At 44.2% G+C, this 57671-nt stretch carries 38 protein-coding genes; 21 read left to right on the top strand and 17 right to left on the bottom strand.

What is annotated here, in order from left to right; translation table 11 throughout:
* Positions 1 to 397 precede the first annotated feature (397 nt).
* Both ygiD and ACYVAA_RS10290 read left to right on the top strand, forming a co-directional pair.
* Positions 398 to 1240 carry a dioxygenase family protein gene (gene ygiD / locus ACYVAA_RS10295; RefSeq protein ID WP_460541229.1) on the top strand — a complete coding sequence of 281 codons (843 nt, stop codon included), beginning with the start codon at positions 398 to 400 and terminating at the stop codon, positions 1238 to 1240.
* Between the two features lie 181 nt (positions 1241 to 1421).
* Positions 1422 to 1925 carry a DinB family protein gene (locus tag ACYVAA_RS10290; RefSeq protein WP_460541227.1) on the top strand — a complete coding sequence of 168 codons (504 nt, stop codon included), beginning with the start codon at positions 1422 to 1424 and terminating at the stop codon, positions 1923 to 1925.
* Positions 1926 to 2020: 95 nt separating this feature from the next.
* On the opposite strand, the gene ACYVAA_RS10285 is transcribed toward ACYVAA_RS10290, so the two are convergent.
* The 9 genes from ACYVAA_RS10285 to ACYVAA_RS10245 all read right to left on the bottom strand — a co-directional run bounded on the left by ACYVAA_RS10285 (position 2021) and on the right by ACYVAA_RS10245 (position 14547).
* The gene (locus tag ACYVAA_RS10285; protein ID WP_460541225.1) at positions 2021 to 2890 is read right to left on the bottom strand and encodes an endonuclease/exonuclease/phosphatase family protein; all 870 of its coding nucleotides are present in this window, start codon (positions 2888 to 2890) and stop codon (positions 2021 to 2023) included.
* 426 nt (positions 2891 to 3316) lie between these two features.
* Entirely contained in the window at positions 3317 to 5095 is a 1779-nt protein-coding gene (locus ACYVAA_RS10280) for a RagB/SusD family nutrient uptake outer membrane protein (protein WP_460541223.1), read from the bottom strand.
* 14 nt (positions 5096 to 5109) lie between these two features.
* Positions 5110 to 8637 carry a SusC/RagA family TonB-linked outer membrane protein gene (locus ACYVAA_RS10275; RefSeq protein WP_460541221.1) on the bottom strand — a complete coding sequence of 1176 codons (3528 nt, stop codon included), beginning with the start codon at positions 8635 to 8637 and terminating at the stop codon, positions 5110 to 5112.
* A 124-nt stretch (positions 8638 to 8761) separates the two neighbouring features.
* Positions 8762 to 9745, bottom strand: a complete 984-nt coding sequence (locus tag ACYVAA_RS10270) for a FecR family protein (protein WP_460541219.1) — start codon at positions 9743 to 9745, stop codon at positions 8762 to 8764.
* 113 nt (positions 9746 to 9858) lie between these two features.
* Positions 9859 to 10437, bottom strand: a complete 579-nt coding sequence (locus ACYVAA_RS10265) for an RNA polymerase sigma factor (protein ID WP_460541217.1) — start codon at positions 10435 to 10437, stop codon at positions 9859 to 9861.
* A gap of 101 nt (positions 10438 to 10538) precedes the next feature.
* Positions 10539 to 11402, bottom strand: coding sequence for a transglutaminase family protein (locus ACYVAA_RS10260; RefSeq protein WP_460541214.1), 864 nt, complete (start codon positions 11400 to 11402; stop codon positions 10539 to 10541).
* Positions 11392 to 12135 carry a peptidase gene (locus ACYVAA_RS10255; RefSeq protein WP_460541212.1) on the bottom strand — a complete coding sequence of 248 codons (744 nt, stop codon included), beginning with the start codon at positions 12133 to 12135 and terminating at the stop codon, positions 11392 to 11394. Before ACYVAA_RS10255 ends, ACYVAA_RS10260 begins: the two co-directional genes overlap by 11 nt.
* Positions 12136 to 12137: 2 nt before the next feature.
* On the bottom strand, positions 12138 to 13112 hold the full coding sequence (locus ACYVAA_RS10250; RefSeq protein ID WP_460541210.1) for an alpha-E domain-containing protein: 975 nt from the start codon (positions 13110 to 13112) through the stop codon (positions 12138 to 12140).
* Between the two features lie 10 nt (positions 13113 to 13122).
* A complete protein-coding gene (locus ACYVAA_RS10245; protein WP_460541208.1) occupies positions 13123 to 14547 on the bottom strand; it encodes a circularly permuted type 2 ATP-grasp protein in 1425 nt (474 codons plus the stop codon).
* A gap of 387 nt (positions 14548 to 14934) precedes the next feature.
* On the opposite strand from ACYVAA_RS10245, the gene ACYVAA_RS10240 reads away from it, so the two are divergent.
* The 17 genes from ACYVAA_RS10240 (at position 14935) to ACYVAA_RS10160 (ending at position 46291) form a co-directional block, all read left to right on the top strand.
* Positions 14935 to 15600 (top strand): RNA polymerase sigma factor, encoded by a 666-nt coding sequence (locus tag ACYVAA_RS10240; protein ID WP_460541205.1) that lies wholly within the window; start codon positions 14935 to 14937, stop codon positions 15598 to 15600.
* A gap of 525 nt (positions 15601 to 16125) precedes the next feature.
* The gene (locus tag ACYVAA_RS10235) at positions 16126 to 17169 is read left to right on the top strand and encodes a FecR family protein (protein WP_460541203.1); all 1044 of its coding nucleotides are present in this window, start codon (positions 16126 to 16128) and stop codon (positions 17167 to 17169) included.
* Positions 17170 to 17214: 45 nt separating this feature from the next.
* Positions 17215 to 20589 (top strand): SusC/RagA family TonB-linked outer membrane protein, encoded by a 3375-nt coding sequence (locus tag ACYVAA_RS10230; RefSeq protein ID WP_460541201.1) that lies wholly within the window; start codon positions 17215 to 17217, stop codon positions 20587 to 20589.
* A 12-nt stretch (positions 20590 to 20601) separates the two neighbouring features.
* Positions 20602 to 22233, top strand: coding sequence for a RagB/SusD family nutrient uptake outer membrane protein (locus ACYVAA_RS10225; RefSeq protein ID WP_460541199.1), 1632 nt, complete (start codon positions 20602 to 20604; stop codon positions 22231 to 22233).
* Between the two features lie 32 nt (positions 22234 to 22265).
* Positions 22266 to 23393 carry a SusE domain-containing protein gene (locus ACYVAA_RS10220; RefSeq protein WP_460541197.1) on the top strand — a complete coding sequence of 376 codons (1128 nt, stop codon included), beginning with the start codon at positions 22266 to 22268 and terminating at the stop codon, positions 23391 to 23393.
* Between the two features lie 365 nt (positions 23394 to 23758).
* Positions 23759 to 24913: a glycoside hydrolase family 76 protein gene (locus ACYVAA_RS10215; RefSeq protein WP_460541195.1), complete on the top strand. Its 1155-nt coding sequence runs from the start codon at positions 23759 to 23761 to the stop codon at positions 24911 to 24913.
* A gap of 200 nt (positions 24914 to 25113) precedes the next feature.
* Complete coding sequence (locus tag ACYVAA_RS10210; RefSeq protein ID WP_460541193.1) at positions 25114 to 26532, top strand: glycoside hydrolase family 125 protein; 1419 nt, start codon at positions 25114 to 25116, stop codon at positions 26530 to 26532.
* Positions 26533 to 26875: 343 nt separating this feature from the next.
* Positions 26876 to 29035: a GH92 family glycosyl hydrolase gene (locus ACYVAA_RS10205; RefSeq protein WP_460541191.1), complete on the top strand. Its 2160-nt coding sequence runs from the start codon at positions 26876 to 26878 to the stop codon at positions 29033 to 29035.
* Between the two features lie 15 nt (positions 29036 to 29050).
* Positions 29051 to 29923: an ROK family protein gene (locus tag ACYVAA_RS10200; RefSeq protein ID WP_460541189.1), complete on the top strand. Its 873-nt coding sequence runs from the start codon at positions 29051 to 29053 to the stop codon at positions 29921 to 29923.
* A 262-nt stretch (positions 29924 to 30185) separates the two neighbouring features.
* Complete coding sequence (locus tag ACYVAA_RS10195; RefSeq protein ID WP_460541187.1) at positions 30186 to 32870, top strand: alpha-L-rhamnosidase; 2685 nt, start codon at positions 30186 to 30188, stop codon at positions 32868 to 32870.
* Between the two features lie 207 nt (positions 32871 to 33077).
* On the top strand, positions 33078 to 33689 hold the full coding sequence (locus tag ACYVAA_RS10190; protein ID WP_460541185.1) for an RNA polymerase sigma factor: 612 nt from the start codon (positions 33078 to 33080) through the stop codon (positions 33687 to 33689).
* A 785-nt stretch (positions 33690 to 34474) separates the two neighbouring features.
* Complete coding sequence (locus ACYVAA_RS10185; RefSeq protein WP_460541183.1) at positions 34475 to 35491, top strand: FecR family protein; 1017 nt, start codon at positions 34475 to 34477, stop codon at positions 35489 to 35491.
* A 155-nt stretch (positions 35492 to 35646) separates the two neighbouring features.
* Positions 35647 to 39075 carry a SusC/RagA family TonB-linked outer membrane protein gene (locus ACYVAA_RS10180; protein WP_460541181.1) on the top strand — a complete coding sequence of 1143 codons (3429 nt, stop codon included), beginning with the start codon at positions 35647 to 35649 and terminating at the stop codon, positions 39073 to 39075.
* Positions 39076 to 39086: 11 nt separating this feature from the next.
* Positions 39087 to 41141, top strand: a complete 2055-nt coding sequence (locus ACYVAA_RS10175) for a RagB/SusD family nutrient uptake outer membrane protein (protein ID WP_460541179.1) — start codon at positions 39087 to 39089, stop codon at positions 41139 to 41141.
* A gap of 16 nt (positions 41142 to 41157) precedes the next feature.
* Positions 41158 to 42141: a DUF4973 domain-containing protein gene (locus ACYVAA_RS10170; RefSeq protein WP_460541177.1), complete on the top strand. Its 984-nt coding sequence runs from the start codon at positions 41158 to 41160 to the stop codon at positions 42139 to 42141.
* Positions 42142 to 42164: 23 nt separating this feature from the next.
* Positions 42165 to 43637 carry an IPT/TIG domain-containing protein gene (locus tag ACYVAA_RS10165; protein ID WP_460541175.1) on the top strand — a complete coding sequence of 491 codons (1473 nt, stop codon included), beginning with the start codon at positions 42165 to 42167 and terminating at the stop codon, positions 43635 to 43637.
* A gap of 188 nt (positions 43638 to 43825) precedes the next feature.
* Positions 43826 to 46291 (top strand): glutaminase family protein, encoded by a 2466-nt coding sequence (locus ACYVAA_RS10160; RefSeq protein ID WP_460541173.1) that lies wholly within the window; start codon positions 43826 to 43828, stop codon positions 46289 to 46291.
* 71 nt (positions 46292 to 46362) lie between these two features.
* Here ACYVAA_RS10160 and ACYVAA_RS10155 read toward each other — a convergent pair whose 3' ends face one another.
* Positions 46363 to 46950 (bottom strand): transposase, encoded by a 588-nt coding sequence (locus ACYVAA_RS10155; protein WP_460541171.1) that lies wholly within the window; start codon positions 46948 to 46950, stop codon positions 46363 to 46365.
* 270 nt (positions 46951 to 47220) lie between these two features.
* Here ACYVAA_RS10155 and ACYVAA_RS10150 point away from each other — a divergent pair, with 270 nt between their 5' ends.
* Entirely contained in the window at positions 47221 to 48384 is a 1164-nt protein-coding gene (locus tag ACYVAA_RS10150) for a glycosyltransferase family 4 protein (protein ID WP_460541169.1), read from the top strand.
* A 351-nt stretch (positions 48385 to 48735) separates the two neighbouring features.
* Complete coding sequence (locus ACYVAA_RS10145) at positions 48736 to 49590, top strand: hypothetical protein (protein WP_460541167.1); 855 nt, start codon at positions 48736 to 48738, stop codon at positions 49588 to 49590.
* A 127-nt stretch (positions 49591 to 49717) separates the two neighbouring features.
* On the opposite strand, the gene ACYVAA_RS10140 is transcribed toward ACYVAA_RS10145, so the two are convergent.
* The 7 genes from ACYVAA_RS10140 to ACYVAA_RS10110 all read right to left on the bottom strand — a co-directional run.
* On the bottom strand, positions 49718 to 50590 hold the full coding sequence (locus tag ACYVAA_RS10140) for a glycosyltransferase family A protein (protein ID WP_460541239.1): 873 nt from the start codon (positions 50588 to 50590) through the stop codon (positions 49718 to 49720).
* A gap of 93 nt (positions 50591 to 50683) precedes the next feature.
* Complete coding sequence (locus tag ACYVAA_RS10135) at positions 50684 to 51418, bottom strand: glycosyltransferase family 2 protein (RefSeq protein ID WP_460541165.1); 735 nt, start codon at positions 51416 to 51418, stop codon at positions 50684 to 50686.
* Positions 51406 to 52359, bottom strand: coding sequence for a glycosyltransferase family 2 protein (locus tag ACYVAA_RS10130; protein ID WP_460541163.1), 954 nt, complete (start codon positions 52357 to 52359; stop codon positions 51406 to 51408). The genes ACYVAA_RS10135 and ACYVAA_RS10130 overlap by 13 nt, the downstream gene beginning before the upstream one ends.
* Before the next feature lie 18 nt (positions 52360 to 52377).
* Complete coding sequence (locus tag ACYVAA_RS10125) at positions 52378 to 53487, bottom strand: glycosyltransferase WbsX family protein (RefSeq protein WP_460541161.1); 1110 nt, start codon at positions 53485 to 53487, stop codon at positions 52378 to 52380.
* 11 nt (positions 53488 to 53498) lie between these two features.
* On the bottom strand, positions 53499 to 55328 hold the full coding sequence (locus ACYVAA_RS10120; RefSeq protein WP_460541159.1) for an ABC transporter ATP-binding protein: 1830 nt from the start codon (positions 55326 to 55328) through the stop codon (positions 53499 to 53501).
* 239 nt (positions 55329 to 55567) lie between these two features.
* On the bottom strand, positions 55568 to 56536 hold the full coding sequence (locus tag ACYVAA_RS10115) for a glycosyltransferase family 2 protein (RefSeq protein WP_460541156.1): 969 nt from the start codon (positions 56534 to 56536) through the stop codon (positions 55568 to 55570).
* A gap of 171 nt (positions 56537 to 56707) precedes the next feature.
* A partial coding sequence (locus ACYVAA_RS10110) for an acyltransferase family protein (RefSeq protein WP_460541154.1) occupies positions 56708 to 57671 on the bottom strand: 964 nt, incomplete at its 5' end.

Raw genomic sequence — 57671 nt, 5'->3', positions numbered from 1 at the left:
TTTGTTTGTTTTGAAGAGGCAAAAGGTGCTGAACAGTTCCGAATATCTTTGTTTGATGGATTACCATCAGTTTTTGGGAGGGTGTTTCAAGTTGGCCAAAGGCAATAGCGGAATGTTGCCTTCCCCATTGACTGTTTAGGCGGCTAATGCTTAGATTCTCTCATGGGTCCTTTTCCCTGGGTTGCGCCTTTTTTGAAGGCATACCCAGGGGTATTCATATTGCACACCTTCGGAGTGCATTTGCCTTAGATTGAGCCATAGTATTTTAAATGGAGCAAAAAACAATGTATATACATGAATTATATTGAGGGTAATTTGTTTATTACTGTAGATGGATAAAAAGGTCCTCTTAGCCTTTAGGGAGTAGGAATGACAGGGCCATTAAAACAGCAGGCAAATGGAAAACTTAGCAGCATTTAGACGTTTTACAGACGGACTTGGAGATACAGGGCAGTTGATGCCTGCACTCTTTATCGGACATGGATCACCCATGAACGGGATAGAAGACAACGATTTTTCGAATTACTGGAAGAAATTGGGAAAGGAAATCCCTACTCCCCAAGCGGTATTGGTGGTTTCTGCCCATTGGCTGAGCAGGGGGACAAGGATCACGGCCATGGATTTCCCCAATACCATCCATGATTTTGGTGGGTTTCCCAAGGAACTTTTTGAAGTGGAATATCCGGCACCTGGAGATCCGGAATTAGCTGGCTTTACCGCAAAAAATATACAGTCCACCCATGTGGAACTGGATCATGAATGGGGTTTGGATCATGGGACTTGGACCGTAGTGAGGCACATGTACCCCGAAGCGAATATCCCGGTTTTACAGTTGAGCATCGATTACTATCAGTCCCCCAAGTATCACTACGAATTGGCCAAGGAACTGTATCATCTAAGGAAAAAAGGGGTGTTGATCATCGGGAGTGGCAATATGGTGCACAACCTGCGCATGGTGGCCTGGGATAAATTGAATGAGCCCGAGTATGGTTACGATTGGGCCGTGGAAATGAACAATACATTCAAGCAGCTAATCCAAGATGGTGATCACAAGGCCCTGATGGATTATCAAAAACTGGGAAAAGCAGCTCAGCTGGCCATTCCTACTCCAGATCATTATATTCCATTGTTGTATACTTTGGGGTTAAAAGGAGAAAAGGATGAGGCCAGTTTCTTTAACGATAAGGCAGTGGGTGGTTCATTGACAATGACTTCTGTGAAATTAGCTCAGAGCTATTAGACTTTAGACGCTAGAGATTAGATAGAGGTTGGACAGTATTTTATCTATGGTGAAGGGAATTCAATAGTACCACCTTTTAATTTTTAATAGTTAAATTCCTTCTCGCTCCTGACATAGGGCTGTCACTAAGGGGTGTTTTCTTTGTACAAACATTGATTCTAAACCTATTAAAAAAGACATTATGAAATCTCAATCTGTAAAAAAAGAGCAGGAATTATTCATTTCCACTGATGCCATGCTGGCCCACTGGCAAGGGCATAGGAACCTTACCCGAAGGGTGATCGAAGCGTTTCCGGAGGATAAGTTGTTCAATTACAGTATAGGAGGGATGCGTCCCTTTGCAGAGCTGGCGATGGAGATGATCGATATTGCAGCACCTGGGGTAAAAAGCTTGGCCAATGGTAATTGGGAGAAGGTAGAGGAGTTTGACCATACCAAATCCATGCCTACTACCAAAGCAGGACTGTTGGACTTATGGGATCAGGTGACCAAAACCATTGATGAGACCTGGCCGGAAATTACCTCAGAGAGGTTCCAAAAAGTAGAGGTGGCCTTTGGTCAATATGAAAATACCAATTATGATACCCTTTTGTATTTTGTGGACAATGAAATTCATCATCGGGGCCAGGGCTATGTGTATTTAAGGTCTTTAGGGATCCAGCCTCCATTCTTTTGGGAAAGGTAGTTGGAGTACTTAGTATCAAGTATTGAGTAGGGAGTCTTGAGTATTGAGAAGGACTATACACTCAATACTCAAGACTCAATACTAGCTACTAAATACTATTTCCGTTTCCACTCGATCACGGCCATCACCGGGAAATGATCGGAGGGATAGCGGTTATGATAGGTGTCCGTTAGGATACCGTATTTTTTCACCTTCAGTGTTTCGCTGACAAAGATATGGTCAATCCTCTTGTCAGTGCTTTTGGTATTGTCAAAGCTGTTAAAAGTACCATTATTGGCATATTGTATATCAGCTGCCAAATAGCAGTCCTTTAACTCTTTTGAATCCTTTAGCAATGTATAGGCAGGGTTGTCCTGGTCCACATTGAAGTCTCCAGTGAGCATGACCGGTATGCCGGCTTTGTCCGCTTCTTTGATTTTACTAAGGATCAGTTTGGCACTTTCCTGACGAGCTTCTGTGCCCACATGGTCAAAGTGGGTGTTGAACACATAAAACTCCTGGCCGCTGTTTTTATCTTGCAGCTTGGCCCAGGTACAGATGCGCGGAAGCGCGGCATCCCAACCTTTATTGGGTTGACTGGTGTCAGTAGACAACCAAAAGGTCGCCTCTTCCACTACCTTGAACTTTTTCTTATTGTAAAACAATGCAGCGTATTCGCCTTTTTCCTTGCCGTCATCTCTGCCAGCTCCGACAAAGCCAAAATCAGGCAAATGTTCGTCCAGGTACTGTATCTGGTGCTTCAGGCCTTCCTGGATGCCGAAGACATCAAAACCATGGAATTTGATCAAATTGACCGCCACATCCTTTCTGTTGTCCCAGTTGTCAGGGGCATCATTGGGATTATCATAGCGGATGTTAAAAGAAGCAATGGTAAGGGTTTCTGACTGTGCAGCTACTTTAAAGGTGGTCAATAAGGCTCCCAAGAAGAGCAAAGCGGAAAGCAGGTAGCTTTTTAATGATTTCATATAAGGTTTTACGTTTAGTTTAGGTTTTGTGATTATACGCAATTATACCAGTAGATTGCCAATTCATAAATAGTTTCCCGCAGATTTCGCTGATATGCGCAGATTTTTCTTCAGGTATTCTAGTGTTTTCGGGAAAAATGAAGATAGCAAGTCTACAGGTATGAAGGAGGGCAATTCAATTAGGTGTTTTTAGAAAAGCCATCTCTTAAAATTAGATGACGATTATTAAATCTGCATTCCAAGGTAGTTATTAGAACAACTGAATCCAATAGAGAAGGTATTAAGGTGGTAAGGAGCCATTAAGGTCTCTTAAGGCTCCCTACCTCTTTTTATGGTTATACTATTATTTTAGTATGATTCCATGGAATTAATCATTTATCCTTCAAATGATGGGATATTTCCAATGTCTGAACAGAAAGTGGAAAATCACCAACCTGGATTTTGACCCAACTCTGGGTTCATCAGGAAATCATTTTCAGGAATTGGGTAAAGGTAGTTTTTTTCTTCCCATTCTCGTGACTGATGCTCGAGCCAACGAATTTCTCCTTTGTCTTCTTGCCCCAGTTGCTGTGGATTGGTCCCTGAATTGATGTTTTCGCTCACATTGATATAAGTAACACCTTCCACTGGGTTTGAGGGCATGGTGGTATAGAATGCAACGTCCATAATACCGTCTTCATTGAGGTCAAGAGGGGTGTTGAGGGCTGGTACGTAAAATCCGTTCCAAGGCATTTCCATCAGATCCCCTTTTTTCCATCGCACGATGTCGTAAAACCTGAACCCTTCAAATACCAGCTCTATGCCCCTTTCTCTTCTTATTTCCAACAAGGCCGGATCGGAAATTTCTGGGAAATAGGTTTGTTGCATGTAAGGGTCCGCTGTTGTAGGCATTTCCAAGTTGGCGGTGATGCCCGCTCTTTGTCTTAGTTTGCCGATGGTCATGTTCCAGTCACTGGCAGTAAGTAGTCCAAGTTCCGCTTTTGCCTCGGCATAGTTGAGCAGGATTTCGGCGTACCTCATGACACTTACGCTATTGATGTTTCGGCTGCCACCATCATAGTACATGTCGTCCAAGGTCCATTTGATGGGCTGATAGCCGGTATAGGTATAGGAGAAGACAGGCGGAGCTGGAATGACAGCACCTGCATTGGTACGGGTGTAGTGGCCCAGTCTAATGGTTTGCTGGAGCCTTTTATCCCTGTTTTTGACTTCTTCCATAAAGGTCATGGTCTCATGATCCGCCAGATCTGTGAATGGGGTTCCCTCCAGGGTTAAGTAGGTTCTGACAAAATCACGGGTCAAGCTGACCCTGGAACCGTAAGTGGAGCTGGTCCACCACCAATTGGCATCATGGAAGACACTTAAGGCCGGATCGATCACCACGGCCAGCATGACTTCTTGGCCGATAGGTTTTTCATTGATAAAAAGAGACCGGTAAGAGAAATCTTCTCCTGCTCCTTCGTAAACTGAAAAGTCCTGGCTCTGAATGACTTCTTCTGCGGCCTGATAGGCTTCGGTCAGCCACTTGTCCACGGTGTTGGTCAGGTCGTAATCCGTGTGGTATTTTCTGAATGTCCCCTCGAAAAGACAGATCCTGGATTTAAATCCCAATACCACATTTTTGGTGATCAGACTGCGGCTATCGTCATCGCTCGCTTGGATATGGTCAATGGCATAGTCCAGGTCTGCCAGTACGGAGTCCATCACGAGTGAACGGGAATCTCTACCATTGAACAAATCAGGGTCATTGACGTCCATGGTTTTGTTGATCCAAGGAACATCCCCAAAGCGTTTTACTTTTTCAAAGTAAAAATAGGCCCTGAAGAATCTGGCAAGCGCAGTATAGTGGTGACGGACTTCAGGACTGATTTCCGGGCTGTTATTGTTTTCCAGAAAATAGTTGATGTTACGCAGCTCAGACCAGCTCCATCCGCTGCTTTGGGTCGGGGTGAAGTTTCCTGGTCTCAGGAAGTCCGGCACCTGTGTCCGGGCAGAATAATCTGCCATCGCATCGCCCGAATGGATTTCACGGGCAGTTGGCAGGGCATTGTAAAAGGAGTTGGTGTAGAGTTCCAGTCCGTTGGTGCTGTTGAAAACTGCACTTTGGGAAGTGGTAGATTCAGGAAATTGATCCAGTTCTGCACAGCCGGAGGCCATCACAGAAAGGAAAGCAAGAGAGCCGAGAATGTTTTTTATATTTTTCATGTCTGACAGTTCTTTTAGAAGGTAATAGAAAGTCCCAAGGTCACACTTTTAAGGATAGGGTAGTTGTTTCCGTTTCCGGAAGTACCGGAAGTCAAGACCAGATCTGATGGTCCGGTGCTTTCCACATCCATGTTTTTGGTGACCTTGTACAGTGGTGACCAGGTCAATAGGTTCTCACCGGAAAGGTAAACCCTTGCGCCAGCCATTTTAAACTTCGAAGCAACATGTGTAGGAAGGTTATAGCCCACCTGAATGTTTTTCATTCTTAGGTAAGCGATACTTTGCAGATAACGTGTTTGGGTGGAAGAAAGGGAACGGTTACTGCCAATGGCGCTATATCCTCTATATCTTGGGAAATAGGCATCAGGATTGTCCTCGGACCAGATATTGCCGATCATTGATTTTGGAATATCGTTGTAAGGTCGGTTGTACTGTCCCCAGAAAAGTCCGGCCTCACCCCCTGGCCACCAATCTCTTTTGCCTACGCCTTGGAAGAAGGAGCTGAAAAAGAAATTGTTCCAGCTGAGGTCCACATTAAATCCATAAGTATACCTTGGTGTGGAGTTCCCGATGATAGTTTGGTCACCAGGATTGTCTACCGTATTGAGCCCTTTGTTGATTACCCCGTCACCATTGAGGTCTTGAAATTTAATGTCCCCAGGGAGCGTGGTTCTGCTGGTGGAAGATTGGATATAGGATTGGTCTGCATGGGAATTGATGTCTTCCATGGATTCGAAAAGCCCCTCAGTCACATATCCCCATATTTCACCCACCTTCATGCCTTCATAGTAATCAGTTAGTCGCTTGTCCGGATTGTTATATTTGGTAATGGTGGAGCTGTAATCCGCCATAAAGAATTTTACCCCATAGTTCAAAGGCTTGGAGCCCATAGTAAGCTGATCTTTCCAACCGATAACGAATTCCCATCCCTTGGTGCGTAGATCGGCATAGTTGCCTTTCGGAACACTGGTGCCAAAGACGGCAGGAAGGGAATTGCCCACGGTAAACATATCCGTGGTATTTCTCACATAAGCATCACCTGTGACGGTCAGCCTATTTCTCAGCATGCCCAAATCAATACCAATATTGGCAGTAGTGGATGTCTCCCAGGTCAGGCCATCAGGAAGAACTCCGGGCTGTCCGGTATACTGTGGTCTGACCCCATTGAGAATCCTACCGGATTGGGAAATGGAAAACAGTTCCTGGAAGGCATAGGAACTGATGTTTCCGTTGCCTAGGGAACCATAGGATGCCCTGAATTTCAGGTTGGAAATCACATTATCCGGAAGGGTGAAGAAGGATTCATCTGAAGCCCTCCAGCCAGCGGATAAAGAAGGGAAGAAAGCATACCGTTGATTTTCTGGAAACTTGGATGAACCGTCATAGCGCCCATTGATTTCCAGAAGGTATTTACCTGCATAGTCATAGTTTACCCGGAAGAAACCTCCCTGAATGTCCCATCTTTCCCATCCGCCGTTGGTGGTGATGGACTGTCCCAATGCCAGGTTGATGTCCTGGGCATCTTCATAGATCAATCCGTTTCTTTGGGCTGTAAGGCTGCTATAAGAGGAGGTTTCATAGTTATAGCCTACCAAACCTTTTAGGTAGTGGTTTCCCGTCAATTTGGGTTCGTATTCCGCATAAATATTGGTGGCCAAGTACCTGGTTTCTGAACGGCTATTGCGGATATCATTGGTGTTGTTGCCCACGTATTCGATTACCCCCTGGCTTCGGCTATAGGGAACCGGTACACGGATACGTTGCTCGTTGTTCTGGACATCCTGAAAGGTGAAGTTGCCCCTCACGCGCAGGGTATTGTCCAGGAATTCTGAACTGAAACTGGTGATGTTCTTGATGATGCTTCTTTCGGTGTCGATACCGTTTTTACCATAATAGAAATCACCGACGGTATAAGCGGCAGAGTAGGAAAGTGTACCGTCAGGGTTTAATAAGGGAGCCAAAGGATGGCCCTCATCGGCAATATTTCGCCAGATACTTCCTCCCTCGCCTACATTCAGGGGATTGTGGTATTGTCTGAAGGAATATTCAGTGTTGTTCTCTACCTTTAGCCAGTCGGTCATTTCCATGGAGCCTTTGGCGCGGAAGTTATACATGCGGAAGTCATCGGAGTTGTATTTGAACAAGCCTTCCTGATCAAAGAATCTACCCGTAATATAGTATCCAGTCTTTCCGCTGCTTCCTGACAAGGAGAGGTTGTGCTCCATGGCCAAAAGGCTTTTCTTATAAAGTTCCCCGTAATAATCGGTACTGCCGTAATAGATATACTCTCCGTTAGGGCCTACTTCGATGTCCGGTAAACTTGGGTCTTCGGATCTCCTTTTGAGTTCAGCCAGGTATTCTTGGGAAAAAGGAAGGGTTTTGTTGGCGTTTTGGGGAGTCTGGGAATAGTCATTCCAAGCCGTCCAGGCTTCATTGAACATGCTGGCCCAAGTATAGCCGTCGGTCACCAAGTCAGGAACTACCGTGGGGGATTTTATGGACCAGTTGGAAGTGTAGGTCAGGGACATTTTATCCTTGGAAGGGCTTTTTGTAGTGATCAGGATGACACCAAAAGCTCCTCTGGCTCCATAGATGGAGGCGGCAGAGGCGTCTTTCAAGACCGAAATACTTTCTATATCGGAGGGGTTGATCATAGAAGGGTCGCCTTCCACGCCATCTATCAGTACCAGGGCATTTCCTCCCTGACCGATCGAAGTGGTGCCCCGGATATTAAAAGAAGGGGACTGGGTAGGTTTTCCATCTTGAATATTGATGTTCAGGTTGGGAATGGCCCCTTGAAGCCCCTGGGCAATATTGGGGACAGGACGGTTTTCAAAGACCTCTCCTGTTACCTGATCCACCGCACCGGTAAGGTTTACTTTTTTCTGGGTTCCATATCCCACTACGACCACTTCTTCCAGTTCATTGGAGATAAGCTGGAACTGGATGGGGGCTTCTGTAATGGTCATCGTCCCCATTTGGTAGCCCAGGTAACTGGCTGTAATGGTTTTTCCCAGTAGATCTTCAGGGATCTCCAGGGCCCAGTTGCCATCCAGGTCAGTAGCGACGCCAAGTCCAGCACCCTCAATAAAAACAGAAGCACCTACGATAGGTTCTCCGGAGTCCTTATCCTTTACCGTTCCTGTGATCTTGATGTTGATCTCTATGGCCTTCGCCGTTCGGTTTTTTTCTTCCTTTCTGACGGCAATGGATTCGTTTACCTGTCTGAAGCTGAGTCCCGTTTGTCGGGCAATATCATACAAAAGGCTTTCAAGATCCGATGATCCCTTTACCTGTATGGTCTCCCGAACTTCTGAAAGGTTAGGGTTGTAGTGAAAGCGGAATTCACTCTGGGCTTCTACTTTAGAAAAAAGCAGCTTCAAAGGAATCTGACCTTTGGAAAGTTCGATCTTTGTCTCTCCCATATGTTGGGAGTAGCTTTCATGTGCCAGGGCCAGGTTGCTCAGGCAATACATGAGGGTTCCGATGATTAAGAGATTCGCTGTTGATTTCAAAACAATGCGAAGTAGTTTTTTTTTCATAACTTTGATTAATAAAAGGTTACTTCCTTGTTGCTACATGGTCGAAGATGGAAGCAGCGAGGAAAAATCATTTCATCTTTTGAATCCGGTGATATGCCCTTATCCCGGATTCGTTTTTTTTAGCTTAAGGTGTATGACAGTTTTTTGCGTTGATGATTACTTCATGTTCATTTATTGTATAGTGGATGTTCAGTGCATATTGGATGATGTCCAGGGCATTTTTCAGGGAGGTGTTTTTAAATTCCCCGCTGAACCTGCAGTCCTTCCCCCCTTGGTTGATGAGTTTAAATTCAATGTCAAACCATTGGGAGAATTCATGGACCACTTCTTCCATACTGGCATTCTGGAAATTTAAAATCCCACTTCTCCATTTTAGTACCTCTTCTTTATCAAAGGAAATGATGGATGAAAAACCCTGGCCTTTTTGCCAGCTGGCTTCCTGGTTTTGAGTGAGCAGGATTTTGTGCTTGTTGGAAGCGTTTTCCGTTACCTCTACTTTGCCCGTGAAAACAGAGATTTTGGGGGATTCCCCCGGGTAAGCGTTGATGTTAAAGGAGGTGCCCAAAACAGTGGTTTTTAGCTCACCTGTAGTAATGATGAAGGGTTTATGAGGATTCCGGTAGACATCAAAAAAGGCCTCTCCCGATAATGTTACTGATCGGGTTTTTCCAAACTTTTCTGGGTAGGAAAGTTTGGAACCTGTTCCCAACCAGATCTTGGAGCTGTCAGGCAGGGTGAAGCTGCTCACTTGTCCCCGCTGGTTGCTGACGGTTAGCATCTTGACCGTTTCACTGACGTGTTCTTTGGGCATCCAAAAGTGCAGGCTGATCAAGCCCGCAATCAAGAGACAAGCGGCAATTTTTGACAGGCTGGCCCAAGGAAAGTTGTTTTGGTTCATCGGCACCACCCTCCGGGCTTTGGAGGGTATTTCTGCTTGGATGGTTTTCCAAGTAGCTTCCTTAATGTGCTGCTGATCTTTTGTCGATAGTTGGGGTGGCGCTAAATGCCGAGCCTCATACCATCGATTGAGTGACTTGAGTTCTTCATCATTAATGGTGCTATTAAAAAGCTTTCCAATAAGTTTATTCCAATATCGATTGATTTCCATTTTTTATGCCTTTCATAAGTAAGAGTATGGAAAAGGCCATGATGTCTATTGGAAAGTGTTTATCGAATCGTTAAGAAAACAAGTGTGAAGGGTAATTTGTGGGTAATGTGGGCTCAGTTGCAGTAAAGGAAAAACAAGGCCACCAAACTGAATTCCTCGGCCAGTTGATCTTTGAAGATTTCTCTTGCTTTGGATAGTTGGTTCCTGACCGTGGAGTGTGAGATTTTGAAATTTTGGGCGATTTCTTCTACGGACATGTGATTTACTTTGTTCATGATAAAAATCTCCCGACATCTGGGGGGCAAGGTCTCCGTAATGACCTCGATTTTTTCATAAAGCTCGTTAAACTCCATGATGGAAAAGCCGTGTTCTTCGTGGGAAGGCTCTGAGTAGGTATTGGTCTCTAGGGATGTTATGTTTTGCTTGTTTTTCTGGACAAGTTTAAAAAAACCGTACTTGACCATGGTGGCCAGATAGTTTCTTAAGCCCGTTTTTATCTCTATGGAATGCTTGTATTTCCAGAGGCTGATAAAAACTTCCTGCGCCAGATCTTGGGCCAAGTCGGGACTTTTGGTTTTTTGTAGGGCAAGATGGAACATTTCTTCCCAGTAAAGGTCGAAAATCTTTTGAAAAGCCCTTTGGTCATTTTTCAGGGCCATCGATTCAAAAAGCTCGGTGTCGCTTGTTGCCATGCTCATGGAAGTATAGAATAGTTCAAATTTATAGACAGCAACAGCAGCTTGTGCAAAAAACACCGTTAAGAAAAAGTTAAGCTATACACAAGGCAGCAGGTTTACACAGGCTTGATTTCCACAAAACTGCTCAATTGGGAGCTGCCGTTTCCGCTATAGGTGCCCGATACAGGCAGGGTGAGATGGGGCAGGTAGCTGCTGGCCAAAGGAATATAAAAGGCATCGGTCAGTAGTCCCAGACTGGGGTCAATGCCGATCCATCCGGCACCGGGGCAAAAGGCTTCCACCCAGGCATGCAGTTCGTGGTTTTCTTCCAGTTCCGGATTATAGGCATAGCCGCTGACAAACCGGCTGGCGATTCCTTCTCCCCGGAGTATATTGATCAACAGCCAGGCAAGGTCCCTACAGGAGCCCCTTTGTTCGGACAAGGTCTTTTCAGGAGACCATATTCCAGGGGCTTCACGGGTAATATAGTTACAGATTCTATGGAGGTGGGCGGTCAGCTCTACCAAAAATGTCACGATTCCATTGCTCCCTTGTTTGATGTCTTTGGCAAAACCATTGATAAAAGGGGAAGGGCTATGCTGAAGGAAAGGTTGCAAAAATGGCAACTGTTCTTCTGAATAGTTAAAAATAAGTTCTCCATGGGGATTAAGTTGTTCAAAATTCTCTGTTATGATAAATTCAAAAGGGTTGATAGGATAGACTGTAAGGTCTAGCTTGATGTCGATTTCAAAGCGGGTGGTGGGCATGCCAAACCAGACTTGCTGGAACAGGTTGCCTTCCATGTCCAATCTTTGATTGACGCCAAGCGGTGCGGGGTGGATGTCCGTCTCGATGGAATGTATATGGAAATATCTTCGGTTGGAGGGACTGAGCAGGATTTTATGTGGATTTAGAAATACCTGCTCCTGATAGGTGTATAAGGTGTGGTGATGGATTAAAAGTTTCTTTTCATCTTTCATTAACCGGAGCTTCTTTGGGTTTAAAGGCTTTGTTGAGGGCATCTGTAGGAAGCTCTGCGACAGCTTTTTTCAGTCGGCTATTCCAAAAATCAGAAATATGCACCAGTTCATTTTGTTCAAAGCGGGTTTCTTTGATGAAATATTCGTTGTTTTCCATGATTACGATGTCTATCGGAAAATCCACATCATTGGCAGAGATCCGGGTGGCATCAAAGGCCAGAAAGGCACTTTTGATGGCAAAGTCCAATGTTTCATCATAATCCAGGGAACGCCTGAGCACGGGATTGCCAAAGCCCGTATTGCCGACAATAACAAAGGGGGTTCCTTTTCGGATTTCTATCCAGTTGCCCTGGGGATAAAGCAGGTACAGTTTTGGCTCTGAATCGTCCTCCAGCTGTCCGCCGATGATGGCATGGAGATTGAAATTTAGTCCTGAATCCTCGATGTCGGGTTTGTCTTCCACGGCCACCCTTTTGATCTGTTTGCCCAGTTCATTGACCGTCTTATAGAGTTTGTTGAACTGATCGTCCTGCTGTTCGATGACTTCGGTGAAATAGGTGATCGCCTTATCGCGTACTGAACGCAGACCCGAGGTCATTACGAAAAAGGAATGTTTCTTTTTATTGACCACATAGACTTTTTTGGAGGTAGTGGTTTCGTTACCAGAGGTTATTCTAGTGTCGGAGAGGCCAATAAGACCATGTTTTGTTTTAATACCTAGGCAGAAGGTCATTTTTATTGTTGGTTTTGGGTAAAAGTGCTGTGTTTTAACTGAAAGAAATTTAACTCAATTTCGGATGAAATAATATTTATTTTTTGCTGAATTTCATCGATGGATTCATGCAGTCCTGCTTGGATGATGTCATTGATGTCGCTAAAACCTAATTTGGACCGCAGGGCACCGATTTCTTTTTCCGCGTTGTTTTTAAATTCGTTGGTCGCGGAATCGGTAATCATGTGCAGGCAGTCTTCGGCTTCTTTAAGACAGAAATAAATGGATCGTGGAAATCTCCGGTTGAAGATGAGGAATTCCACCAAGCTGCTGGATTCTATTTTTCCATACATTCTGCGGTAGGTGTTGAAGGCCGAGACAGACTTGAGCAATGCCGTCCAATGCAACAGATCCAGGGGGCTGCCCACTTCCTTGGGGGAGGGGAGCAGCATATGGTACTTGACGTCCAAAATCCTACTGGTTTTGTCGGCCCTTTCCAGGTACATGCCAAGGGTCCTGAAATACCATCCTTCCGTCCTGGCCACAGTAGTGTCTGCCAAGCCATAGAGTAGTTGGAGGTGGTTCTTTATATGTTCAAAAAAGCTTCGTGGATCTTTCTTGTCCCAGATTTTTCTCTCGCTGGCATTATTGATGAAGTGGTACAGCTCATTGATTTTTTCCCAAGTTTCTTTGCTGAGGTTTTCCCGGATGATCCGGGCATTTTCCCGCGCATAGGTAAGTGAAGAAACGATCGAATTGGGATTGGACCTATCCAAGGTCATGAAATGAATGACCGATCTCTTATCAAAATCATCGAACTTTTCAGCATACAGCTCCCGGTCTCCGGTGGCAAAGACCAGCGGTTCCCATTGGGCCTTCATTCCGGGGGGGAGGTCCAGCATCAAGTTGAAGTTGACATCAATAAAGCGGGCATAATTTTCAGCCCTTTCCAGGTATCTTCCCAGCCAGTATATGGAATTTGCAACGCGACTTAACATAGTAGATGATTTAATATAAAACCCAAGTATCCTTACTTCCTCCTCCTTGGGAGCTGTTCACTACCAAGGATCCCTTTTTGAGGGCCACTCTGGTGAGTGCTCCGGGGACCACATCGATTTCCTGGCCGTAGAGGACATAGGGACGCAGGTCTACATGTCTGCACTCGATGTTGTCTTCTGTAAGGGTGGGGACAGTGGACAAAGAAAGGGTGGGTTGAGCGATATAATTATTGGGATTATCTGTGATGAGTTTTTTGAATTTTTCATGCTCCTCTTTGGTGGCTTTGGGGCCAATAAGCATCCCATAGCCCCCCGCGGCATTGGTTTCTTTGACGACAAGCTCGTTAATATGGTCCAGCACATATTGGCGCTCCTCTGGTTTTCTGCAGAGATAGGTCGGCACATTGTTTAAGATGGGCGCCTCATTGAGGTAGTATTGGATGATGTCCGGTACATAGGCATAGACGGCTTTGTCGTCCGCCACGCCGGTTCCGGGGGCATTGGCTAAGGCGATATTGCCAGCCCTGTAGGCATCAAAAAGCCCCTTTACCCCCAAGAGGGAGTCTGGGTTGAAGGCAAGTGGATCCAAAAAGGTATCGTCAATTCGCCGATACAGCACATCTATAGAAGCATAGCCTTGGGTGGTCTGCATGTAGACCCTGTTGTCCTCGACCACCAGGTCCTGCCCGGTAACCAACTCAGCGCCCATTTGCAACGCCAGGTAAGAGTGTTCGAAGTAGGCAGAATTATAAATGCCCGGGGTCAAAACACCCACTACAGGTTTTTCCCTGTCGGAGAGGTGCTGGAGCATTTGAAGCAAACGGGTGGGATAATTGGAGACAGGCATGACACCGGCCTTGTTGATGATGTTGGGAAAGGCTTTTTTGATGATCTCCCGACTCTCTAGCATATAGGAGACCCCTGATGGACAGCGGAGGTTGTCTTCCAATACAAAGTACTCCCCGTTTTTGTCGCGGATAAGGTCAGTGCCTGTAATGTGGCACCAAATCCCTTTGGGTGGGGTCAGCCCCATGCAGGGTTTCAGGAAATCCTTGCTGTTTTCGATCAGGTCTCTAGGAACGATGCCCTCCTTTAAGATTTCCTGCTCATTGTAGATGTCCTGGATAAACATATTGAGGGCATTTACCCGCTGTTTTAACCCCGCTTCCAATTTTAGCCATTCCTGGTTGGCAATTATCCTGGGAATAATGTCCAAATGCAGGATTTTTTCAAGCCCTTCTTCATTATGGTACACGTTGAAGGTCATGCCCATGGCCAGCTGCGTTTTGTTGGCCGAAAACTGCAACTGCTTGAGCTTTTTGGGAGGGGTCTTTTTGAGCAATTTCTCAATATAATGATAATGCTCCCTACAGCTGCCATCTGAATGGAACATTTCATCAAAGAGACCGGCACATTGATAGTTGCTTAAATCCATATTAGGGTCTGATTTGAGTTAGAAAAAAGTGCTTTTATAATTTACTAAAAGTGAAGCTAGAAACAAATAATTTTGATATAGGACGTGCTGGTTTAACTGACTTCTTTCATAAATCACCCGCATTGCTCTTTATCCGCTCTTACTCGTTGTTTTGCCAATTGGGGATCGTTATTCAATGAAGTTTGCGTGGGGCCATGTCCTGACACGAATAAGGTAAAGCCTTTCTTTTAGTTAACTAAAATGGTTTAGCATTTGCAAGTTGTAGATTGAATTTGTAAGTTTAGCCTGTTTACTTAAAAGTATCCGATGTCCATTGGATAGCCTGGGAGGTCTGGATGCTTGGTGTGCTTGTATATCAAGACAATTAACAATAACCCTAACCCACGAATGGTACCTAACCGATCAGTTGAAGATTTTTCAATTTCAGGAAGCAAGTTGAACCCAGAGAAGTCCTTCGATCTCCAGCATGAGCAGGAATCCGGCGTATGGAGGGAATTTCAGCAGGGCAGTGAATTGGCTTTGGCTAAGATTTTTAATGCCTATGCCCACAATTTATTTAACTATGGCCGACAGTTTACATCACATGAAGATTTGGTAAACGATGCGATTCAAGATGTGTTTTATCAGTTGATAAAGAGCAAGGATAAAATTTCTACCGCAAATTCTATCAAATATTATTTGTTCAGTAGTTTTAGAAGGAGGCTGTTGCGTCTTCTGAAGCAGAAGAGAAAACTGGTATGTGAGGAAGAGCTTGAAAAGGAAGGGGGATTTTTAATGAGCATTGACCCTGATTATCATTCCATTCAGACCATGTTTACCATAGACCAGAAAAAAATTCTTGAAGAGGCCTGTAATCAGCTTCCTCTAAGGCAACGGGAGGTGCTTTCTTTGTATTTTTTTGAGGGATTGTCCTATAAAGAGATCGCCAATGTCATGGAACTTTCGCAGGTAAAATCAGCCAGAAAGTTATTGTACAGGGCACTTGATAGCCTGCACTTGCGCCTACACAAACACAAGGATATTTTAAGGGTTTTGTTTCTCTTTGTGGGCTAATGAAAAAGAAGTTTAAAACCTGCTTCTGAAAAGAATAACATCAATTAGGTTTTGGAAAGTTTTTGGGCGTAAAGAATATTATTTTTATGTGTATCCGCAATGTTACATGTAACCAAATTTTATAAGGTTCTTATTGTTTTCTGTTCTTTTCCATCGATGAAAAGAACCAAAAATCTAGGCCACGGAGCCTTCTTCAAATTGAGCAAATTGGTTTTCGATTTCGAACAGTTAGCCTCAATTTGATTTTGTACCATTTGCTGTAGACTAAAAATGAGTGGATCTCGCTCGTCCACTTCGCGAGCTAACTCATTTTCTTAACGCCTCCATCAAATGTCCCAAAACCGAATGCTCCAAAGGCCATCAGAAGGATTTCTGTTAAGTATTTTGTTCTATTAATGCTACGTGCAAAATCCAGGATAGCCAGATCTTTTAAAAATTAATCGATTTGACTGGGGTCACATTTCTAGGTGTTGTCTCTTATTGAATATAAGAACAAAGGAAGCTTTCCAATAACCTGAATTGTCGATGAATTTTGATCCAAACACAGAAGCTGATTTTCTGAAGCATCCACTTTTTTTAAAGTGGATAAAAGCCCCTAATACAGAACTGGACAGGTTTTGGAGTGCATGGAGCAAGAAGCATCCCGAAAAGCAGGAGATGATGCTAAAGGCGAAGGAACTTTCAAAAACCTTGGTCTGGAAGAATACCTATTCCATGGGCCATGAGGATTACAATAGGATGCTGGACAATCTTATCCTGTTCAATTCAAAATGGGAGCAGGAACAAAAAATTAAGAAGATAAATAAGGTAAGCGGGGCTACTCAGCTTAAGTGGTGGTTCGCTACAGCCGCCTCCTTGTTACTGTTCGGTTTTTTGACGCTTAGTTATTTGAAATTTGGGAAGGATTTAGAAAACCGTTCATCTGAAATCACCTGGATCACCAAAACTGCCTCCAAAGGCATGAAGAAAATTGTCCGTTTGCCGGATGGCTCTGAAATAACCCTTAATTCTGATAGCGAAATCCGGTATCCTTCCAATTTCGATGAAGAGCGAAGGGTGGAGCTGTTGGGACAGGCATTTTTTGAAGTGGTGAAAAACCCTGATTTACCTTTTACGGTGCTAAGTGGGAAGCTAAAAACCACTGTTTTGGGAACTTCTTTTGACGTGAGCGCTTATCCTGAGGATACTGAATTTCATGTGGCAGTGGTGACTGGAAAAGTCAAAGTGGATACAGAGAATGGTGTATCTACCACGATTACCCCCGAGGAAGCCACTTTTTACGATACCAAAAAACAGTCGCTTACGAAGGGCTCTTATGATTACAATCATCTGATCGGTTGGAAAGAGCGGATTCTTAAATTCCAGGAGGAGCCTTATGCACGTGTTTTTGAGCGGCTCTCCAGATGGTACAATGTAAGCTTTGATTTTGAGGGAGGAACCGCTTTTTCAGGGAAATACAGCGGCGAGTTTACGAATGAAAGCCTTGAGAATGTACTTAAAGGTATGCAGTATTCTCTAGGTTTTGACTATGAGATAAAGGACCGAAAAGTAAAAATCAATCAAAAATAAAGGGTATCGGTGCCGGTACCCATCAGTTAAATTAATCCCAAAATAATGAAAGAAAAACTACTCGTTTACAGGAGGAAGTTACTCTGGCGCTGTTTTCTCTGTCTGGTATTGCTTACGGCAGGGAAGATGGCTGGCCAGGAAGCTTTCGCAAACCAGCAAAAAGATCTGGAGAGCGTCATAGTGAGCATCAGCATGGATGACGCTCCGGTAGAAAAGGTCTTAAGAAGCCTTGAACAAAAGACGGATTTTAGATTCGCTTACGACTTGGACCAGGTGAGAAACACACCGCTGGTCAGTATCAAGGCTGACAAACAATCCCTTCTTACCGTACTGGAGGATATTTCTTCCAAGACCCAACTGACTTTTAAGCAGATCAACAGGACGATTCATGTTATGCGATCTTCAAGTTCCCAAAAGGGGGACAAAGGTCCGGAGAAGCTTGACCTGATAAGGGTCAGTGGACAGGTGATGGACGATAGCGGCGAGCCCCTTCCGGGAGCTTCTGTGATTGTCGATGGGCAGCCAAGCCTTGGAACCGTAACGGATATTGACGGGATCTACTCCATTGAGGTGGCAGAGGGAGCGACATTGGTGTTTTCCTATATTGGATTTGAATCCAAAAAAATCGTAGTAGGGGCACAGAGTACCATCAATGTAACCCTTAGCATGAGCACTTCTTCCCTCGAAGAGGTGGTGGTCGTAGGATATGGCACACAGAAAAAGCTCAGTGTGGTAGGGGCTGTGGATCAGGTAGGTCAAGAGAAACTGGAAGGACGGCCCGTGGCCACCATGAGCCAGGCCTTACAGGGGGTTTCTGCCAATCTGATTGTCCAGCAGCGGAATTCTGAGCCCGGCGCAGGAATCAACCTTAACATTAGGGGGATCAGTACCCTGGGAGATAATAGCCCCTTGATTGTAATTGACGGTGTTATGGGAGGGGATATCAACCTGCTCAACCCATCGGATATAGAAAGTGTATCGGTACTGAAAGATGCAGGAAGTGCAGCGATATATGGTAGTAGGGCAAATAATGGTGTAGTGTTGATCACGACCAAGCAAGGAAAGAAGAACGCCAAGGCCAAAGTAACCTATAACGGCTTGGTAGGGGTGAATACCCCCCAATTCTTTACCAGTCCTGTGCATGGTTATCAAAATGCCATGTTAAGAAATGAATCGGCCTTCAACGCCGGCAGGAGCGAGGCGGTATTCAGCCCGGGAGAAATCCGTCAAATCAGGGAAAATGGGGATACAGAATGGTTTGCCAAGGAGATTTTCAAAAATGCGGTACAACAAAACCATAACCTCTCCGTGTCGGGAGGAAGTGAAAATACCACCTACCTTGTCTCTGCAGGATATACCGACCAGCGAAGTAACTTTGTAGGCCCTGAAAAAGGATATTCCAGGTACAATTTCCGAATGAACTTAAGCAATGAATTTGGTAGATTTAAACTGGACTCCAGGCTGGCCTATACCAGAAGACTGATCAGTGACCACTCTTACTCCAGTGGTACATTGATGGCGGATGCCAACAGGGTTCCCCTATATTACACCCAAAAAGATACTTCTGGAAGGTTTTTGACCAATGACATTCTTCAGGAATTTAACCCCTTGGGTATTTTGGAAGAAGGTGGCTTCAGAGAACACACCGATGATAATGTGTTTGGTAATATTAGCGGTGAACTCAAATTGACCAATGACCTGAAAATGCGTGGGGTGTTTGGGTTTAATATGTATTCCAATAATCAGTATTCAAGGACCAAGCAAGTGAATTTTTATCCACGAGGTGTGTATGGCGGGGACCGAAATACCAATGACATTAACCGGAAAGGCCTGGACTTGAATACCCAATTGATGATGCAGTACGATAAGGTGTTTTCGGAGCTTCATCAGCTCAATGCCTTAGTAGGAGTGTCCAACGAAAACCACAGTGATAGGGGGATTGCCATTTACAAGCGTTTTACTGACCCAGAATTGGGAACACCGGTAACCGAAACGGTCATCAATCCAGACTCATATAACTCTAATCAAAGTTCGTCTGAAAACAGTCTGAATTCCCTTTTTGGGCGGGTATCATCCGATTATGACAAAAAATACCTAGCAGAATTAAGCTTCCGCTACGACGGTTCTTCCAAGTTCCGCGAAGGAAAAAGATGGGGCTTTTTCCCTTCTGCTTCCCTAGGGTACCGACTTTCGGAAGAGGCCTTTATGAGAAGTTATCGTGACCGCTATGGGGAGGTAAAGTTAAGAACTTCCTATGGGGTGTTGGGCAATCAAAATGTGGGTAATTACCAATACCAGACCACCTTTTTTACTTTCCAAAATGCCTATGGCTTTAATAATGCCGCTGTCGGAGGGACAGGTTTCAACTACGCCAATCCCAATATCCAGTGGGAGCGGGCAGCCACTTTCAATATTGGTGCTGATCTAGACTTTTTGGACGGTGCATTGACCTTGAGCCTGGATTATTTTGATAAGGTTACATCCGATATTTTGGTTCCACCGGCTGTTCCAGGGGTGTTTGGAACCTCCCTGCCTGATTTCAACAGTGGAAAAGTTGGCAATAAAGGCTGGGAAATCACCACGACTTACCGTCATAGGGGGGAGTTGTTTGAGCATACTTTTTCTTTCAATCTGGCCGACTCCAAAAACAAAGTATTGGATTTTCAGGGAGAAGAAAGGCTTACCGGAGTGGAGGAACTTCAAGTGCTGTTGAAAGAGGGGTATCCTTTCAATTCCTATGTGGGTCTGAAAAGGGATGGCTATTTCCAGAACATTGACGAAGTGGAAAACGGTGCCAAGCCTGAAGGGCTGAACGTACAGCCTGGGGACAACCGCTATGTGGACGTAGATGGCAACGGCATCATCAACGATGATGACAAATACGTCTTTGGCAATCCTTTTCCGAGAATGACCTTTGGGCTGACCTATAATGTCAGGGTGAAGGGCTTTGATTTAAATGTTTTTGCGCAGGGTGTGGGTAGAAGAACCATGATGATCCGTGGGGAAATGGTAGAGCCTTTCCATTTCAATTATGGCATGACCATGTATGAGCATCAATTGGATTACTGGACGCCACAAAATCCGGACGCCCGTTATCCAAGATTGGCGGATAACGGTAGCCAGTCCAATACCAATAATTTTAGAAGAGGCTCTGATATGTACTTATTTGATGGGGCTTACCTCCGGTTAAAAAATGTGCAGGTGGGGTATACTTTACCTCGAGGATTGGCTGAAAAGCTGGGCATGCAAAACTGCAGGGCTTACCTCTCCGGTCAAAACCTGTTTACCCTTTCCAAGGTGGATTTTGTGGATCCGGAATTATCGGAATTTGACAACAGCATGAGAAGCGGCGGAGCCAACAGTGCCCGGGCTTATCCCACCATGGTGTATTACGGTTTTGGATTGGATATCACCTTTTAATGACCTCAAAAAATGAAAAAACTAAGTAACTATACAATCATTCTATCGGCATGCTGTACGATGCTCTGGACAGGCTGTAAGGAGTTGGACTTGGCTCCAGAAAACACCTTTACAGACCTGACCTACTGGACTTCAGAGGCCAAAGCGCAAAGCATGCTGAATACCGCCTATTCGCAGATGTTTGACAGCAACCGCTTTTTTTATAATGAGGGGGCGTCTGACAATGCGTATAATGGTCGGGGTGACAATGCCGGAGCGGCTTCACTTGCCGCCGGGACTTATGATCCTTCCTTAGGCCGTTTGCAGAGTCAGTGGGACAATAATTACGGCGCCATCAAAACCTGTAATATCCTATTGGAAAATATAGACAAGGTGGAGGATATGGATGAAGCTGTGCGCGAGCGCATGAAAGGGGAGGCCCGATTTATCCGTGCTTACCAGCATTTTCAATTGATGACCTGGTTTGGCGATGTGCCTTTGCTGGACAGGGATATTACCATTGAGGAGGCCCAGACCATAACCAGAAGCCCAAAAAGCGAAGTGCTGGATTTTATTATTGGTGAGCTGGAGGAAGTCAGTGGGATTTTACCTTCTCAGCAGGAATTGCCCGAATCAGAAAGGGGAAGGATTACCCGTGGAGCAGCCATGGCACTCAAGGCCAGGGTACATCTTTATGAAGGGCAGTGGCAGCAAGTGGTTGCCTCTACAGAAGAATTGATTTTTGGCAATGAATATGGCAATTACGGGTTGTTCCCGTCTTATGAAGGTTTGTTCATGCCTGAAAATGAATACAACCAGGAAGATATCCTCAGCTTGCAGTATGTGCCACAGTTCCGCACTTGGGGACAGTTTTTTGACATGGCTCCTTTATCGGCAGGGGCAAGGCTAAATGCATTGGCGCCTACTCAGGAGCTGGTGGACAGCTATTTGATGGAAAATGGTTTGCCGATCCATGATCCATCATCCGGTTATGACGAGGACAAACCTTATGTTCGTCGTGATCCAAGGCTAAAAGCCACGATTGTCCATCACCTCTACGAGTGGGAGGACAATGGCCAAACACATACGATCTATATCCGACCAGGGACAGATCCTGATCCTTCTGCTCCGGATGAATACGTGCCCGGGTCTTCTTCCACCACGACCGGCTATTATACGCGGAAGTACTTTGACCCTTCCCGCATTACCCAATTTGCCTCCGGGCTAAACCTGATGCTGTTCAGGTACGCAGAGGTATTGTTGATGTATGCTGAGGCTAAAAATGAGTTGAACCAAATGGATCAAACCGCTTGGGACGAGACGATCCGTGCTATCCGTGAAAGAGCAGGCTTTGAAGCTTCCGCGGCATTGGATTTTGACGCTGACCTGGGACAAAGTGGATGGCGTGATGTGATCCGAAATGAACGCAGGGTGGAACTGGCCATGGAAGGCTTGAGGGTGTTTGATATCCGAAGATGGCGCATTGCAGAAGAGGTACTTAATGGGTGGGCACATGGTGCACAGTTTGGACCTCCTTCCGAAGACAATGGCTATTTGCGGGTCAATTTGAGGTCTTTTGACCCTTCTAAACATTACCTGTGGCCAATTCCAAGGGATGAACGCAACCAAAACCCTAACCTAAGCCAAAATCCCGGATGGGAATAAACCTGAACAATAACCTGAAAACAACAATAACAATGAAAAATATAAGTTTTAAACTCCTTTCATTTTTGATGGCACTGATGACCGTTTGGGGATGTCAGGAAGATACTGAGGTGCATACAACGGTGACACCTGTACAGAGTTTATATGCTCCGGAAAACAATGCCTACATGAATCTGGGGGCTCAGAGTGCTGCGATATTCGAGTGGGAAGCCGCAAAGGCCGCAGACAATGGGGTAGTCCTATATGATGTGGTTTTTGATGAAGAGGGAGGCGATTTTTCTGATCCTTTGTTTATCATGCCTTCAGATGGCAGGGGAATGCAAAGGACCCTCACCTTGCCATTTTCTGAGTTGAACAGAATTGCGGAAATGGCAGGTATACAGCCTGAAGGTGTGGGCAAACTCCAATGGTCGGTACAGTCTTCCAAAGGAATCAATGTGCAGGAAATTGTGGATATCAGAACCATCGAGGTGGAAAGACCTGCTGGTTTTCCTGCCCCGGATGAATTATACCTTACCGGTTCGGCCACAGAGGCCGGAGAGGATCTTTCCAATGCCATTTTGATGAAGAAGACCAGCGCCAACACATTTGAAGTTTATACTTCATTGAACGAAGGATCCTACTTCTTCGCAGAGAGAAATGCCGGCGAACCGGGCACCTATTATATCGACGGAGAAAAACTGAAAGCTGAAGGAGAAACAGCCTATACCGGGGAGGAAAAAGTGTACCGCATCAGGGTGGATTTTTCCAACGGTACTACCGAAATCAGTGAGATCGGGAATGTGGAACTTTGGTTCGCACCGGATGGCGCATTTATTACAGAACTAGCTTATGCTGCCAATGGCACCTGGGAAGTAGAGGATTTTCCGGTGGTCTTCAAGCAAGAAGGCTGGGGTAGGGATGAAAGGTATAAATTCCGTTTCATGGTGACCGATGCGGATGGCAATGGCTCGGAAGAGTGGTTTGGCAGCACCAATGGTGACAACCAACGTCCCAATGAGTCCACCGGCCCGGCGTATTGGTACATGGTGCCTGTCACGAATGACCGTTGGAACAACTGCTTCAAATTTGCCACAGAGGTGGACAATGCAGCGGCCGATATACAGATCATTTTCAATGCGGAGGTCTCCAATTACACGCATTCCGTGACCGTGGAATAAGGAGTGGAGGGCAGTCAAGCAAACCCTCATTGCATATGAGGCTTTAGCGGAATGAAGCAATCTCGGTTGTCATAGCCTAGACTGCTTCGTTCCTGATAACCATCGGGACAGGCTGTCCCTCCTACCATCAACAGGAAACGTCACTGCGAGAGGTAGGACATGACAGTCCCTTTTTCATTAAAGGAGATTGCCTGCCCTCTGGGAGGCGGGCTTCTCCTGGCCCATCGGGATAGCAATGACGAAGAGAAATCTCAAATGACATCCCTATCCTTACTATTTGAGAAAATGTTGATTTCTCATCATGACAGCTTACAACTACTGAATAAACAGGGAATACAAATAGTAATTGACCAAAAGAGAAAGAAATGAAAACCTATAAAATAGCCTTATCCATTTTGGCGATAAGCGGGGCATTGTCCTCGTGTATCGACAGTGATTTGGGCCCTTTGCGTAAAGATTTTGAACAAACGGAGGAAGTGCAATACGATTATGCCGCCACGGCTGACTCCATGCAAAACAGTACCTATTCACTGTACATCGCCCAAGATGGCACATTCAACTTTAATCCCGGGGGAGCATATGGGAACTATTGGCCCAACGCCCATGCCCTGCATGTCTATGTGGATGCCTACGGCCGAACAGGAAACGGGGCCTATCTGGATAAGATGAAAAAGCTCCTGCATGGCATCAAATCCAGGAATGGAGGGACCTATTCGAATGTCTTCAACGATGATATGCTTTGGTTGGGCAATGCCTGTGTCCGGGCATACAATGCTACCGATGATGCACAATACCTGGAAGTGGCAGAGTTTCTTTGGGAGGATATCCTGGAAAGTTACAGCGAAGTATTTGGTGGAGGTATTACCTGGAAAAAGGACACCCCCAATCTTAAAAACGCTGTTTCCAATGGTCCCACGATCGTTTTGGCCACCAGGTTGTACCATGTCACCCAAGATGAAAAGTACCTGAACTGGGCAAAGGACCTTTACGAATGGCAAAAAGCCACTTTGGTGGATCCCCAAACCGGTTTGGTGTGGGATCATATTGAACTACAGGAAGGAACACCAACAGTCAAAAAGGATTGGATCTTTACTTATAATGCAGGAACCTGGATCGGATCCGGGCTCCGTTTGTTCCAGATCACCGGAGAAAGTGGTTATTTGGCTGATGCACTTCAAACAGCTAAATCAGCTATGAACAGGTCCGAACTGGCTACAGATGGTATTTTGAAAAATGAGGGGCAAGGGGATGGAGGCCTGTTCAAAGGGATCTTTGTCCGTTACTTCACTGAGCTGATTCAGGAACCGGCCATTTCCGATGGTGATAGGGGGGATATGGTGAATTTTTTCCGCTTCAATGTAGAAACCCTTTATACCAGCGGCCTGCGTCGACCGGATATGCTTTGCGGCCCAAACTGGCGGCAGCTGCCAGGGGATAAAACGGATCTTTCGACCCAGCTTTCTGGCCTGATGCTGATGGAGGCAGCGGCATTGTTACAGGAAAAAGGCATTTTGGAATAAACTGTTTTGATTGAGCAGGGTTTCTCAAGAGCCGTTAGAAAGACATCTAGGAGAGCTCGACATCTGTAGGTGGAATGTAGCAAATTTGAATTAGCTTGTTTAGTTAAGCTAAATCGATTAAATTACGAAAATATTACTGTTTAAGTAAAGTGTTGGAGACGTGTGTTTTTCCAATACTTGACTGAATTTGAACGATAACTATGATCAGAAGGGATTTTATCAAGACCGGAGCTGTAGCCACTTTAGGAATGGCTATGGGGCCAGCTGTTTCCTATGCAGGCAACACAGCAATAAAAGCAAGCAATCGTCCAGCGACTGATGTTCGGAACTTTTCCAGCAAGGCCGTGGAGGAGACCATCAAGGAAATCAAAAAGAATATCAAGGACCAGGAATTGGCCTGGTTGTTTGAAAACTGTTTTCCCAACACTTTGGATACTACAGTGGAGTATTCGGAGAAGAATGGAAAGCCTGACACCTTTGTCATCACCGGCGATATTCATGCCATGTGGTTACGGGATTCGTCGGCCCAAGTGTGGCCTTATGTGGCGTTGGTCAATAAGGACAAAAAGCTTAAAAAGCTTATCCAAGGGGTGATCCACAGACACAATGAATGCATTATCATTGATCCTTACGCCAATGCTTTTAATAATGGGCCGGAAGATGGGGAGTGGCAAAGCGACCATACCGATATGAAGCCAGAGCTGCACGAGCGCAAGTGGGAGATTGATTCTCTTTGCTATGCCGTCCGTCTGGCCAATGGTTACTGGCAAGAAACCGGCGATACTTCGGTTTTTGATGACCGCTGGGAAAAAGCCATGAAATTGGTGCTGAGGACCTTCAAAGAGCAACAAAGAAAAGAAGGCAATGGGCCATATCATTTCCAGAGAACCACTTCACGCGCCACAGATACACTTTCCGGAGATGGATACGGTAATCCTGTGAAACCGGTAGGGCTTATCTGTTCTGCCTTTAGACCCTCCGATGATGCGACCATTTATCCCTTCCTGATTCCTTCCAACCTCTTTGCGGTTCAGTCATTGAGGCAATTGGCCACCATTTATAAAGAAGTGAAAAAGGATACCCTTTCAGCAAGGGAATGTGAGGATTTGGCCAATGAAGTGGAAGCTGCCATCCAAAAATACGCCGTAGCAGAACACCTGGACCATGGAAAGATCTATGCCTTCGAGGTGGACGGTTATGGTAATAAGCTCTTTATGGATGATTCCAATGTGCCTTCTCTGCTGAGTATGGGCTATCTGGGCTGTTTGGATATCGATGATCCGATTTACCAAAATACCCGGAATTTTGTCCTGAGCGAGGATAATCCTTACTTCTTTTCCGGCAAAGCCGCCAAAGGAATCGGGGGTCCCCATGTGGGAATGGACTATATCTGGCACATGAGCATCACCCTGCAGGCCATGACGGCAAGGGAAGATCAGGAGATCAAGCAATGTTTGGAATGGATAAAGAACACTCATGCCGGAACAGGTTTTATGCATGAAGGTTTCCACAAGGATGATCCGGACAATTTTACCCGAAGCTGGTTTGCTTGGGCGAATACCCTGTTTGGTGAGTTGATCTTTAGACTCTACAAGGAAAAGCCACATTTGTTGGCGTAATAAATAAAGGGAGTTTATACTATTGGCAGAAAGGTTTGAGCCTGAGGCGCAAATTTACCAGTCCTGCATCCCGATAGCTATGCGGGATGACGGGACAGCAAAGATTAATATTGTGTCTCAGGCTTGCCCCGACTCAGGCAGGCCTTCTTGAATCAGGCAAGCTCAACTTAGTTTTTCCGCATCCCGATAGCTATGTGGGATGACGGGACAACTAAGATATACTATCGATAGTGAAAGATTTCCTGTGATTACTGAACTACAGCTCAGTAACCCATACTAAATACCAAATACTCAATACTTCCTACTCAAGACTACCTATAAACCTATTAAATAACCCGATACCATGCGATTTTTGTCCCTAATTTCCATCATCTCGGCAACTTTGTGTCTTTTTGGCTGCGCCAAGGCCCAAGAAAATGAAGCCGGACTTACCCAATTCGTCAATCCCTTTATCGGTACTGCACCCTTGACGGATCCTTCCCAGATCGGCTATACTCCCCCCGAGGGATGGAGGGTTTGGGCAGGATTGACCTACCCGGGCAGTTCTCTTCCCAATGCCATGGTACAGCTCAGTCCCATCACCGAATTTGGTTCCGGAGCAGGCTATGAATACGAGGATACTGAAATCATTGGCTTTACCCATACCAACAAAGGCCATTGGAATCTCTGTAATATTCCTATCCTTCCGATGAAACGGTCATCAGAAAAGCCATTTAAGTCGACATTCAGCCATGAGCAAGAAAAAGCCTCTCCGGGTTATTATGAGGTTTACCTGCAAGATTACCAAGTCCATGTCAAGTTGACCAGTACCCTGAGAGCGGGGGTGCATGAATATCGCTTTGAAAATGCGGAAGACAGGGCTGTCCTCTTTGATCTGGGCAAAGCCAATAATGGTGTTTCGGACTGGAAAATTTCCAATCCCTCGGCTCGGGAACTGGAGGGATTTCAGCGTGTAGGTGGAGACAAAGTACACTTTTATGTCAAGCTGAACCAGGATATAGAAACGGTCAATGTAGTGGAGGAAGGTGAGCGGGAGGGCTATGTCATCGTGGATATCAAGGATGGCGAGGATAGCCCAATCGTCTTGCAAATTGGGCTATCGTATGTAAGTGTGGCCAATGCCAAGGATAACCTGGAAAAGGAAGTGGGGGACAAATCCTTTGAACAGGTGCATCAAGAAGCAGTGGATACCTGGAATGAATTGCTGTCCCATATTACGGTCAAAGGGGGCACGAAGAAGGAAAAAGAACTTTTTTATTCTTCTTTTTACCGTTCATTTTTGTGGCCTGCGCTGCGAAGTGATGTAAACGGTGAATTTACCGATCAAACCGGAAAGGTCCGAAAGGAGGATTTTCGGTTTTATACCCTGCCTTCCCTCTGGGATACTTATCGCAACAAGGTGGTGCTGATGGCCCTGGTAGCACCGGAAGTGACGGCTGATGTGATTCAATCATTGGTAGTCAGGGGTGAGGAAAGCGGATTTATTCCTACTTTTTTCCATGGAGACCATGCTGCACCGTTTATAACGGGTTCTTACCGTAGAGGGATTGTGGATTTTGATGTAGATAAGGCTTATGAATACCTGCTCAACAATGCCTATAAGGAGGGCGGTACCCGCCCGTACATTAAAGAATACATGGAAAAAGGTTATATTTCAGATCCAAAGGTGGAAAATCCACATGTGGAGACAAAAGCCAAAGCAGGCGTTTCCAAGACCTTGGAGTTTGCTTATGATGATTACTCTTTGGCCCAGTTTGCAAAGGAAATGGGCGACGAGAAGCATTATCAGGACCTGATAAAAAGGGGACAAAATTATCGGAATGTATTCGACCCCTCGGTCAATTTTATGAGGGGAAGATGGGAAAATGGGGATTGGATAAGCCCGTTCAATCCGGAATATCCTTATTATGAATACATGTATCGGGAAGCCAATGCCTGGCAGTTGTCCTTTTATGTTCCCCATGATATGCCCGGCTTGGTGGAGTTGTACGGGGGCAAAGAAGCCTTTGAGCAGAAATTGGATTCCTTGTTTACCAAGCCATGGAATCCAGAATATATTGCCAGAAATGTTTCCGGTTTTATGGGGCAATATTGCCAGGGCAACCAACCAGATCATGAAGCGCCGTTTTCATACTATTTTGTGAACAAACCCCATAAATCCCAGGAAATAATTGATAGATTGTTGAAAGATTATTTTGGCATTGGTGAACATGGCCTGGCCCTTTCGGGTATGGATGATGCTGGAGAAATGTCCTCCTGGTATACCTGGACCGCTTTGGGGCTTTATCCGTTGAGCCCTGCTGATCCTGAGTATTTGGTGACCGTGCCTGTATTTGATGAAGTGAACTGGAAGACTGCTGAAGGAAAATCCATCAGCATTAAAAATCCCTCCAAAGGACGGGGATTGAAAAACGTTAAGGTCAATGGTAAATTGATGGAGGGATATTATATTCCCCATGAGCTTTTTAAAACAGGTGGAGAAATAGAACTGTTAACAGAATAGATCAAGCAGCAGCAGATGGAGTCTAATAAGGTATTAGGGGTAGACGTTGGAGGTTCCCACATTACAGTTGGAGCCGTGGATATGGAGGCCCGAATCGTGGAGCAAAATAGATTGGTACGACGAGCGGTCAATTCCAAAGGGACGGTCGAAGAGATTATAGCCTCTTGGGCAGGGGCCATGGCCCCGTTATTTGGTAATGATCTTTCTGCGGTGAGGATAGGAATCGCCATGCCGGGTCCCTTTGATTATGATGCGGGGATTTCATGGATTGATAGTACCCAGGATAAATATGAGGCACTCCACGGTAAAAATGTAAAGAAACTCTTGGCTGAAGCACTAGGTATCAAACCTGTTCAGATTAGGTTTAAAAATGATGCTGCCAGCTTTTTGCAGGGAGAAATATTTGCCGGGATAGCCAAAGGGTATAAAAGCGCCATTGGTATCACCTTAGGCACGGGGGCCGGTACTGCCTATTACCACGGAACAGAAGCTCATGACGCGGCACGGTGGGGGGATGCTTTCGGGGAGAGCATCGTGGAAGAATATTTTTCCACCAGATGGTTTATCAAACAATACAAAGAAAGAACCGGTGAAGTGCTCAAAGGGGTGAAGGAGCTAGTGGAAATAAAGGAACAGGCTTGGGTGCAAGCGCTTTTTAAGGAGTTTGGAAGGAACCTAGGAGATTTTCTAGAAACGTTTATTTCGGAGGAAAAACCGGAAATAGTGGTGTTGGGAGGCAGCATTGCGCATTCCTCAGACCTTTTTTTAGCTGAAACGGAGAAGAAGGTTTACAGGCAGTTTGAAAAGGTGAAGATTAAGAAGAGTACGCTTGGGGAGCAATCGGCTTTGATAGGGGCGGCAAGTTGTTGGTACGAGGAGTATAATTAGTATGAAGTAGGAAGTATCAAGTACAAAGTATTTTGTACAAAGTACGAAGTGCGAAGTAGGCAGTTGTGCGGGAGTAGTGTGTGTTTAGTACCAAGTACAATGTATTATGTACAAAGTACACGGTTTTACCTAGGGATGTATCCCTGTGACGGTCGTCAAGGGTTAGTGAGTTACCAGAAGTTCAATGTTGCAATGTGCCGCGGCGCATAGGTTTTTACAATTTTATAATATTTCAATCTTTCAATTACTCAATTCATAAACCATGAGGATTTTGCCCAAAGTCACCCTTACCCTTTTTTTAATGTTCTTGACCTGCACAGCTGTGTTTCCGCAAAAAGCACTTAAAACCGAATACCTTGTGGATCCAATTGGCTTGGATACCGAAAGGCCCCGGCTTAACTGGCAGATGGACGATGAACGTATTGGAGCCATCCAAAGTGCCTACAGGATCAAGGTGGCAGCCCATCCGGACGAGCTAAAGGCTGGAAAAAACCTGGTTTGGGATTCCGGCAAAATCCAGACGGCCGATCAATTGGTAGCGTATAAGGGGAATCCGTTGAAACCTTTTACCAGCTATTATTGGAGTGTGGAAGTCTGGGATAAAGAGGGGGACAGCCTTGGGGAATCCTCTTGGTCCACTTTTGAGACAGGCATGATGGATGAAAGCAACTGGCAGGGAGCTTGGGTCAGTGATGGGATGGACGTGGATCAAAAGCCCGCACCTTATTTTAGAAAGCAGTTCAGCACTTCCAAAAAGGTTAAAAAGGCCAGGGCATATATTGCAGTGGCAGGGCTGTATGAGCTGAGCATTAATGGCCAGCGGATAGGGAACCATGTCTTGGATCCCGCTTATACGCGATTTGACAGGAGGGTACTGTACGTTACCCATGATGTGACGGAGGCTCTTCAGGAAGGAGAAAATGCCATAGGGGTGCTGCTAGGGAATGGATGGTATAATCACCAGTCCACCGCGGTATGGTACTTCCATCAGGCTCCCTGGCGAAACCGCCCCGCTTTTTGCATGGATGTGAAAATCAGCTATGAAGATGGTTCCGAGGAGACCGTCAGTACAGGGAAGGGATGGAAAACGGCCTTGAGCCCTGTAATATTTAACAGTATTTATACCGCAGAGCATTACGATGCCAGACTGGAGCAAGCAGGTTGGGACAAACCTGGCTTTGATGAAAGCGAATGGAAAGATATTGTTTACCGCTCTGCACCGGCCGATAAGATTGTGGCGCAGGTCATGCCTCCCATTCGGTACAATGAAGAACTACCCGCAAAGGACATGGAAAAGATCAACGACACCACTTTCGTTTTTGATCTGGGCAGGAATATTTCAGGTGTTAGTGAGATCAAAGTCAGCGGGAAAGAGGGGACGGTCCTAAGGCTCAAGCATGGAGAAAGGCTGGCCGCAAATGGACGGGTGGACATGTCGAATATAGACGTACACTATCGTCCCACGGATGATACAGATCCCTTTCAGACGGATATTTTTATATTAAAAGGTTCAGGGGAGGAGACTTTCAAGGCCAAATTCAATTATAAGGGATTTCAATATGTGGAGGTTACCGCCAGTCATCAGGTAAACCTAAGCAAAGAAAGTTTGAAGGGACATTTTATGTACAGTGATGTGCCGAAAGTGGGGCAGATAAGCAGTAGCAATCCCACATTAAATGGAATTTGGGAGGCAACCAACAATTCCTATTTGTCCAACCTGTTTGGTTATCCGACAGATTGTCCCCAAAGGGAAAAGAACGGTTGGACAGGGGATGGGCACATTGCCATTGAAACCGGCCTGTACTCTTATGAAGGAATCAAGGTATATGAAAAGTGGCTGGATGACCACAGGGATGAGCAGCAGCCCAATGGGGTCTTGCCGGCAATCATTCCCACTTCAGGCTGGGGCTATGAATGGGCCAATGGGCCGGACTGGACCAGTACCATTTGCATCATTCCGTGGAATGTATATCTGTTTTATGGGGATCAGCGGATTTTGGAGGAGAATTATGAGGCCATGAAAAAATATGTGGACCATATTACCGAGATCAGTCCCGATGGATTGACTTCTTGGGGCCTGGGTGACTGGGTGCCGGTCAAGTCCCAGTCACCTGTGGAATACACCTCTTCGGCTTATTATTGTGTGGATGCAAGGATTTTGGCCAAAACCGCAGCTTTGCTTGGAAATGAAAAAGACCATCAAAAGTATGCCCAGTTGGCGGATAAAATAAAAGAGGCTATCAACCAAAAGTACCTTGATCCAGAAACAGGCATCTATGGAAGCGGATTGCAGACCGAGCTTAGCGTTGCCCTTCAATGGGACTTGGTACCGGAAGATTTGAGGTCAAAGGTAGCGGCAAATTTAGCCAAAAGGGTGGAGGAAGATGGATTCCATTTGGATGTAGGTTTGCTGGGGACCAAAGCTATTCTCAATGCGTTGAGCGAGAACGGCTATGCAGATGCTGCTTACAGGATCGCTGCCCAGGAAACCTACCCTTCCTGGGGCTGGTGGATTGTCAATGGGGCCACCACTTTGTATGAAAACTGGAAAATAGACGCCAAAAGTGATATTTCCATGAACCATATTATGTTTGGGGAGATTGGGGCATGGATTTACAAAGCTTTGGGAGGAATCAAGCCGGATCCTGCCCAGCCAGGGTTTAAGCATGTGCTGTTGGAACCTCATTTTGTAGATGGTTTGGAAAACTTTAAGGCATCCCATGAGAGCCCCTACGGTCAGATCGTTTCTTCATGGAAAAAAGAGGGAAAAAATAAGATTGCCTATGATATTCAGCTTCCTGCAAATTCCACTGCCACCTTGCTGCTTCCCAAAGGAGTTCAAGTAAGGACGCAAAAAGGGCTGGAAAAAATCGATGTAGATGCCCGAGCCAATAAAGAGACCTACCGGGTATCGGCTGGGAGCTACCGTTTGGAAATAAGGCTGTAGGCTTTGAATAACGATGCAAATCGTGTTTTAGGAAAGTGTTCGCTGCTTTTATGGAATAATATTCTGAAAAGTATATTTTGTGAGAAATAAATGAAGGGGTGGCTTGCTTTTTATAAAGCATTTATGTTCCTTTAAACAAAGAAGGCGTTTCGCCTTTTTTGTTGATTAATTCGCTAAACCGATTTAGTATGTTTTGGTAGATTTATAATGGAACAATTTGACCCTATAACCATTGAAACCGAAGACGCTTATTTAGTAGATGAAATCCGGCAGGGAGATGAAGCTGCCTACCATCGTCTTTATCAGCGGTATGCTTCCAAAGTATATCGGGTAAGCCGAAAAATGGAGCTTCGTCATCATGATGCGGAAGAGGTAGTCCAAGAGGTGTTTATGTACCTATGGAAAAACCGCAACAAGCTGGATGCGAGCCTGTCGATCAATGCCTACATTTTTTCTATAGTCCGTACTTATGTAATTAAAAAAGCGAAAAAGCATGCGCGATTTGTGGCTTATCAGCATTATGCCATTCCTATGGGCAGGGATTTTTCCAATGTCACTGAAGACGCGGTGATTTATGAAGATCTTCATGCTTTTACCACCGAAGCAATTGACTCCCTTCCTCTAAAGCAACGGGAAGTCTTTATGCTGAAGACCGCGAAGCATATGTCGGCCGAAGAAATAGCCAATCAGCTGAACCTGTCTGTAAGGACTGTTGAAAATCAAATCTACAGGGCCACCAAAGCGCTTAAGGAAAAGCTGGAGGCGGTACAAGGGGTTTCTTTTAGTGTTTTTCTGTTGTTTTTGGAATTTATATTCTGAAGTAATTAAGTTTAGTTTTTTTGAACCATTAAGGCTTTAAGGAAAATTAAGGGGAGGTTTATTGTGGGGGATTTCTCAATGTCCTTAATCCCTTCAATTCTTCATGTTTAGTTTTTTTGAACCATTAAGGCTTTAAGGAAATTAAGGAGGTGGTTTTTTTGGGATGTTTTCTTCATGTCCTCAAACCCTTCAATTCTTCACGATTAGTTTTTTTTAACCATTAAGGCTTTAAGGAAAATTAAGGGAGTGGCTTTTTTTGGGGTGATTTCTTCATGTCCTTAAACCCTTCAATTCTTCATGATTAGTTTTTTTTTGAACCATTAAGGCTTTAAGGAAATTAAGGAAGTGGCTTTTTTGGGGATGATTTCTTCATGTCCTTAATCCCTTCACTTCTTCATGATTAGTTTTTTTTGAACCATTAAGGCTTTAAGGAAAATTAAGGGGGTGGTTTATTGGGGGTGATTTCTTAATGTTCTCAATACCTTCATTTCTTCATGTTTTATTTTTATATGTATATCCGCAAAGACACCAGTAGCTCTAAGTTAGCAAACCATGTCTCACAGAATGCACAGAAACCCACAGAAAAGGTTTTTTAATTCCGTGGAATTCTGTGGAATCTGTGAGAAAAAATTTACTGGTGCAATTCCGGATAATCGTATATTTTTATTAACTATTAAGGGTGAAAGGGAATTCAGGGAGTTCCATTAATTTTTTTCAAAAAAAATCCATTTCCATATGAGTAGTCCGGCGGAGTTGGAGCTATATCTATTTGTAAACCGAAACAAATGGATAGAGAACAACAGCTAAAAGCATTTCACAAAGGACAATTATCCAAAGAAGAAGCTGAAGAGTTTTTGCACTGGTACCATTCCAAGGAAGGGGAAGATTACATGTCTTCCAAATTGAAGAGAAACTGGGATGAGGAAGAACCTGCAATGGTTGATAAAGGTCAATGGGACAAGGAAGCCCTGTTTAAAGAGATCAGTAAGGAAATTGGCACAAAGGATTACTCTTCTCCTACAAAACAACGCAAACTAAGATCCGACAAGAACTGGGGTTTAGGCATAGCAGCAAGCTTGGCTATACTTTTTACCATTGGCATTTTGGGCTATCAGTATTTTGCGGCCAATCAAATAAAACAAACGGAAACAGTTGCCTGGGTTTCAAAATCCAATCCTGCCGGGCAGAAGTCTAAAATTATGTTGCCTGATGGAACCAAGGTTTATCTGAACGCAGAGAGCTCCATCCGTTATGCTAAGGAATTTAAGTCTAACCGAAATGTAGCCTTGACCGGTGAAGCATTTTTTGAGGTGTACCCTGATCAGGAACATCCCTTTAGTGTAAGTAGCAAAGGGTTGACCACCACGGCCCTTGGGACAGCTTTTAATATCAAGGCATACAAAGATACCCCCAGCACAGAAATAGCCCTTACCGATGGAAAGGTAAAAGTGGAGGAAATCTCCGGCAACAGGCGGGATGAATTGATCCCCGGGGAAGCCATTATCAGTGAGGGAGGAAACAAAGATTTCAGAAAAGAAAAGATTGATGTAGAGAAGGTGCTTTTATGGAAAGAGGGGATCCTTCACTTTGATGACCTTGCTTTTGAGGAGGTGGTGAGGACCTTGGAGCGCTGGTACAATGTCAAGATCAACATCAAAGGAGCATACGACAAAGGTTTTTTATGCTCAGGAACTTTTGATAAAAATGAATACCTGAGCAACGTCCTCAATATCCTGGGGCATTCCATTGGCTTTGACTATCAGATCCATCAGCAACAAGTAGACTTGAAATTTAACCCTTAAAATAAGCCCGCCTATGACAAGATGAATCCAAAAAAAAGAGTCCGGGACTGTACTGCAATACTTTCCCGGACCAAGCATCAATCCAACGAAAGGCAGCATATGGACTGGACCTCCAACTGCCCTTATAACCTATGTTAAATTGATATACCCAAAATATGAAACAAAATTTAACCCAGAAAATTATTATGGTCTCAAAATATGCAGGCTACTGTTTTATTTTCCTGACCTTGACCATGAGCTCGGTCCTGGCGGGCGATTCATTCGGCCAGGTAAAGAGCATAGAAGAGGTGTTTATACAGCTGTCCGGTGACCAAAAAACATTGGAGCAGGCACTGGATCAGATCGAAAAAAACACGGACTTCCATTTCTTTTATACCGACAGGAATATTGACAAGAGCCAGCTGGTGCGTGTTTCCAACCAAAAGGCTACCGTAGCAGAACATTTAAAAGAGATGGCATTGCGTCTAGGACTGGAATTCCGACAGGTGAATAACAGCATCAGTGTCAAGAAAATCAAGGATAAAGGAGTGGTACTACCGACCCCAACTCCTATACTGTTTAAGGAAATTACCGGTGTGGTAACCGATGAAAACGGTGAGCCGCTCCCCGGAGCATCTGTCTTAGTAGAAGGGGAGCCCAATAGGGGCACGGTCACCGATATTGAAGGAAACTATTCCATTGATGTGGCTCCGGGCAAAACCCTGATGTTTAGCTATATCGGTTTTGATTCCAAAAAAGTAGAGGTCGGTACCCAAAGCAAGATTGATGTAGTGCTGGAAGTCAATGCAGAATCGCTGGAAGAAGTGGTGGTCGTGGGCTTTGGTGAGCAGAAAAAAATATCGCTGACCGGTGCGGTTTCCACTGTGAATACCGAGGACCTGAAATCCAACCCGACTTCTAGTTTGTCCAATGCACTGGCCGGTAATGTACCGGGAGTTTTGGGCATGATGCAATCGGGCCAGCCGGGAAAGAACATTTCTGAATTCTGGATCCGTGGTATATCCACTTTTGGAGGAGGGACAAATCCCCTGGTTTTGGTGGACAATATAGAGCGTAACCTGAATGAGCTCAATATAGAAGACATCAAATCCATTACCGTGCTCAAAGATGCTGCGGAGACGGCCATGTACGGTTCCAGAGGAGCGAACGGGGTGATCCTGATTACCACCAAACGGGGGAGTGCCGGCAAAATAGACATTAACTTCAAGGACGAGTTTATTTATAATACCCGTACCATCACACCACAGTTTGAAGATGGGGTAACCTATGCACGGCTGTTGAATGAGGCGCGGATTACCCGTAACCATGCACCTATTTATCAGCCGGAAGAATTGGAGATCTTACGATTAGGACTGGACCCTGATTTATATCCCAACGTGGATTGGCAGGATCTACTTTTGAGAGACGGCGCCATGACCTACCGAGCCAATCTGAACATGAGTGGAGGAGGGCCTACCTCCAGGTATTATGCCTCTGCCAGTTATATCGACGAGGGCGGGATGTATGAAATCGATGAATCGTTGAAGAATGACTATAATACCAATGCCAATTACAAACGCTGGAACTACCGCTTGAACGCGGATTTTAACCTCACCGAAACCACAGAGGTGAAAGTAGGGGTGGCCGGATCCCTCAGCAAGCGTAACAGCCCAGGTTTGGGAGACGTCGATTTCTGGGGTTCGCTTTTCGGCTATTCTCCCATTCGTACCCCCGTCACTTACTCCAACGGCTATGTGCCGGCAATCGGCACCGGAAATCAGACCAATCCCTGGGTAATGGCTACCCAAACAGGCTTCAATGAAAACTGGGTGAACACGGTACAAACCAACGTGACCATCGAGCAGGATTTTGGCTTTATTACGGAAGGACTTCGTTTCAGGGGGATTGTAGGGTACGATACCCAAAATAGTAATAATATACAGCGCCGTAAATGGCCAGAACAATGGCGTGCGGCACGCGCCCGGGATGTCAACGGGGACTTGGTATTTACCCATATTGCCAACCCGAGTGAGATGCAGCAGTCCAGTAGTTCATCAGGCAACAGACTTGAGTTTTACGACCTGATGTTTAATTATGACAGGAGCATAGGGGATCATAATTTCGGTGCAGCTACCCGGCTGACCCGGGATGCCTATGTGCAAACGGTCAATATCGGCAGCGATATCAAAAACGGTATATCCAGAAGAAACCAAGCGGTTTCCGGCCGGTTGACCTATAACTGGCAATACCGCTATTTTGCCAACTTTAATTTCGGATATACCGGTTCGGAAAACTTTGCGCCCGGACAGCAATATGGTTTTTTTCCAGCCGTATCATTTGCCTGGAATCTGGCAGAAGAGCAGTTCATAAAAGACAATCTGCACTGGGTAGATCTGTTTAAGATCCGCTACTCTTACGGAAAAGCAGGTAACGATCAGTTAATGGGGGGCGAACGTTTTCCCTACCTGTATACCATCTCAGAGATTTTTGACGGTGATGGAAATGCCGCTGGAGGCTACCAATGGGCCGATTATGGCTTTGATCGCTACTTTGGAGGCATGATGTATTCACAAGTGGCATCCCCCTATGTGACCTGGGAGGTGGCGACCAAACAGAACCTAGGTTTTGATTTCGAAACGAATAAGATCACCGCTAACCTCGACTTCTTTGATGAAGAACGTACCGGGATTTATATGGCGCGCCAATTTTTGCCGGCGATGGTCGGACTGGAAAGTACGCCTAGGGCAAACGTGGGAATCGTGAAGTCCCGGGGTTTTGACGGACGCTTCAAATACATACAGCAAATCGGAGGCGTCACGCTGACTGCTCGGAGTAATATCACCTACAGTAAAAACGAGATCATCGAGAGGGATGAGGAGAACAATGTCTATCCCTATCAGAATGAGGAAGGCTTTAGGGTAGGCCAATCCAGAGGTTTGGTGGCCTTGGGCCTGTTTGAGGATTATGATGATATTCGAAACAGCCCTACACAAATGTTTGGAACTTATCAGCCCGGCGATATTAAATACAAAGATGTCAATGGGGACGGGGTCATCAACGACGGAGACCGAGTGGCGATCGGGGCTACCAGGAGACCCAATTTGATTTACGGCTTAGGAGCTTCCGCTTCCTGGAAGGGATTCAACCTCGGTGTGCACTTTCAAGGTGCCGGTAAATCCACTTTTTCCACTTTCGGAAAAACGGTATTTGCCTTCAGCGAAGGTGAGTGGGGCCAAGTCATGAAGGGAATTATGGGGAACAACCGCTGGATTGATTCCGATATATCCGAAGATCCTTCCACCGAGGACCCCAATGCTTCTTATCCCCGTCTAAGTTTCGGGCCCAATCCGAACAACTTCAGGGAATCGACTTTTTGGTTACGTGATGGCCGTTATCTCCGCCTCAAAACCATAGATTTTGGCTATAGCCTACCGAATCATTTGACCAAGCTGATCAGGGCCAATAATATCCGCTTGTTTGTGGTTGGTACCAATCTGTTCACTTGGTCAAAATTCAAACTTTGGGATCCGGAATTGGCCACACCTAGGGGAGAAGATTATCCTCCTGCTAAATCTATCACATTGGGTATTAGTGTTAATCTGTAAACTGAGAAGTGATGAATTTGAAAAGACGTTATATTATACTATTGTTTGTGTGTGCAGGATTGATCTCTTCCTGTGTCGGTGACTACCTGGATTCCGGTCAATATTTTAAGGACAGGCTTACCGAAGAAAAGGTATTTGAAAGCAAAATTTATACGGAAGAGTGGCTGGCCAATGTATTTGAGGAGCTGAGAGGCATCAATGCGGATGTAGCAAGCAAGGGGGTAACCCCACATAATTTTGCTGATGGAATGTATTATGGGGATAGGGATAGGGATTTTGACCCTTCAAAGAACGAGCTTTCATACAATATGTTCAAAATGGGTCAATATACTGAAAACGACAAGCAGGGAACTTGGACCCAATGCTATCGCGGTATCCGCAATGCATCCACCTTCATCCATAATGTATATATGAATAGGGAGTTGTCAGCTGTAGAGATCAAGGACTACAGGGGGCAGGCCCGTTTTGCCAGGGCCTATTTCTATTGGCTTTTGTTACGAAAATATGGTCCTGTTCCTTTGTTGCCCGATGAGGGCCTTGACTACACTGACAGTTACGATGAGTTGGCTATTCCCAGAAGTACCTATGAAGCATGCGTGGAATATATCAGTGATGAAATGTTATTGGCAGCAAGTGAAATGGAAACTCTTGGGATGGTACGTGGCCAGGATGGCTCTGCCCGACCTTCTGTAGGAGCAGCTTTGGCCACCAGGGCCAAAGCACTGACCTATGCAGCAAGTCCTTTGGCCAATGGGAACAGCTCAAATTTTGCGAGCAGATTGACAGATGACCAAGGTGCCCCCCTTCTTTCCGGAGATTACCAAGAAGAGAAATGGGCAAAAGCAGCTGCTGCGGCCAAAGACGTCATTGAGCTTGGGGTTTATGAACTGTACACGGTACCCGTTCAGGAAACGGGTGAAGATGCCACGGTTATTCCTCCCGATGACGATAATTTTTCAGAAAGCAGCTGGCCTGAGGGCTGGGCGGATATTGACCCGGCAAAATCATACGCCCAGGTGTTTAATGGTACCTTATTGCCTTCTGGTAACCCTGAATTGATTTTTACCAGAGGAAATAACCAAGATGGAGAAAGCATCCGGGCGATGGTCGCCCACCAGTTGCCTCGGTCTGCTACCGGATGGAATACCCATGGTCTGACCCAAAAGCTGATTGATGCTTATTACATGAACGATGGTACTGATGTGCCGGGAAAAGACAGGGAAATTGGCCGGGGCGATGGTTCAGAACGTGTCAGCGGTTATGTAAGTCAGGAGGATTATGATGCCGGTAAATACAGGCCTTTGAGAGCAGGTGTTTCATTGCAATATGCAAACAGAGAGCCCAGGTTCTATGCTTCGGTGGCTTATAATGGAAGCTTCTGGACCTTGTTGAATGAATCCCAAGAAAGAAACCGCAACCAGCAGGTATTCTACTACCGGGATAATCCAAAGGGGAACGGGTTCAATTCCTCCAATGCCTATTGGCTAAGAACGGGTTTCGGTGTGAAGAAATTTGTTCATCCCAATGACACTTACGAGGGCGGAAATATGGGCAACATCGTTCCAAAAGCGGAGCCTGCCATTCGCTATGCGGATATATTGCTATTGTACGCGGAAGCCTTGAATGAGCTGGAAGGTTCCTATACTGTGCCCTCTTGGAATGGTGGCAGTTATAGTATCTCGCGGGACATTGCCGAGATACAAAGGGGTGTTCATCCCGTACGTATCCGTGCGGGTGTTCCCGACTATCCTGCCAGTGTGTATGCGGACAAGGATGAGTTGAGAAAAAGGTTGAAGCGGGAGCGCTTTATCGAGCTTTTGGGAGAGGGGCAGCGCTATTACGACCTGCGCCGCTGGATGGATGCTCCTGTGGAGGAATCATTGCCGATATACGGTTGCAATGTGCTTATGAACGAAAATGAAAGGGATCTTTTTCACCAACCTGTAGCTATTTGGGCGCTTGAAACCACCTTTGCCGATAAGATGTGGTTTTGGCCGATCAGCCATACAGAACTAAAGCGGAACCACCGACTTACCCAGAATCCCGGATGGACTTATAACGATTAATTTAAAACACCTTATCATGAATAAATCATATATGTCGTTTCTTCTGCTCTCGTTGTTTATCATCTGCGGGGCATGCAATGATGAGTGGACCGAAGAACAATTTGAAAATTATATATCCTTCAAAGCACCCCTAAACAGTGAAGGGGTGTGTGATATCTATATACGCTATAGAGGCGAGGAGAAAACCACCTTTCAGCAGCCTTTGATCGTCAGCGGGTCCAGGACCAACAGTATCAATAGAACGGTGCACGTTGCCGTAGATGCCGATACCCTGGATGTGCTGAATTACGAGCATTTCCAAAACCGTGAAGATTTTTATTACCGGGAGTTGGACAGTAAATACTACACTATACCTTCCACAGTGGATATAAAGGCGGGTGAGAATACTTCCTTAATGGCCATCGATTTTACCCTAAAAGATATCGATATGGTCGATAAGTGGGTACTTCCCCTGACCATTGAGGATGATCCGGGCAATAATTATATAGCAAACCCCCGGAAGTATTATCGTAAAGCTATCTTGCGCATTCACCCCTTCAATGATTATTCAGGTACCTACAGCGGCACAGCCTTGAAAACCAGTATGGAAGGCTACGAAAATGAAACCCCCATCGTAAAGGAGGATATCCGGGGCTATGTAGTGGATGAAAACACCATTTTCTTCTATGCGGGAAATATTGATGAAGACCGGCAAGACCGACGCAACTATAAAATCTACGCTACTTTCAATCAAAGCGGGGGAGTAACCTTCCATTCTGACAATCCTGAAATGAAGTTTCAGGTCAATAAAGATGCAAGTTATACGATCACCGAGCAGATGGATGATGTCCGCCCTTATCTTTTGCACCGCTATATCACCATTAATAATATTGATTATCAATTTTCGGATTATACCATGGTACCCAATGTCGATATCAATTATAAGGTTTCGGGTTCATTGATCTTGGAGCGCCAGTTAAATACCCAAATCCCTGATGAGGACCAGGCAATAGAATGGTAATGTAAACTTTAAAACTCTGAAACATGCGTATAAATATAATAAATAAAAAAAGGGGGAGATGGACCTCCTGTTTGATATTGGCTTTAGTAGTTGGCCTTTTTTACGGCTGTCAAATTGAAGAGCAAAGCCTGGAGGAAGGATCTCCCTTTGATCCATCAAAACCTGTAGTGGTTTCCAATTTTACCCCCTCATCAGGAGGGGCAGGGCAGCGCCTTGTTATTTACGGAGAAAACTTCGGGACTGATCCAGATATCGTTTCGGTATTTATAGGAGGAAAAGAGGCAATAGTGATCAACGTAAAAGGAGATGCCCTCTACTGTCTGGTTCCAAGGCAAGCATTTGGTGGAGATATTGAAGTAAGGGTAGGTGAAGAGGACAGGCGTGTTACCGGTAGCTCCAACAAGTATTTTGATTATCAGCGAAAAATGGTGGTATCCACCTTGATCGGATACAAAAATGACCGGGGTGATGAACCTTGGAAAGATGGAAAGTTTAAGGCTGATAACCCTATTGACATGGCAAGTGGGTTTTGGCAACCTTCCTTTCTGAAGTTTGACCCCGTAAATCCAAAGCATCTATGGGCAGTTTTTGACTTTAACAACGGGCTCTACCTCATTGATTTGGAGGATAGTACGGTGACCAAAAAACGCTCGGACTTTGACAGGCCCAGAAGTATTGATTTTACATTGGATGGCCAACATATGATCATAGCTGAAGACCGGGGAGGGGAAAACGACCGTGCCACTTACCGCTTGTCCAGGGACAAAGATTGGCAAGATCGCGAAATTCTGACAAGATACAGACAATGTAATGGTGCCGCAGTCCACCCTGTCAATGGGGAGCTTTATTTCAACAGTTACGAAAAGGGACAGTTTTTCCGGTTTGATCTGAATAAGTATTTCACTGAAGGCTTGGGCGTCAAAGATTATGAAACTTTGTTTGTGGTCCATGACCCCCAGTGGGAATACAAAGTCATCATGCATCCTTCTGGAAACTATGCCTATATTTTGGTCATTAACCAGCACTACATCCTCCGTGTAGATTATAATTGGGACAAGAAGCAGTTCAACCAGCCCTATCTGGTCTGTGGTCAGCTGAGAAGTGCCGGTTATCAGGACGGCGTTGGTTCGGATGTTCGTTTGAGGAATCCCTACCAGGGAGTATTTGTGAAAAATGAGGACTATGTGGGAGAGGGGAAACCTGACGAATACGATTTTTATTTTACCGACCAGCATAACCATGCCATCCGCAAGCTTTCGCCGGAAGGCAGTGTGACCACATTTGCCGGCAGGGGAAGTTCCAGTATCAATCCTGATCCTTGGGGCTATGTCGACGGAGACCTGAGGGAAGAAGCAAGGTTTGACAGGCCATCCGGAATAGCCTATAGTGAAGAAGACAAGGCTTTTTACATAGGAGACCAGATGAACCACCGTATTCGAAAAATAGCCCTTGAGGCGATGGATGAAGATGCACAAGAGGATGAAATAAAGGATTGAGAGGAAAGTAGCCAATAGTTGAGAGGCTGTCTCATAAGTTCCCATCCTACTTTCATGTGCAAGGCGCGTTCAGGTAGATCACTCCGCTTCGTCCGTGATGATGTATTTCCCTATTATTAGACCGCCTCTGAATTTGAGATGAATAACAATACCAACAGGCAAGGAAAAGTTGCCAATAAATTAAACCTATGAAACGAGTAAAAAGAGTATTAACTACCATTACCCTTGGGTTGGGTTTAGTGATGGGGAAGGAGACCTTGGCGCAAGAAGCGCTTAGGGCTCCGGCCTATCCACTGATAACCCACAATCCCAATTTCAGTATCTGGTCCATGGGCGACCAGCTTAACCAAGAGTCTCCAAAGCATTGGACCACAGCCAATCATGGTTTGCTGGGACTGGTGCAAGTGGACGGAAAGACTTTCCGCTTTTTAGGAAAAGAGGAGAAATATTATCATGCAGTGGTCCCTACTTCTGAACAGGAGGCATACAGCATGAGTTATACCGAACATCAACCTTCCGGCAATTGGACATCGGCCGGTTTTGATGACAGTTCCTGGAAAAAGGGGCAAGCCCCTTTTACTGATCATAAGGATGTGGGAGGGACTTTGTGGCAAACCGAGCACCTGTGGCTAAGGAGAAGCTTTGACCTGGCTGATGTAGAGAAGCTGACCAATCTTCACCTGAAAATCCGCCATGATGACAATATCGAAGTATTTCTGAACGGAGAAAGAGTTTATGAGCTTGAAGGTTGGTTAAATCGCTTTGAGTATGTGGAGATTCCTCAGTCAGTAAAACAAAAGTTAAGGAAAAAAGATAATGTACTGGCGGTGCATATTAAGAACACTGCCGGGGACAGGTGGTTGGACCTGGGATTGGCAGAGGATTACCAGCTTCCAGAGATGTCGCAGATACATCCTGCTGTACAGACCAATGTTCAACTTTCGGCTACCCAAACCAAGTATGATTTTGAGTGTGGAGGTATTGCACTGACGGTGAATTTTACCTCACCATTGCTCATGGATGATCTTGACCTGATGGCCAGGCCCATTTCTTATGTTAGCGCAGAGGTTAGGAGTTTAGATTCCAAAAAGCATGATGTTAAAATACTCCTCGGAGTATCCACCGACCTGGCGGTACACCTTCCCAGTCAGGAAGTTGCTGCCGCCAGGTATCAGGAGGGAAAGTTGGATATCATGAAAGCCGGCACTGTAGAGCAAAACGTTCTGGGTAGAAAAGGAGATGATGTCCGGATTGACTGGGGAAAAATTTATGTGGCCACGGTGAAGGATGAAGCTAGCCAGCATTGGTTAAGCCAGGGGGATAATATCTTGGGTACCTTGGAGCAAAAGCATTTTCCAAAGGAAAATAGGCGGTCGAGGGGGCTGATGCTAAATACGGCTGTGGATATGGGAAATGTAGGTTCCAAAGCTAAAGAGCAGGTGTTTTTGCTGGGCTATGATGAGGAGCTAGCTGTTCAGTATTTCGGCAAAAACCTGGAGCCTTGGTGGAAGACTGCTGAAGGAGGTACTTTCGAAGCCCTGCTCGAAAGGGCTGCCGGTGAGTATGAAAGCATCATCAAACGCTGTGAGGCTTTTGATAAGAAGCTGTATAAGGAAACCTTAAAGGCAGGAGGAGAAAAATATGCTGATATGTGCGTGCTGGCTTACCGACAGGCCATCTCGGCCCATACCTTGGTGGAAAGCCCGGAAGGTGAACTGCTTTTTCTGTCCAAAGAAAACAATAGCAACGGTTCGATCAATACGGTGGATGTCACCTATCCTTCGGCCCCGCTTTTCCTGCACTACAATCCGGACCTGATGAAAGGGATGTTGAACGGGATTTTCCACTATTCCGAAAGTGGAAGGTGGAAGAAGCCATTTCCAGCCCATGATCTGGGTACCTATCCGGTGGCCAATGGGCAGACTTATGGAGAGGATATGCCGGTGGAAGAAGCGGGGAATATGCTTTTGCTGACAGCGGCCATTGTGGACCAGGAAAATGATGCGGCATATGCCAAGAAGCATTGGGAAGTGTTGACCGTCTGGGCCGAATACCTCAGGAAAAGCGGTTTTGATCCGGCCAACCAGCTATCTACAGATGACTTTGCTGGCCATTTGGCTAGGAATGCCAATCTTTCAGTCAAAGCCATTTTAGCTTTGGCTGCTTATGGAAAATTGGCCGGCATGATGGGGGACAAAGAGGTTGAGGCAGACTATCTCCGGGAGGCAAGGGAGATGGCCAAAAAATGGATGGAGCTTGCCGAAGACGGTGACCACTATGCTTTGGCTTTTGAAAATCCCGGGACCTGGAGTGAAAAGTACAATTTGGTCTGGGATGAAATCCTGGATCTAAACGTCTTCCCTGAGACGGTAGCAGACAAGGAGATGGCTTACTATCTCACCAAGCAGGAAAAGTATGGCCTTCCCTTGGACAGCAGGAAAACCTATACCAAGTCCGACTGGGTATTCTGGACCGCTTCCTTGGCGGACAATCAGGAGGATTTTAATGCCTTAATTGCTCCTATGTGGAAGTATGCCAATGAAACCTCCAACCGGGTCCCCATCAGTGATTGGCATGAAACCAAGGATGCCCGGGTGATGAACTTCAGGGCCAGGTCGGTAGTAGGCGGCTATTTTATCAAGTTGCTTTATTAGGAATTAGACGCTAGACACTAGATTTTAGACTTTAGATATTCATGCCATGACTTTGGGTCATGGCATGAATTTTAAACGATATCGTCTGGAAGGAGAGCGTAAGATTCCCTGATAAAGTGAATAGGATTACTAGGAAGATCTAAGAGTTGATATGCCAGTTCTTTGTGGCATAAGGATCCATTTCGGAAGCCTGCATAATCCTGAAATGAACTCATTTCCCAATGTTCCATTCTATTTACAAGCCCTGCTCTAATTGGGTTTTGATAAATATAATGAAAGCAAACAAAGGGGTAGGTGTCCGCATTTGTTGAACTCATGGCATGACTTTGAGTCATTCCATGAGTTTCCAATAGCTTTATTTTTGTGTTTTGGGCAAATAGGGAGCCGGTTCGACCAAGTTGTTTGTTTATTGCCCTGGTGTAAGAGCGCAACATTATCATCAGATCATTACTGAAGCCGCTTTGTCGAAAGCTTTCTTTGGTATTGATCAAGAAATGAAAATGGTTTTTCATAAGACAATATGCTAAGATGTCCACATGAGGAAGGAAGTGAGTTCTTGCTTTTTTGAGAAAATAGAGGAAATTTCGTTTTTCATAAAATATATCTTGGCCGTTATTCCCGCGATTGTAGAGGTGATATACATTGTTTGGTAACATCATAATTAAAAAGTTCAGTAAAGAGGTTAGTAAAAGTTCTACTTAAATATACCAAAAAAGACAGTTATTCATGCCATGACTTTGAGTCATGGCATGAATTGTAAAGGTAGGTTTTAAATTACGAGCCAATCCAGAAGGGATTTTAGAACTTGTCGGCCCAGAAATTATTTTTCCGCTAATTTTTATAGACTTTTGTAGCAGATTTATTTTTCGGTGCGTCTTGTGGTCAAGGGTGCAAGATCGACCTGCTAAACCAACTAAACTGCCTGCTGTATGAGAATTGGGTTTGATGCGAAGCGTGCATTTAAGAATTTTACGGGACTAGGTAATTATAGCCGATTTATCCTTAAGTCCCTCAGTGACAATTTTCCTGGCCACCACTACTATCTTTTTACTCCAGAACATGGGAAAAAAAGTGAGGAAATAGCCATTGCCTGCCAAAATTTCAATCAGAAAATCGTAATGCCCAGCGATGTATGGAAATTGCCGGTGCTTAGCAGCGCATGGAGAAGTGTATACCAAGGAGTGAAGCATCTGGACAACCAGTTGGAGATTTTCCATGGCTTGAGCAATGAAATTCCTTTCATTAAAAACAAATCCACCAAGTATGTGGTGACGGTACATGACCTGCTTTTTTGCCGCTATCCTGAACTGTTCAATCCCATAGATGTACAGATCTATAAGCTGAAAATGGAGCGTTCCTGTCGTGAGGCGGACCAGGTGGTAGCGGTTAGCGAGCAGACCAAAAAGGATTTGGTGAACTTTTTGGGGATCGATGAGGCTAAAATAAAGGTGGTCTACCAGGGCTTCCATGAAAACTACAAAAAGGAGGTCAGTTGGGAGCAGATGCTGGAAGTTAAGCAGAAATATCAGCTGCCTGAGCGCTTTTTATTTTTTGTCAGCACCATCGAAAAGAGAAAAAATGTCCAGCTGATCCTAAAGGCCATGAAGTCTCGGCCCGACTGGGAACTGCCACTGGTGGTGGTGGGAAGGGCCACCGCTTATCTCAATAACCTAAAGGCCATGGTACAGGAATTTGGGCTGCAGGGAAAGGTATATTTTCTGCATCAGGTGGCTTTCGATGATTTGCCGGCCATGTACAAAATGGCCCAGGTGTTTATCTACCCCTCTTATTTTGAAGGATTTGGCATACCGATCATCGAAGCCCAAAGCATGGGTACTCCAGTGATCACCTCCACAGGTTCCTGCTTTCATGAAGCGGGAGGGGAAGCAGCCCTGTATGGCGATCCTGATGATCCGGATACCTTGGTCAAGCACATCGATTTCCTCTCCGACGAGGTCAACAGAGCGGAACTGGTCCAAAAAGGCTATGCCAATATCCGTCGGTTTGACCAGCGTGTTATCTCCGAGGAGCTAATGGGGATCTACAGGGAAGTGTTGAGCCCTTGTTCCGTAAAGCCAGTTTTGGCTGGCTGATTCATGCCATGACTCCAAGTCATGGCATGAATTGAAAAAGAACCATCAGGTATTATTAAAAAATTGAAATACCATTTATCATTAAACCTTGGTGTTTTCTATAAATTGACTTTTATTAAGAATAAAAAGTGTAATTTTGCGGTAAATTATTTATTATATTAAAATTCATTGTTATTTATGCGTAAGTTTTTGATTGTTAGTTTTTTAGGGATGACCGTTTTTTCATGTCAAGAATCAGCAGAAATCCTTCCGGAAAATTCTGTCGAAGAAGGGGGAAATGAAATCGTATGGGAGGCAAAGAGTGAATCGATTACCTATCATTCATTTCCTTTGTTGGAAAGAGATGCTTATATGCAATATCCAGGAGCATTGATTACTTTGGAAAGTGTCTCTCAAGACAATTATGATTATGTTTTCAATTATACTTATAATGAAGTAGCCGTTCATTCAAGTTTCGAGGGGGTAATTCCAGCCAGCCAAGTGATGATTCCTACCTATGGGAATTTTGCTGAATTCGAAAATACCTCCATCTATTTAAATCCTACTCCACCTGCCAAAGCCAATGAAACCACGATATCTCATGAGCAATGGGTGAAGCCCATTTACTCCATGGACCATTTATATATGGAGTTGGGAGGGAAAAATTCTTTTATGTTGAAAAATGCTGTGGCTGATAAGATAAAATATGGCGAAAAGGACGGAAAAAGTAGAGGGGTGTTTTTTTCAGAAACCATTAATTATTCTTATGATTTGGAGGTCCCAGCTGGTTCTTCCTTAATTAAAGAGTCTGCAGATGATGAAGTTTTTAAGGGTATGACCCCTGTATACGTTTCGAGAATTAATATGGGAAGAATGGCTGCAGTCTTTTTTGAATCTAGCAGTTCTTATGAAGAGTTAGAAAAAGCCTTATTGAGTTTAATTGAAGATAAAGTGCTTTCAGATGACCAAAAGCAAGTGTTAGAAAAGACCAAGTTTGTTGTCAGTGTATCGAGGGGATGGAATGGCTTAGTAATTCCATTATCTTTTGATGGTTTAAATAATTATAAACATTTTAAATCCATGCTGGAATCAGGAGCAGAGGACCCTTTTTATGGAGAAGGAAAATATGGTGCGATCGTCAGTTTTGAACTACGCCATATTGGGACCAATGAGCTTGCAGAAGTAACCTTTTCAGCAGATTATGAAGTGCCTACAGTAGTAGAATAAATATTTAATGATTGATGTCATGGCCTAATGTTATGGCATCAATCACTTATCTTTTATCATGTTTTTTTGAATATCCGAAAACCTTTCTTCGAATTTTGAATTTTCAATTAATCTTTGGGCGCATTGATTAGCGTATTTTTTTCCTTTTAAAGTTTAGCCCCTTAAGGAAATATTTGACAAAAGTTATGGGGCCAGTATTTTTGAAAAGTGATATTAATAGTTGTTTGTTTTTGAAGGAATTTGTGTAAAATAATTGTTTCAGAAATTCTGACTTCCCATGTTTATTTTTTTTAACTAATCTTAATTTTTCATTTACATCCAATTTTGCACTTGATAATTTTTTATTAATCACATCTCTAGCATGCAACTCACCGAATTTTAAAACATTCTCTTGGACAGTGATGCTTTTGGCATGTCTACGAATCATTGTTGTTGTTTCGGGATGCTCTATATATTTAAGGTGTGCTCCTGATAGGATACAATCAATCCAAAATATCCAATCCACCTTACTGTTTAAACATTCTGGAAATCTGATCCTGTTTGATTTTAAGAAATTATGATTGACCAAGGGGCTGCTTATTACGGCAAAGTTATTGACCATCAATGTTGATAAGACTTCGGATCCATTACCTGAAATTTTTGGCATCCATTCTACCCCCTGCATCATAAAGTCAGGGAAATGCTTATGGGGCTCATTATGATTGAAATAGGTATTATGGGTATAAGAAATTACATTTTCCTTTTCATTTTTTAATCCATGAAGTTGAATTTCAAGCTTTTTAGGACTCAATAAATCATCTGCATCTAAAAATTGCACATAATCGCCAGAGGCAATATCTAAACCAACGTTTCGTGCCCCAGCATTACCCTTATTGATAATTTTTTTATAAATAAATCTGGGATCATCAGACGTATTCTGTTTAACTATATCTGAAGTATTATCAGTGGATCCATCATCAATTATTATAGCTTCCCAATTAATGTGTGATTGATTTTTCAGGTTATGGTTTCTGGAATATATTCACCGTAGTTATAGCTTGGAATAATGATTGAGACCTTATTATCATGAATCATCTTATTTTGGATTAATTTTCTATTTGAATTTTCTAAGTCTATTTAAATAGGAAAAATAACTCCGCCCTTCCCATTTGTATTCATAATAAAATCTCTCTCTTTGGGTTAATTTTCTCTGTTCTTCTTCACTTTTAGTATTCAAAGTCCTGCTTTCCATATGGTCTACGATAGAAGAAGTTACAAGGAAATGTTTTAGCCCATGTTTCTTGAGCGTATTGCTATAATCATTATCTGCATACCAAAATTTATAATTGGGATCTAACATTCCTGTCTTTTTAAGCATGGATCTTTTGAAAAAAAGACACCAGCCAACTAATTCTTTTCTTACCTCATATCCAAAGTGATTTCCACTGTAAAGTTGGATGTCATGGCTTGGATGATGAATTGAACAAGCAGGAGAAGCACTTACAACATCAGTATTTGATTTAAAAGCTTTTAAAATTTCACTAGCCCAATTTTCATGAAAAATAAGATCATTATTACAGATGCATACATAAGAACTTTTGGTCATTTCTATACCAATGTTCATGTATTTATGGTAACCAAATTTTTTCTTTGGATAAATGGTTTTCGAATTGGGATATTGATAGGGAGATAGTGCTTTTTCAGATTCAATGATAATTGTGTTGAATTTTATTGGACGGCCAATCTCAGATTTATTTAAAGATTTAACAGCTTTTTCTGTTACCTCTTTTAATGCCTCATCTTTTGCATAACTTAGAATAATTATATCAATTTCAGTTATTTTTTCCATGACTTGATTAATTGTTTTCTGTGATAATTAATGGATTTGCAGTAAAGAATATAGAAGCTTTTGTTATGAGGAAGATTTTTCAACTTCAACAATTGTTTTATGTTCCAAAAAGGAGTATTGTAGATCAATCCCTTGAAAATACCATCTGTTTGTTTCCTATTAAGTGCCAATAAATCTTCTTTTTCAGATTGATTTAAACTACTTGATTTTATAAGATCATTTAGTTTTTCTCTCAATACTAAGTCCCGTTTTCTCATTGGTAACATATCAAAACTAGCACTTTTGGGATGAACTCTAATGAGTGTATAGGCATCAGGATTTTCAAAATAGTGATATGAGAAGTTCTTGAAGGCTAATTCTATCCAAAACTCCCAATCTTCTAAATATGGAGTGTTTTCAGGGAATCTACTAGAAGCTTTTAAAAGAGATCCTCGAAACAAAGGACTACTAATCACTGCAATATTTTGATCAACTAATGTCTTAATTGTTTTGAACCCTCTTCCATGAATTTTATGCATCCATTCATTTCCTAACATTTCCTTGTCGGGGAATAACACTTTTTGATTCCCGTTCTCGAAATATTGACTATTGGTATAACTGATATCTATTTCGGGGTTGTTCTCTAAGTGTTGGACTTGTAATGTTAGTTTATCCTTGCTTAAAAGATCATCTCCATCAAGAAATTGGATGAATTCACCCTTCGCAAGGTTTAAACCTACATTTCTTGCGGCAGAAACTCCTTTGTTTTCTTGGTATACATATATAATTCTATCATCGACTTTTACATAATCATGGACAATTTCTTTTGAGTTGTCAGTTGATCCATCATCGACAATTATGGCTTCCCAATCTTTATAGCTTTGCTCTAAAAGGTTTTGTAGGGTCTCTTCAAGGACAAAACCATAATTGTAGATTGGGATTATTATAGATACCTTACTCATTATTGACCCTTTTATAACTTAATCCATTTCCATTTTAAAGACCTCCTTAACGGCTTCCAAATATTTGGAGTCCCACTTGGTGTCAGGTTCTAGGTGACATCCTTCAGCCCATTCGTTCCAAGCATTTATGAAAATGTACTGTTGATTATCTGGAAGGTAGGTTTGAGTTAGTTTACTAATTGAATTTAACCAGTCTTTAAATTCTTCCGGAGAAGAATCGTTATAAATGATGGCGTTTTGTTTTCTCCTTGCAGAATTGTCCCAAGAAGGGCAAGAACATCGGAAATAGGGGTAATCAGGAATGTTACGACTTATCATGTTACTTTTCATAGTAGGATAATCATAAATTCCATTTTCGTATATCTGGTCCTTCTTAATTCCAGAATTATGAAGAAATTTTCTGATTAAATATTCCCCCATTTTTTTCTTATGTATTTTTTTTCCTTGCAAAGTGCTATCTGGAGCAAATTCCATCCCTGCATCGAAACCGTGCTCGCTTGGGTCAATATTCCTTTCAAAGTTTTCAGTTCGAACTAAATAGAGATCATCAAATCCAGCCTTAATGGCTTCTTCCCTCCATAGATCAGTAGCTTCTTTGATATTAGGGTGGGATTCTGATCTATACATCAAAAGCATTGGTTTATTATCTACTTTGATATAACGATCATCCTTAAAGAACTTCATTAAGTACCTTATGTGTTCTTTATCATCCTCTAAACTGTAATTTTGACCAATAAGTAATTCCTTATCCTTACCATCCCATCTTCTGGTCCAGTTTTCATTGGCCCAAGAAAGACAATAGGGAAAATCAATGTCTTTATTCTCTAACCATTGATGTAAAGGTTTTTCCAAAAGTAATTTTCCGTTGAACCAATAGTGATAAAAGCAGAAACCATAAATGCCATATTCTTTAGCCATTTTGGCTTGATTTCTCATTACTTCCACGTTATCTAGGTAATAATAATTTTCATTTAAAGGAACATGAGGTTGATAATGTCCCTTAAATCTAGGAGTGGCCTTACGAACGTTTGTCCATTCAGTAAATCCTTTTCCCCACCATTCATCGTTTTCTGGAATAGTGTGAAACTGGGGTAAGTAAATAGCTATTGGTTTAATCTTATTTTGCATTGTATTATTACTTAACTCACTTCACTAAACTGCTGCATATTGACCAGCTTATTGTACAGGCCATCTTCGGCGACCAGTTCCTGGTGCTTGCCCTGTTCGATGATTTTTCCCTCTTCCAGCACCACGATGATATCCGCATTCTGAATGGTGCTGAGCCGGTGGGCAATGACCAGGGAAGTACGGTTTTTCATCAGCTTGTTCAGGGCATCCTGTACCAGTTTTTCGGATTCCGTGTCCAGGGCGGAAGTGGCCTCGTCCAGCAACATGATCGGTGGGTTTTTCAACACCGCCCGGGCAATGCAGATCCGCTGCTTTTGTCCTCCGGAAAGCTTCAGGCCACGGTCGCCCATATTGGATTGGTAGCCGTTTTCGGTCTGCATGATAAATTCGTGGGCATTGGCAATCCTGGCTGCCGCTTCTACTTCCTCAGCGGTGGCATCAGGTGTGCCAAAAGCGATATTGTTGAAAATGCTGTCATTGAATAAGATGGATTCTTGGTTGACCATACCCATCAGGTTTCTGAGGGAATCCATGGTGATATGGGAAATGTCCTTTCCATCGATGAGCACTTGGCCCTTGTCCGGTTCTATAAAGCGGGGCAATAGATCCATCATGGTGGATTTTCCTCCTCCTGAGGGACCGACCAAGGCCACCATTTTCCCTTTGGGGATGCTCAGGTTGATGTCTTTCAGCACAGGCCTGCCCGGATAGGAAAAGGAAAGGTGCTTGATGTCTATTTTCTCCTTGAAGTCTTTGATTTCGACGGCATCCTTGGCATCGGAAATAGCCGGTTTTTCATCCATCAGGTCCAGCACCCTTTCTCCCGCTGCCAGGCCGGAATGGATGGAGCTGAAGGAGTTGGTCAAGGCCTTTGCCGGGCGCATCACCTGACTGAAGAGGGCAATATAGGCGATAAAGTCAGAGGCACTGAGTTCCGATTGGTTGTTGATGATCAAGGAGCCGCCATAAAGCACGATGCCCGAAACCATGGTCACCCCTAAGAATTCGGAAACAGGTGAACTCATCTGCTGGCGCTTGGCCATTTTCTTTCCCAACATGGAAAAGCGGACATTTTCTCCGTGGAACTTATCCTTGATCATCTCGGTGGCATTGAAAGCCTTGATGATCTTGATTCCCGAGAGGGCCTCGTCCAGGTAGCTGATCATCACCCCGTACAGGTGTTGGGCCTGGGAAGCCTGTTTTTTCAGCCTTTTGACGATCTGTGCGATAAAGAAGGCCGACACAGGAATGATCAATAAAGAAAAAATGGTCAGTTTGTAGGAAATGGCAAACAGCATGAATACATAGGCGATCAGCTGCAGGGGTTCCTTAAAAATGACCTGTAAGGTACCGGTCACCGAAAACTGGACTACCTGCACATCGGAAGATATTTTGGAGATAATATCCCCTTTACGCTGGTTGGAGAAATAGCCCACATGCAGGTTCATGACATTGTCAAAGACCCTCTTTCTCAGGTTCAATAAGGTATGGATACGGAGGTTTTCCATGACCAACTGGGAGAGGTAGCGGAAAATATTGCCCAAAAGCACCGAGAGGATGATCACCGCGCAAACGGCTTGCAAGGCTCCCAGGGCACCGTATTCTGCCTTTGCCATCTGGGCATAGTAGTTCAGGTAGCCAAACACATCGGTCCAACTTTCCGGCCTGACCATTTCCGCAGGAGCTTCCCCCTGCGTATTGAACAGGGTGCTGAGCAAAGGGGCAAGCATGGCCAGGTTCAGGGTATTGAAGATCACCCCCAACAATGTGAAGATAAGGTAGGGGATGGCAAATTTTTCTATGGGTTTGGCAAATGCCAGTAATCTGAAATAGGTTTTCACGTGTTTTGGTAATCGTTTTTTAGCGGCCCTTGGCCGGATTTGGTACAGTGCTTAATTTTCCCGCAAAGGTACTGTTTTTTTATCGGTTCCGTCGTTGCAAGTCTCCCTGTCCGTTTGGACAGGGAGATACGACGCGGCAATCTCGTTTTCAGAATTCGGGATCGTTTCATTCCCCCCAATACATCGGGGTCCATTCGCGATGACGTAGAAATAGTCGTTCCAACCTTCAAACCTTTGAATCATTCCACCTCTCTCTCTTTTAAGGGGTCAAAGTATTCCTTTTTTATATCAAACAGGCTTTTGGATTGTGCCTGTTTTGGCAATCTTTTTTTACTTTCTGCTATCTGGTCCTTACTCTTTAAATAGAGGGCATAGGCTTTTAGAATCCACCATTTTCCCAGTATTAGCCTTGGCAGGATTTCCACTAGCAACAATTGCATCTGCCAAAAGGCAAAGGCAGCTCCTTGCAGGTGAATGGCCTGAAGGATAAACTTGTTGCGGTAAAGGATCGGATAAAGGTGCCTTTTGCCATGCTCTTTTTTGGTGGTGGAACTTACCTCGTGGTGGCAGACTGCCCGGTGTTCGTAATAGCATTTCCAGCCCATTCTCCAGGCCCTAAAGCTAAGGTCCACATCCTCTACATAATAGGGGGAGTAGATTTCATCAAAGCCCCCTAGCTCCAGTAATTTCCTGCGGTCCACCAGGGCATTGGCACCGGAAAGATAGGCCGTGGGAGTACATGCATCAGGATGCGTGCTGTAATAAAAGCGCGTGGCTTTGAACTTCAGCCCTTGAAAGGCCATCATACGTGCGGCATCTTCAATGTGTCCTTTGGTGTTGACGATCCTTCCCATCACGCCAAAGGTGTCCGGTTGCTCAAAGTACTTCCAAAGTTTCTCGAAATAATTTTCTTCCAAAGCCACATCGGAATTCAGCAAAAGGACCAGGTCCATTTTGGCGGCTTTTATTCCTTGGTTGCAGGTAAAGGAAAATCCACGGTTTTCCTTATTGACCACGGTTTTTACTTCAGGGAAGTTTTTCCGAACAAAAGCCAGGGACTCATCCTTAGAAGCATCATCCACCAAGATTACCTCATAGGGTACCTGTGCTGCAGCGGCAGCTTTAAAAGTGGACGGAAGGTATTTTTTCAATAACTCACGCCCATTGTAATTGGGGATAATTATCGAAATGCTTCTAAGTTGTGACATTAATTAAAGCAGTCAAATATTGGCTAATGGTACTAATACGTTTGATTCACAAAAAATGAGACAAGAGGCAAGAGCTTTTATAGAAAATTCATGAAACGCAAACTTAATAATATCAGTTAAAGAAAACGCTTTTTTATCTTACTGATAAGGGAGATTTTTCCTGAAATCCCGTTAAATGAGGTTCCTTAACCTCTTTTTTAGCGGAGTTTCTACGCAATAGTAGAGAAAGAAGGATAATAAATAGAGTAGGAGGAGCAGCGTAAATAAAGAAGGAATGTGGAGAAAAAGATATTCCTGAAAAATTCCTATATGGATTAGGTAAAAGGCATAACTGCTTTTTCCTAACACCTGAAGCGGGGGTGAACTTAAAAAGTGACCTAACCATGTCTTTTCGTTAAGTAGCCCCCAGATCAGGGGAGCTATTCCAATAATGGGCAGCAGAGCATTGTTGATAATAATTCCAAGCCAATCATGGTCACCTGTTTGAGGATAGTTGGCAATTGATGATAATAAATAGATGGAAAGAAGTATTCCCAGACATCCGGTCAGCGTAAAATGTTTGTTCGAGCGATATTTTTCATCCATAAAGAGTTTGGCCAATACCATCCCTACCACAAATTCAAAGATTCTACCGAAAAAGGAAAAATTAAATAAAAATCGCAGAGATGGAATAAATCCTGCCGGCAAAATCAACTGCCCCAAATACATAAGCATGATCCCGATTGATATTATCATCAAAGGAAGTGTCAATAGTCTTTTCTTTGGGTTTTTGAAAAGAATAAGGGCCATCAGCGGGGAGGCAATATAAAAACATTCTTCCACTGTAAGCGTCCAAGTTTGGGCAATTCCAGTAAAAATATAATCTATGAAGAAACTTTTTAAGAGCGTCAGGTTCAGAAACAATTCAAGGAACTTTAGAGACGTGAACTGTTGATAATACCAGCTTGTAATCCCATAAGTGAGACTGGTAAGCAGAAAATACAAAGGGAAAATTTTTGTGAACCGGTTCCAAAGATACCTTGTATAGCTTAAACCGTCTTTGAGCAAGTACTTGTAGGTAAGAATAAAACCGCTTAGCAAAAAGAATATCGTCACACCTACGTGCAATTCATTGAGCAGTTTGACAATCGCAAGC

It is taken from the genome of Echinicola sediminis (assembly GCF_054777495.1).
Note: the sequence above shows the minus strand (reverse complement) of the source record. Positions and strands in the feature narration are given on the sequence as shown.

What these genes read in the sequence shown, in the direction of transcription:
- ACYVAA_RS10150 (WP_460541169.1), top strand. Translation starts at nt 47,221, where the DNA reads ATGAGAATTGGGTTTGATGCGAAGCGTGCATTTAAGAATTTTACGGGA.
- ACYVAA_RS10260 (WP_460541214.1), bottom strand. Translation starts at nt 11,402, where the DNA reads ATGAAAGATGAAAAGAAACTTTTAATCCATCACCACACCTTATACACC.
- ACYVAA_RS10125 (WP_460541161.1), bottom strand. Translation starts at nt 53,487, where the DNA reads ATGCAAAATAAGATTAAACCAATAGCTATTTACTTACCCCAGTTTCAC.
- ygiD (WP_460541229.1), top strand. Translation starts at nt 398, where the DNA reads ATGGAAAACTTAGCAGCATTTAGACGTTTTACAGACGGACTTGGAGAT.
- ACYVAA_RS10280 (WP_460541223.1), bottom strand. Translation starts at nt 5,095, where the DNA reads ATGAAAAATATAAAAAACATTCTCGGCTCTCTTGCTTTCCTTTCTGTG.
- ACYVAA_RS10190 (WP_460541185.1), top strand. Translation starts at nt 33,078, where the DNA reads ATGGAACAATTTGACCCTATAACCATTGAAACCGAAGACGCTTATTTA.
- ACYVAA_RS10240 (WP_460541205.1), top strand. Translation starts at nt 14,935, where the DNA reads ATGGTACCTAACCGATCAGTTGAAGATTTTTCAATTTCAGGAAGCAAG.
- ACYVAA_RS10130 (WP_460541163.1), bottom strand. Translation starts at nt 52,359, where the DNA reads ATGAGTAAGGTATCTATAATAATCCCAATCTACAATTATGGTTTTGTC.
- ACYVAA_RS10170 (WP_460541177.1), top strand. Translation starts at nt 41,158, where the DNA reads ATGAATAAATCATATATGTCGTTTCTTCTGCTCTCGTTGTTTATCATC.
- ACYVAA_RS10225 (WP_460541199.1), top strand. Translation starts at nt 20,602, where the DNA reads ATGAAAAAACTAAGTAACTATACAATCATTCTATCGGCATGCTGTACG.
- ACYVAA_RS10205 (WP_460541191.1), top strand. Translation starts at nt 26,876, where the DNA reads ATGCGATTTTTGTCCCTAATTTCCATCATCTCGGCAACTTTGTGTCTT.
- ACYVAA_RS10245 (WP_460541208.1), bottom strand. Translation starts at nt 14,547, where the DNA reads ATGGATTTAAGCAACTATCAATGTGCCGGTCTCTTTGATGAAATGTTC.
- ACYVAA_RS10235 (WP_460541203.1), top strand. Translation starts at nt 16,126, where the DNA reads ATGAATTTTGATCCAAACACAGAAGCTGATTTTCTGAAGCATCCACTT.
- ACYVAA_RS10180 (WP_460541181.1), top strand. Translation starts at nt 35,647, where the DNA reads ATGAAACAAAATTTAACCCAGAAAATTATTATGGTCTCAAAATATGCA.
- ACYVAA_RS10285 (WP_460541225.1), bottom strand. Translation starts at nt 2,890, where the DNA reads ATGAAATCATTAAAAAGCTACCTGCTTTCCGCTTTGCTCTTCTTGGGA.
- ACYVAA_RS10135 (WP_460541165.1), bottom strand. Translation starts at nt 51,418, where the DNA reads ATGGAAAAAATAACTGAAATTGATATAATTATTCTAAGTTATGCAAAA.
- ACYVAA_RS10200 (WP_460541189.1), top strand. Translation starts at nt 29,051, where the DNA reads ATGGAGTCTAATAAGGTATTAGGGGTAGACGTTGGAGGTTCCCACATT.
- ACYVAA_RS10215 (WP_460541195.1), top strand. Translation starts at nt 23,759, where the DNA reads ATGAAAACCTATAAAATAGCCTTATCCATTTTGGCGATAAGCGGGGCA.
- ACYVAA_RS10185 (WP_460541183.1), top strand. Translation starts at nt 34,475, where the DNA reads ATGGATAGAGAACAACAGCTAAAAGCATTTCACAAAGGACAATTATCC.
- ACYVAA_RS10195 (WP_460541187.1), top strand. Translation starts at nt 30,186, where the DNA reads ATGAGGATTTTGCCCAAAGTCACCCTTACCCTTTTTTTAATGTTCTTG.
- ACYVAA_RS10255 (WP_460541212.1), bottom strand. Translation starts at nt 12,135, where the DNA reads ATGACCTTCTGCCTAGGTATTAAAACAAAACATGGTCTTATTGGCCTC.
- ACYVAA_RS10165 (WP_460541175.1), top strand. Translation starts at nt 42,165, where the DNA reads ATGCGTATAAATATAATAAATAAAAAAAGGGGGAGATGGACCTCCTGT.
- ACYVAA_RS10250 (WP_460541210.1), bottom strand. Translation starts at nt 13,112, where the DNA reads ATGTTAAGTCGCGTTGCAAATTCCATATACTGGCTGGGAAGATACCTG.
- ACYVAA_RS10270 (WP_460541219.1), bottom strand. Translation starts at nt 9,745, where the DNA reads ATGGAAATCAATCGATATTGGAATAAACTTATTGGAAAGCTTTTTAAT.
- ACYVAA_RS10155 (WP_460541171.1), bottom strand. Translation starts at nt 46,950, where the DNA reads ATGATGTTACCAAACAATGTATATCACCTCTACAATCGCGGGAATAAC.
- ACYVAA_RS10145 (WP_460541167.1), top strand. Translation starts at nt 48,736, where the DNA reads ATGCAATATCCAGGAGCATTGATTACTTTGGAAAGTGTCTCTCAAGAC.
- ACYVAA_RS10265 (WP_460541217.1), bottom strand. Translation starts at nt 10,437, where the DNA reads ATGGCAACAAGCGACACCGAGCTTTTTGAATCGATGGCCCTGAAAAAT.
- ACYVAA_RS10275 (WP_460541221.1), bottom strand. Translation starts at nt 8,637, where the DNA reads ATGAAAAAAAAACTACTTCGCATTGTTTTGAAATCAACAGCGAATCTC.
- ACYVAA_RS10220 (WP_460541197.1), top strand. Translation starts at nt 22,266, where the DNA reads ATGAAAAATATAAGTTTTAAACTCCTTTCATTTTTGATGGCACTGATG.
- ACYVAA_RS10210 (WP_460541193.1), top strand. Translation starts at nt 25,114, where the DNA reads ATGATCAGAAGGGATTTTATCAAGACCGGAGCTGTAGCCACTTTAGGA.
- ACYVAA_RS10160 (WP_460541173.1), top strand. Translation starts at nt 43,826, where the DNA reads ATGAAACGAGTAAAAAGAGTATTAACTACCATTACCCTTGGGTTGGGT.
- ACYVAA_RS10115 (WP_460541156.1), bottom strand. Translation starts at nt 56,536, where the DNA reads ATGTCACAACTTAGAAGCATTTCGATAATTATCCCCAATTACAATGGG.
- ACYVAA_RS10230 (WP_460541201.1), top strand. Translation starts at nt 17,215, where the DNA reads ATGAAAGAAAAACTACTCGTTTACAGGAGGAAGTTACTCTGGCGCTGT.
- ACYVAA_RS10175 (WP_460541179.1), top strand. Translation starts at nt 39,087, where the DNA reads ATGAATTTGAAAAGACGTTATATTATACTATTGTTTGTGTGTGCAGGA.
- ACYVAA_RS10290 (WP_460541227.1), top strand. Translation starts at nt 1,422, where the DNA reads ATGAAATCTCAATCTGTAAAAAAAGAGCAGGAATTATTCATTTCCACT.